Origin of the sequence: Telluria sp. B2 (genome assembly GCF_051789535.1) — a bacterium.
Lineage (GTDB): Bacteria > Pseudomonadota > Gammaproteobacteria > Burkholderiales > Burkholderiaceae_D > Telluria.
The window spans coordinates 4,081,800-4,138,356 of sequence record NZ_CP196525.1; the positions used below are offsets into that span (position 1 = coordinate 4,081,800).

General features: G+C 66.0%; 48 protein-coding genes (2 of these 48 only partly in view). 12 read left to right on the top strand and 36 right to left on the bottom strand.

Annotated elements, in window-relative coordinates:
* Together ACSUZJ_RS18125 and cobA are read left to right on the top strand one after the other, a co-directional pair.
* Positions 1–446, top strand: partial view of a sulfate adenylyltransferase subunit 1 gene (locus ACSUZJ_RS18125; protein WP_499410461.1) — the end only. The gene continues 886 nt to the left of window position 1, outside the view; only the last 446 of its 1,332 coding nucleotides appear in the window; the start codon falls outside the window, past its left edge; it ends in the stop codon at positions 444–446.
* A 13-nt stretch (positions 447–459) separates the two neighbouring features.
* Positions 460–1,209, top strand: coding sequence for a uroporphyrinogen-III C-methyltransferase (cobA, locus tag ACSUZJ_RS18130; RefSeq protein WP_499410463.1), 750 nt, complete (start codon positions 460–462; stop codon positions 1,207–1,209).
* A gap of 58 nt (positions 1,210–1,267) precedes the next feature.
* Here the strand turns inward: cobA and ACSUZJ_RS18135 are convergent, their stop codons facing one another.
* A complete protein-coding gene (locus ACSUZJ_RS18135) occupies positions 1,268–2,719 on the bottom strand; it encodes an App1 family protein phosphatidate phosphatase (RefSeq protein ID WP_499410465.1) in 1,452 nt (483 codons plus the stop codon).
* A 105-nt stretch (positions 2,720–2,824) separates the two neighbouring features.
* A complete protein-coding gene (locus tag ACSUZJ_RS18140; RefSeq protein WP_499410467.1) occupies positions 2,825–3,271 on the bottom strand; it encodes a hypothetical protein in 447 nt (148 codons plus the stop codon).
* 277 nt (positions 3,272–3,548) lie between these two features.
* Here ACSUZJ_RS18140 and ACSUZJ_RS18145 point away from each other — a divergent pair, with 277 nt between their 5' ends.
* On the top strand, positions 3,549–4,523 hold the full coding sequence (locus ACSUZJ_RS18145) for an alpha/beta hydrolase fold domain-containing protein (protein ID WP_499410469.1): 975 nt from the start codon (positions 3,549–3,551) through the stop codon (positions 4,521–4,523).
* 27 nt (positions 4,524–4,550) lie between these two features.
* Here ACSUZJ_RS18145 and ACSUZJ_RS18150 read toward each other — a convergent pair whose 3' ends face one another.
* From ACSUZJ_RS18150 to lptF, 3 genes are read right to left on the bottom strand one after another with little or no spacing between them, the layout of a single operon-like run.
* Positions 4,551–4,934 (bottom strand): sirohydrochlorin chelatase, encoded by a 384-nt coding sequence (locus ACSUZJ_RS18150; RefSeq protein WP_499410471.1) that lies wholly within the window; start codon positions 4,932–4,934, stop codon positions 4,551–4,553.
* Positions 4,934–6,127, bottom strand: a complete 1,194-nt coding sequence (lptG, locus tag ACSUZJ_RS18155) for an LPS export ABC transporter permease LptG (RefSeq protein ID WP_499410473.1) — start codon at positions 6,125–6,127, stop codon at positions 4,934–4,936. The genes ACSUZJ_RS18150 and lptG overlap by 1 nt, the downstream gene beginning before the upstream one ends.
* The gene (lptF, locus tag ACSUZJ_RS18160; RefSeq protein WP_499410475.1) at positions 6,124–7,275 is read right to left on the bottom strand and encodes an LPS export ABC transporter permease LptF; all 1,152 of its coding nucleotides are present in this window, start codon (positions 7,273–7,275) and stop codon (positions 6,124–6,126) included. Before lptF ends, lptG begins: the two co-directional genes overlap by 4 nt.
* Before the next feature lie 79 nt (positions 7,276–7,354).
* On the opposite strand from lptF, the gene ACSUZJ_RS18165 reads away from it, so the two are divergent.
* Positions 7,355–8,851 carry a leucyl aminopeptidase gene (locus ACSUZJ_RS18165; protein WP_499410477.1) on the top strand — a complete coding sequence of 499 codons (1,497 nt, stop codon included), beginning with the start codon at positions 7,355–7,357 and terminating at the stop codon, positions 8,849–8,851.
* 244 nt (positions 8,852–9,095) lie between these two features.
* Here the strand turns inward: ACSUZJ_RS18165 and ACSUZJ_RS18170 are convergent, their stop codons facing one another.
* On the bottom strand, positions 9,096–9,284 hold the full coding sequence (locus ACSUZJ_RS18170; RefSeq protein ID WP_499410479.1) for a DUF1653 domain-containing protein: 189 nt from the start codon (positions 9,282–9,284) through the stop codon (positions 9,096–9,098).
* On the bottom strand, positions 9,284–9,616 hold the full coding sequence (locus ACSUZJ_RS18175) for a phiTE_015 family protein (RefSeq protein ID WP_499410481.1): 333 nt from the start codon (positions 9,614–9,616) through the stop codon (positions 9,284–9,286). Before ACSUZJ_RS18175 ends, ACSUZJ_RS18170 begins: the two co-directional genes overlap by 1 nt.
* Before the next feature lie 462 nt (positions 9,617–10,078).
* Between ACSUZJ_RS18175 and xth the strand changes: the two genes are divergently transcribed.
* Positions 10,079–10,843 carry an exodeoxyribonuclease III gene (gene xth, locus ACSUZJ_RS18180; RefSeq protein WP_499410483.1) on the top strand — a complete coding sequence of 255 codons (765 nt, stop codon included), beginning with the start codon at positions 10,079–10,081 and terminating at the stop codon, positions 10,841–10,843.
* A 230-nt stretch (positions 10,844–11,073) separates the two neighbouring features.
* On the opposite strand, the gene ACSUZJ_RS18185 is transcribed toward xth, so the two are convergent.
* The 7 genes from ACSUZJ_RS18185 to ACSUZJ_RS18215 all read right to left on the bottom strand — a co-directional run bounded on the left by ACSUZJ_RS18185 (position 11,074) and on the right by ACSUZJ_RS18215 (position 22,532).
* A complete protein-coding gene (locus tag ACSUZJ_RS18185; protein WP_499410485.1) occupies positions 11,074–13,989 on the bottom strand; it encodes a sensor domain-containing protein in 2,916 nt (971 codons plus the stop codon).
* Between the two features lie 169 nt (positions 13,990–14,158).
* The gene (gene prpF / locus ACSUZJ_RS18190; protein ID WP_499410487.1) at positions 14,159–15,349 is read right to left on the bottom strand and encodes a 2-methylaconitate cis-trans isomerase PrpF; all 1,191 of its coding nucleotides are present in this window, start codon (positions 15,347–15,349) and stop codon (positions 14,159–14,161) included.
* A gap of 222 nt (positions 15,350–15,571) precedes the next feature.
* Positions 15,572–18,172 (bottom strand): Fe/S-dependent 2-methylisocitrate dehydratase AcnD, encoded by a 2,601-nt coding sequence (gene acnD / locus ACSUZJ_RS18195; protein WP_499410489.1) that lies wholly within the window; start codon positions 18,170–18,172, stop codon positions 15,572–15,574.
* A gap of 14 nt (positions 18,173–18,186) precedes the next feature.
* Positions 18,187–19,341: a bifunctional 2-methylcitrate synthase/citrate synthase gene (prpC, locus tag ACSUZJ_RS18200; protein ID WP_499416593.1), complete on the bottom strand. Its 1,155-nt coding sequence runs from the start codon at positions 19,339–19,341 to the stop codon at positions 18,187–18,189.
* Positions 19,342–19,371: 30 nt separating this feature from the next.
* Complete coding sequence (gene prpB / locus ACSUZJ_RS18205; RefSeq protein WP_499410491.1) at positions 19,372–20,259, bottom strand: methylisocitrate lyase; 888 nt, start codon at positions 20,257–20,259, stop codon at positions 19,372–19,374.
* 294 nt (positions 20,260–20,553) lie between these two features.
* Entirely contained in the window at positions 20,554–22,212 is a 1,659-nt protein-coding gene (locus ACSUZJ_RS18210; protein WP_499410493.1) for a cation acetate symporter, read from the bottom strand.
* 11 nt (positions 22,213–22,223) lie between these two features.
* Positions 22,224–22,532: a DUF485 domain-containing protein gene (locus tag ACSUZJ_RS18215; protein WP_499410495.1), complete on the bottom strand. Its 309-nt coding sequence runs from the start codon at positions 22,530–22,532 to the stop codon at positions 22,224–22,226.
* Between the two features lie 144 nt (positions 22,533–22,676).
* Between ACSUZJ_RS18215 and prpR the strand changes: the two genes are divergently transcribed.
* Entirely contained in the window at positions 22,677–24,269 is a 1,593-nt protein-coding gene (gene prpR, locus ACSUZJ_RS18220) for a propionate catabolism operon regulatory protein PrpR (protein ID WP_499410497.1), read from the top strand.
* Positions 24,270–24,286: 17 nt separating this feature from the next.
* Here the strand turns inward: prpR and ACSUZJ_RS18225 are convergent, their stop codons facing one another.
* The 4 genes from ACSUZJ_RS18225 to ACSUZJ_RS18240 form a co-directional block, all read right to left on the bottom strand.
* The gene (locus ACSUZJ_RS18225; protein ID WP_499410499.1) at positions 24,287–25,024 is read right to left on the bottom strand and encodes an SDR family NAD(P)-dependent oxidoreductase; all 738 of its coding nucleotides are present in this window, start codon (positions 25,022–25,024) and stop codon (positions 24,287–24,289) included.
* Positions 25,025–25,037: 13 nt separating this feature from the next.
* Positions 25,038–26,345, bottom strand: coding sequence for a family 1 glycosylhydrolase (locus ACSUZJ_RS18230; protein ID WP_499410501.1), 1,308 nt, complete (start codon positions 26,343–26,345; stop codon positions 25,038–25,040).
* Between the two features lie 109 nt (positions 26,346–26,454).
* Positions 26,455–26,919 carry a DUF2127 domain-containing protein gene (locus ACSUZJ_RS18235; RefSeq protein ID WP_499410503.1) on the bottom strand — a complete coding sequence of 155 codons (465 nt, stop codon included), beginning with the start codon at positions 26,917–26,919 and terminating at the stop codon, positions 26,455–26,457.
* 60 nt (positions 26,920–26,979) lie between these two features.
* Complete coding sequence (locus ACSUZJ_RS18240; protein ID WP_499410505.1) at positions 26,980–27,681, bottom strand: Lcl C-terminal domain-containing protein; 702 nt, start codon at positions 27,679–27,681, stop codon at positions 26,980–26,982.
* A gap of 367 nt (positions 27,682–28,048) precedes the next feature.
* Between ACSUZJ_RS18240 and ACSUZJ_RS18245 the strand changes: the two genes are divergently transcribed.
* Both ACSUZJ_RS18245 and ACSUZJ_RS18250 read left to right on the top strand, forming a co-directional pair.
* On the top strand, positions 28,049–29,485 hold the full coding sequence (locus ACSUZJ_RS18245; protein ID WP_499410507.1) for a pyridoxal-phosphate dependent enzyme: 1,437 nt from the start codon (positions 28,049–28,051) through the stop codon (positions 29,483–29,485).
* Positions 29,482–30,672, top strand: coding sequence for a trans-sulfuration enzyme family protein (locus tag ACSUZJ_RS18250; protein WP_499410509.1), 1,191 nt, complete (start codon positions 29,482–29,484; stop codon positions 30,670–30,672). The genes ACSUZJ_RS18245 and ACSUZJ_RS18250 overlap by 4 nt, the downstream gene beginning before the upstream one ends.
* 11 nt (positions 30,673–30,683) lie before the next feature.
* Here ACSUZJ_RS18250 and ACSUZJ_RS18255 read toward each other — a convergent pair whose 3' ends face one another.
* The 5 genes from ACSUZJ_RS18255 to clpS all read right to left on the bottom strand — a co-directional run bounded on the left by ACSUZJ_RS18255 (position 30,684) and on the right by clpS (position 40,325).
* Positions 30,684–32,315 carry a methyl-accepting chemotaxis protein gene (locus ACSUZJ_RS18255; protein ID WP_499410511.1) on the bottom strand — a complete coding sequence of 544 codons (1,632 nt, stop codon included), beginning with the start codon at positions 32,313–32,315 and terminating at the stop codon, positions 30,684–30,686.
* Positions 32,316–32,559: 244 nt separating this feature from the next.
* Positions 32,560–35,916 (bottom strand): S41 family peptidase, encoded by a 3,357-nt coding sequence (locus ACSUZJ_RS18260; RefSeq protein WP_499410513.1) that lies wholly within the window; start codon positions 35,914–35,916, stop codon positions 32,560–32,562.
* Positions 35,917–36,315: 399 nt separating this feature from the next.
* On the bottom strand, positions 36,316–37,359 hold the full coding sequence (locus ACSUZJ_RS18265) for an IS110 family RNA-guided transposase (RefSeq protein ID WP_499408564.1): 1,044 nt from the start codon (positions 37,357–37,359) through the stop codon (positions 36,316–36,318).
* A gap of 366 nt (positions 37,360–37,725) precedes the next feature.
* On the bottom strand, positions 37,726–40,026 hold the full coding sequence (gene clpA, locus ACSUZJ_RS18270; RefSeq protein WP_499410515.1) for an ATP-dependent Clp protease ATP-binding subunit ClpA: 2,301 nt from the start codon (positions 40,024–40,026) through the stop codon (positions 37,726–37,728).
* Entirely contained in the window at positions 40,023–40,325 is a 303-nt protein-coding gene (gene clpS / locus ACSUZJ_RS18275) for an ATP-dependent Clp protease adapter ClpS (protein ID WP_312549969.1), read from the bottom strand. The genes clpA and clpS overlap by 4 nt, the downstream gene beginning before the upstream one ends.
* A 333-nt stretch (positions 40,326–40,658) precedes the next feature.
* Here clpS and cspE point away from each other — a divergent pair, with 333 nt between their 5' ends.
* The gene (cspE, locus tag ACSUZJ_RS18280) at positions 40,659–40,862 is read left to right on the top strand and encodes a transcription antiterminator/RNA stability regulator CspE (protein ID WP_020653506.1); all 204 of its coding nucleotides are present in this window, start codon (positions 40,659–40,661) and stop codon (positions 40,860–40,862) included.
* A 176-nt stretch (positions 40,863–41,038) separates the two neighbouring features.
* Here the strand turns inward: cspE and ACSUZJ_RS18285 are convergent, their stop codons facing one another.
* Complete coding sequence (locus ACSUZJ_RS18285) at positions 41,039–41,176, bottom strand: hypothetical protein (protein ID WP_499410518.1); 138 nt, start codon at positions 41,174–41,176, stop codon at positions 41,039–41,041.
* Positions 41,177–41,260: 84 nt separating this feature from the next.
* Positions 41,261–42,517 carry an NADP-dependent isocitrate dehydrogenase gene (gene icd, locus ACSUZJ_RS18290; RefSeq protein ID WP_499410520.1) on the bottom strand — a complete coding sequence of 419 codons (1,257 nt, stop codon included), beginning with the start codon at positions 42,515–42,517 and terminating at the stop codon, positions 41,261–41,263.
* A 201-nt stretch (positions 42,518–42,718) separates the two neighbouring features.
* Between icd and ACSUZJ_RS18295 the strand changes: the two genes are divergently transcribed.
* A complete protein-coding gene (locus ACSUZJ_RS18295) occupies positions 42,719–43,279 on the top strand; it encodes a pseudouridine synthase (protein ID WP_499410522.1) in 561 nt (186 codons plus the stop codon).
* 319 nt (positions 43,280–43,598) lie between these two features.
* On the opposite strand, the gene ACSUZJ_RS18300 is transcribed toward ACSUZJ_RS18295, so the two are convergent.
* A complete protein-coding gene (locus tag ACSUZJ_RS18300) occupies positions 43,599–45,830 on the bottom strand; it encodes an NADP-dependent isocitrate dehydrogenase (RefSeq protein WP_499410524.1) in 2,232 nt (743 codons plus the stop codon).
* 466 nt (positions 45,831–46,296) lie between these two features.
* On the opposite strand from ACSUZJ_RS18300, the gene ACSUZJ_RS18305 reads away from it, so the two are divergent.
* Positions 46,297–47,094, top strand: a complete 798-nt coding sequence (locus ACSUZJ_RS18305; protein WP_499410526.1) for a DUF2243 domain-containing protein — start codon at positions 46,297–46,299, stop codon at positions 47,092–47,094.
* A 213-nt stretch (positions 47,095–47,307) separates the two neighbouring features.
* Here ACSUZJ_RS18305 and rpsT read toward each other — a convergent pair whose 3' ends face one another.
* Entirely contained in the window at positions 47,308–47,574 is a 267-nt protein-coding gene (rpsT, locus tag ACSUZJ_RS18310) for a 30S ribosomal protein S20 (RefSeq protein WP_036216299.1), read from the bottom strand.
* A 210-nt stretch (positions 47,575–47,784) separates the two neighbouring features.
* On the opposite strand from rpsT, the gene murJ reads away from it, so the two are divergent.
* Positions 47,785–49,335 carry a murein biosynthesis integral membrane protein MurJ gene (gene murJ, locus ACSUZJ_RS18315; RefSeq protein WP_499410528.1) on the top strand — a complete coding sequence of 517 codons (1,551 nt, stop codon included), beginning with the start codon at positions 47,785–47,787 and terminating at the stop codon, positions 49,333–49,335.
* Here murJ and ACSUZJ_RS18320 read toward each other — a convergent pair whose 3' ends face one another.
* The 9 genes in view from ACSUZJ_RS18320 to ACSUZJ_RS18360 are tightly spaced (at most 23 nt apart) and all read right to left on the bottom strand, a layout consistent with a single transcriptional unit that may run on beyond the window.
* Positions 49,336–50,124, bottom strand: coding sequence for a type II secretion system protein (locus tag ACSUZJ_RS18320; protein WP_499410530.1), 789 nt, complete (start codon positions 50,122–50,124; stop codon positions 49,336–49,338). It lies immediately after the preceding gene.
* Positions 50,118–50,519, bottom strand: a complete 402-nt coding sequence (locus ACSUZJ_RS18325; protein ID WP_499410532.1) for a prepilin-type N-terminal cleavage/methylation domain-containing protein — start codon at positions 50,517–50,519, stop codon at positions 50,118–50,120. The genes ACSUZJ_RS18320 and ACSUZJ_RS18325 overlap by 7 nt, the downstream gene beginning before the upstream one ends.
* 3 nt (positions 50,520–50,522) lie before the next feature.
* Positions 50,523–51,089, bottom strand: coding sequence for a prepilin-type N-terminal cleavage/methylation domain-containing protein (locus ACSUZJ_RS18330; protein ID WP_499410534.1), 567 nt, complete (start codon positions 51,087–51,089; stop codon positions 50,523–50,525).
* Positions 51,086–53,089: a secretin GspD/PilQ domain-containing protein gene (locus ACSUZJ_RS18335; RefSeq protein ID WP_499410536.1), complete on the bottom strand. Its 2,004-nt coding sequence runs from the start codon at positions 53,087–53,089 to the stop codon at positions 51,086–51,088. Before ACSUZJ_RS18335 ends, ACSUZJ_RS18330 begins: the two co-directional genes overlap by 4 nt.
* 23 nt (positions 53,090–53,112) lie before the next feature.
* Positions 53,113–53,655: a hypothetical protein gene (locus tag ACSUZJ_RS18340; protein WP_499410538.1), complete on the bottom strand. Its 543-nt coding sequence runs from the start codon at positions 53,653–53,655 to the stop codon at positions 53,113–53,115.
* Complete coding sequence (locus tag ACSUZJ_RS18345) at positions 53,652–54,221, bottom strand: hypothetical protein (protein WP_499410540.1); 570 nt, start codon at positions 54,219–54,221, stop codon at positions 53,652–53,654. The genes ACSUZJ_RS18340 and ACSUZJ_RS18345 overlap by 4 nt, the downstream gene beginning before the upstream one ends.
* Positions 54,218–54,763, bottom strand: coding sequence for a PilN domain-containing protein (locus tag ACSUZJ_RS18350; RefSeq protein WP_499410542.1), 546 nt, complete (start codon positions 54,761–54,763; stop codon positions 54,218–54,220). Before ACSUZJ_RS18350 ends, ACSUZJ_RS18345 begins: the two co-directional genes overlap by 4 nt.
* On the bottom strand, positions 54,760–55,599 hold the full coding sequence (locus ACSUZJ_RS18355) for a hypothetical protein (RefSeq protein WP_499410544.1): 840 nt from the start codon (positions 55,597–55,599) through the stop codon (positions 54,760–54,762). The genes ACSUZJ_RS18350 and ACSUZJ_RS18355 overlap by 4 nt, the downstream gene beginning before the upstream one ends.
* On the bottom strand, positions 55,592–56,557 hold the 3' portion of the coding sequence (locus ACSUZJ_RS18360; RefSeq protein WP_499416595.1) for a GspE/PulE family protein. It continues 687 nt past the right edge of the window; the window shows 966 of its 1,653 coding nt (coding positions 688–1,653); its start codon lies beyond the right edge, outside the window; its stop codon occupies positions 55,592–55,594. Before ACSUZJ_RS18360 ends, ACSUZJ_RS18355 begins: the two co-directional genes overlap by 8 nt.

A 56,557-nucleotide genomic window follows, 5' to 3' on the forward strand; every position in this document is an offset into this window, starting at 1 on the left:
TCGACGGTTCCCTGCAGAGCGCCAGCGCCGGCCAGTCGATCACCCTGCTGCTGAACGAATACCTGGACATCTCGCGCGGCGACACCCTGGCCAGCCTGGACGCGCCGGCGACCCTGCTCAAGCAGGTCGTGGCCGACGTGTGCTGGATGTCGGACGAGCCGCTGGACCTGCGCCGCAAGTACTGGATCAAGCACGGCACGCGCCAGACCGCGGCCAAGGTCACGAAAGTGGACACCCTGCTCGACGTGAACACCCAGGAACGCAAGGCCGTGGACAACCCTGCCGAGGCCCTGAAGCTGAACGACATCGCACGCATCAACCTGACGGTGCAGCAGCCGCTCGCGGCCGACGCCTACGCCGACATCCGTGCGACCGGCGCCTTCATCCTGATCGACGAAGTCACGCACCAGACCGTCGCAGCGGGTATGATTCGTCTCGGCGAATAACAGGAGCAGTTTGATGGGGGAACTCGGGGCAGAATTCGGGAAGGTCTACCTGATCGGCGCCGGCCCGGGTGCGGCCGACCTGATCACCGTACGTGGCGCACGCCTGCTGGCGCAGGCCGAGGTCGTGCTCTACGACGCCCTGGTGACGCCCGAGATGCTGGCCCTGTGCGCCCAGGCCGAGAAGATCCCGGTCGGCAAGCGCTCCGGCCAGCGCTCCACGGCCCAGGAGGCGATCAACCGCCTGCTGGTCGACTGCGCGCAGAAGTACCGGATGGTCGTGCGCCTGAAAGGCGGCGACCCGATGCTGTTCGGCCGTGCCGACGAGGAATTGCGCGCGCTCGAAGCGCAGGGCATCGACGTGGAGGTCGTCCCCGGCATCACCACCGCGGTGGCCGCCGCCGCCGCCACCAGGCAACCCCTCACCAAGCGCGGCGTGGCGCGCAGCGTCGCCTTCTTCACTTCCAGCACGGCGCCGGACCAGCCTGACCACCCCGCCCTGCCCCATACCGACACCATGATCCAGTACATGGGCGGACGCGAAGCCGCGGCCACCGCAGAGCGCCTGCTGGCCCAGGGCCGCAGCATGGACACGCCGGTGGTGGTGGTCGAGAACTGCAGCCGCGAGGACGAGCGCGTCGAGCGCCTGACGCTGGCCGACCTGGCGCGCGGGCTCGATGCCGCGCACGGGCCGGTGCTGGTGATGATCGGGGAGGCGCTGCGCCTGCGCGAGCACCAGCAAGCGAATCCGGCCGCGCGCACCTGAGCACAGCTTCACCGCTCCAGGCCCGCCTGGCACCGGCCTTCCTCTCCCTTTCCCGCAATCAGCCGGCCGCCGGCTTGCCCTCGTCCTCGCGCTTGTCCTGGCGCACCGCCGCCAGCCGGTCGACCAGGATCAATCCTTCCGCCGCCGCATGCGAAGCGGCGAACACGCTGTCCGGCGCCAGCACCAACTGGGTGCCGGTGGCGCTGACCTCCTCGATCAGGCGGTCGAGCGCGTCGATGCGCGCCGGGTCGGGATTGACGTTGCGGATGTAGATCATCCGCACCGACCTCGGGTGGCGCCGCACCACCTCCGCATAGATCTCGGGATCGCGCTCGCCGCTGTCGCCGATCAGCACGAACTGCATGTCCGGATAGAGGCGCAGGATCAGCTCGATCTTGTCGAGCTTGTGGTTGCCATGCTGGTTCAGCTTGAACACGTCGCGCAGGCCGATCTCGCGCAGCAGCAGCGGCCCGAGCGGAATGCCCTGGATGCGCAGGAAGTCGACCAGCGGCCCGAACAGGTGCCAGGGGCTGCTCGACACATAAAACACGGGATTGGCCTCGCTGCCGCCGGCCCCGTCACGCAGCGCGCGGTAGAAGGCGGCCACGCCCTTGAAGGGCTTGCGCGTGTGGGCGTTGGTGCGGGCCAGCATCAGGGCCATGTTCAGCTTGTTGGTCACGTTGGTCCAGAGGACCGTGTCGTCGATGTCGCTGATGATGCCGAAACGCGCCGTGGCCGCGGGGACGAGCGCCTCGGCCGCGGCGCGTACCGGCTCGCCCTCCGGCGTGCGCGCGTCCGGCAGTTCCAATGCGATGCTGTGGGCGCCGCCCGGCAGCGGCGTATCGGCCGCGATCTCGAACGCGAAGTAGCCACCGTCGTCGGTGACCGCCTCGTAGCTGCGCCCCTGGAAGCGCGCCACCACGCGCGCGCCGGCGACTTCGTCGGCTTCCAGCCGGCGGTACAGGGCGACCAGGTTGCGCCAGCCGCTGTCGTCGTGCGCCTGTTCGCGGAAGGCGACTTCGTCCAGCACCCGCCCCTTGATCCAGAGCTTGTCCGCATTGCCGAAGCCCAGGTAGGGAATCAGCATCAGTTGCCGGCCGAAGCCGGGCGCACGCAGGCGGCGCAGGGCCCGGCGGGCGAATACCCCGGCGGTGTCGGCGAGCCGCTGGCGCAGCGCTTCGCGGCGCTCCGGGGTGATCTGCTGTGGCGGCGGCGCCGGCGCACGCTCTCCGGACGCAGGCGCAAGGTCAGGCGCAAAGCGCGGCAGGGTCGACGCACGTTCGATCCAGTGCGCTCCGGGACCAAGCGCATCGAGGGCCGCCTCGATGTCGCCGGGGCGGCCCGGGTCGATCGGCGCCGGCACGAGCGCGACGCGTGCGCCTTCGGCGCGCAGGCGGGCCAGCTCGGCGTCGCTGGCGATACCCGGGTTCAGGTGCAGGCGTGCGCCGGCCGGGCGCACGCGCGCGACGAGGTCCTCGAATCCCTCACGGGTGAGGACGAGAAAAGGCATGGTGGGTGCTTCCATGGTCGGGCGCTGGCTGATGGACAGGCCCCCAGTATCGCGTATCCCGGCGCCTGGCCGACGCACGCTAGCGCCGCTGCTTCAGCGCCCCCCTCACCCCGGGCAATGCGCCCGCGCCCCGTCGTATTCCTCGATCTGGATCACGAGCCGGTCCGCCGCGGTCCAGGTATCGGCCGCGATGCGGTTCAACTGGGCGATCGCCGCTTCCAGGCGCGCGCCGGCGCGGCCGCGGCATTCCTTGACGTGCCATTGCGCCAGGTCGCGCCGCATCTCGCTCAGGTCGTCCTTCAGTTCGGCCAGCATGCGCCGCAAGTTGCGGTCGGCGTCGACCCGCCCCGGGATGCTGCCCGCGCTCAGGTGGCAGGACATGGCGGCGATCTTGGCGCGCATGGTGGATATCCGGCGCGCCGCCGCATCGATCCGCCGGGCGCAACGCATTTCGACGACCAGGGCGGCCGGCAGGCGCGAGATGCGCCGGAACAGGGCCTGGACAGGCCGCAGCAGCGCGGCGACGAGGTGCTTCAGGAGCGGTGCAAGCATGGCGCGGGGCGGTTGGTTGACGGGTCCGGACTCATCCGGAATAGCCCGAGCAGTGTGGGCGTATTCCGATGGGCTGTCAAACCGCCAAGCGGGAAGCGGCAATGATTCGGAACAATCCGTGGCGAGTTCGCCGCAGTCCTTATCAAGCCGACATCGAAAGCTTTGCCAAAGCGGCAGCATTGCGAAACGACGCGGCGAGGGGAAGGCCTGCGGCGCCAGGACGCCGCTGCGATCGCGCTGTTATCATCACCGCAATCGCCCCAGCCGACAGCACACGATGACCACCCTTCCGCTCGACGCCGCCACCCTGGAGGAAGCCCGCCGCTTCAACCGCAAGCTCGCCTGGGCGCCGCGGTTCCGGGTTCGCAACCGCGTCCTGCCGATGCTGGGCCAGGCACTGCTTCGGGTCTCGCAGTCCGGGGCGGACCGCAGGCTGGCGCGCGGCGGCGTGCAGCTCGAGCGCCGCCTTGCCGCCATCGGCAATCAGCGCGTGCCCGTACGCATCCTGCGCCCGGCCGGCCGCGTGCGGGCCGTCGTGCTCGACATCCACGGCGGCGGCTGGGTGATCGGCAACGCCTGCATGGACGACCGCTTCAACGCGGCGCGCGTCGCTGCCTGCACGGCCGCCGTGGTCTCGGTCGACTACCGCCTCGCCACCAGCGCGCCCATCGGGGCCATCATCGACGACTGCCTGCTGGCCGCGCGCTGGGCGCTGGATGGCGGTCTGCCGGAATACCGCGGCCTGCCCGTCTTCCTCGTCGGCGAATCGGCCGGCGCCCACCTGGCCGCCTGCACGCTGCTGCGCCTGCAGGCCTGGCCTGCGCTGCTGCGGCGCGTGGCCGGCGCGGTGCTGTTCTATGGCGTCTACGACCTGGCCGGCAGCCCGAGCGTGCGCGCAGCCGGTCCGGACACGCTGCTGTTGCACGGCCCGTCGATGGTTTCGGCGCTGCGCATGCTGACTCCGGGCCTGGACGACGCCGGCCGGCGCCACCCGTCTCTGTCGCCGCTCTACGGCGACCTGGCCGGCATGCCGCCGGCCCTGATGTTCGCCGGCGAGCGCGACCCGCTGCGCGACGACACGACGCACATGGCGCAGCGCTGGCGCAAGGAGGCCGACGTCGAGCTGCACGTCCTGCCCGAGGCGCCCCACGGTTTCATCCACTTCCCGACGCACATGGCCGCACTGGCACTGGCGCGCAGCCATGCCTGGATCCACGAGCGCGTGGCGCACTACGCGAAGACAGCGGTGTGAGAAGAAGGCGAAGCGGGACGAAGCGTCTCAGCCCAGGGCCCTGAGGCAGTAGTCGCTCATCGCCGCCAGCACGTCCGGGTCTTCGCCCACCGCGCCGGCGACTGTCAAGGCGAGCCCGGGATGCGCCGCGCGCAGGTCCTCGGCCAGCAGCGGCAGGTCGCGCAGCAGGTGGCCGCCCTGCCCCAGGAAGACCGGCACCACGGTCACGTCGAGCACGCCGCGTTCGACCAGTCCGGCCACCACCGCCGGCAGGCGCGGCTCCATCAGCTCGAGGAAGGCCAGCGTGACTTCGCAGTCGGGCAGGCGGGCCTGCGTGATGTCCCTCAGGCGCTCGAAGGGCGCGGCCCAGGAAGCAAGCCTGGCGCCGTGCGCGAACAGGACCAGGGCGCGCCGATTCGTCGGACCGTTCATCAGTGCCGCTCCACCCAGCGTAGCGCGCCGATCGCCAGCGCCAGGAACAGCAGACTCGGCGCGGCCGCGGTGAAGAAGGCCGGCCAGGTCGACAACAGGCCCAGGTGCGAGAACAGCGAGTTGATCAGGATGAAGCTGACCCCGATCATGATGCCGATAAAGATCTTCAGGCTGACCCCACCGCTGCGGGTGTGCAGGTAGGCGAAGGGCAAGGCCAGCGCCATCAACACGAAGATCGCCAGCGGATCGATCAGCTTTTTCCAGAACGCGATCTGGAAGCGTTCGCTCTCCTGGCGGTTCTCGACCAGGTGGCGCGAGTACACCGCCAGTTCGTTGGCCGACATGCGCTCGGGATCGCGGCGCGAGACCTGCAAGATTTTCGGCGTGATCTCCGAGACCAGGTCGAGGCTGTCGAGCCGGCGCGTGGCGACCGCGCTGGTATCCTGGCCGAAGGTGCTCTGGATGGTCTGCCCGGCCGGCACCGGCGCGCCCGGTTCGGGCAGCGTGCGGCTGTTGGTGAACAGGGTCTCGGTGACGTTCTGCAAGCGCCAGGTGCCGTTGCCGCTGAAGCTGGCGCTGGCCGCGGTGATGATGGCGCGCATGCGCATCGCCTTGTCGAACTCGTACACGCGCACGTCGAGCAGCTGGCCGTCGGGGCGGATCTGGCGCGCGTTGAAGAAGCGCGAGCCGACGATCTGGCCGCGGGCGCCGTTCGGGCCGGGCGCGTGCACGTTATCCTTGGTCCACATCCCCGAGCGGAACTCGGAGGCGAGCGTGGAACCCTTGGCGGTCAGGCGTACCTTTTCCGCCAGCGGCGCGGTGCGCGGCGTGATCAGTTCGCCGAAGATGAAGGTGACGACGACGAAGACGATGCCGATCTTGAACAGCATCCAGCCGGCCATGCGGGTCGACATCGAGGATGCGCGCATGATGGTGAATTCCGAGCTTTGCGCGAACTGCGCCATCGCATAGATGGTGCCGATCAGCGCCGCCACCGGCATCACCTCGTAGACGTGCCCGGGCAGCATCAGCGCCACGTAGAGCAGCGCGTGCTGGAACTGGTAGTTGCCCTTGCCGACCGAGGGCAGCTCGCCCGTCAGGTCCATGAAGGCGATCAGGCCGAGGAAGGCGAACAGCACGAAGACGACGGCCTGCGTGATGTTCACCGCAAAATAGCGTTGCAGGACTTTCATCGGGACTCCACCCTGGCCAGCTCGGGCGACTTGCGCAGCAGGCGGCGGCGCTTCCAGGCATTGATGATCACCAGCGGGTGATAGCGGTGATTGACGTTCAGGCGCCAGGCGAACAGGCCGAGCACGATCAGGGCGGCGATCAGGTGCAGCGGCCACCAGGCCATGGCGAAGGATATCTTCTCCTGCTTGACGCTGGCCTCCGCCATCTTCACCAGGTTGTTATAGGTGAAGAAGATCAGGAGCGCGAGGATCAGGTTGGCGGAACTGCCGGCACGCGGATTGACGAAACCGAGCGGGATCGCCAGCAGCACCAGCACCAGGCAGACAATCGGCGAGGAGATGCGCGACAGGAGCTCGGAGCGCGTGAACTGGTTTTCCACCGCCAGCAGCATGGCGGTGGACTGGGCGTCGAGCGGCACATCGGCGCCAAGCACCGGCACCTGGGTCGCCACGCGCATTTTGTAGCGCTCGAACTCCATCGACTGGAAATCGGCCTGGCCGGGCACGCCCTGGTAGCGGCGGCCGTTCTTGAGCACCAGGTACTGGCCGCCCTTGCCGTCGGATTCGACCACGCCTTCCTTGGCCACGACGATCGAGCTGCCCTGGTTCTGGTTGGTGCTGACGAAGACGTTCTGCACCACGGTCGAGCCATTGGCGCTGCCCTCCACGAAGAACACGCGGTCGGCGGACGAGGATTCGCGGAACTGGCCGGGGGCCACGCGCTTGAGGTCTTCGCGCTTCTCGAAGCGCTGGATGAACTCCGTGCTTTTCATCTTGGCCCAGGGCGCGACGAACAGCGACAGGGCGCCCACCAGCAGCACCATCGGGATGCCGAAGGCGAGCACCGGACGGATCCAGGCCAGCAGCGACTGGCCAGAGGCGAACCAGACCACCATCTCGGAATCGCGGTAGGTGCGCGTGACCACGACCAGCACGGAAATAAAGCTGGTGAGGATCAGGACAGTTGGCAGATAATTCAGGGATTGAAACGCGATCAATGCGACGACGTCGCTGGACGCGACACGTCCGCCCGCGGCCCTGCCGAGGATGGCGATCAAGGTCCAGGTGATGCACACCGAGAAGAGCACCGTGAAGGTTGCTCCGGCCGCGCTGGCCAGTTCACGGTGCAAGGCGCGTGAAAAAATCATTCGATAGTTATAATTGCAGGTTGAGCAGTGTTCGCACTGCTGTTCGCATGCTGCGCACAATACGAAACGGGAGAATCAAATGGACTTTAGCATAAAAGCATTCGACACAAAAAACACCCTGGCCGCAGCCAAGACCGGCTGTGTGGCAGTGGCGGTGTTCGAAAACAAAAAACTGTCGCAGGCTGCGAAAACCCTCGATCAAACCGGTGAAATCACTGCGGCGCTGAAGTCGGGCGACATCACCGGCAAGGCCGGCTCGACCCTGCTGCTGCGCGGCGTGGCGGGCGTGACCGCGGCGCGCGTTCTGCTGGTCGGCATGGGCGCCGACGAGGCGGTCAGCGAGAAGAATTTCGTCACCGCGGTCAATGCGGCCCTGAAGGCCTTTGCATCGCTGGGCGCGGCGGACGCCATTATCGCATTTCCGATGACGGAAGTGAAAGAGCGCGAACCCGAGTGGGCGCTGCGCACCGTGGTCGTCGCCGCCAACGAAGGCGAGTTCCGCACCGACGCGCAAAAGAGCAAGAAGGACCCGGCCCTCACCGGCGTGCGCAAGATCACCGTGGCCGTGCCGCTGGCCAGCCCGCAGATGAAGACCGCCCTGGCGCAATCGATCGCGGTCGCCAATGGCATGGCCCTGACCAAGGAACTGGGCAACCTGTCGCCGAACGTCTGCACCCCGACCTACCTTGCCAACGTCGCGCGCAAGCTGGCCGACGACTACGGCTTCGAGATCGAAGTCCTGGAGCGCAAGCAGCTCGAAGCCCTGAAAATGGGTTCCTTCCTGTCGGTGGCCAAGGGCAGCGAGGAAGCGCCGAAGTTCATCGTCCTCAAGCACATGGGCGGCGGCAAGAAGGATGCGCCGACCGTCCTGGTTGGCAAGGGCATCACCTTCGACACCGGCGGCATTTCGCTGAAGCCGGGTCCCGGCATGGACGAGATGAAGTACGACATGTGCGGCGCCGGCTCGGTGCTGGGCACCTTCCGCGCCATCGGCGAAATGAACCTGAAGCTGAACGTGATCGGCATCGTCGCCGCCTGCGAGAACATGCCGTCGGGCCGCGCCACCAAGCCGGGCGACATCGTCACCTCGATGAGCGGCCTGACCATCGAGATCCTGAATACCGACGCCGAGGGCCGCCTGATCCTGTGCGACGCCCTCACCTACGCCGAGCGCTTCAAGCCGGCCGCCGTGGTCGACATCGCCACCCTGACCGGCGCCTGCATCGTCTCGCTGGGTCACCACAACAGCGGCCTGTTCACCCGCCATGACGCCGCCCACGACGCCCTGGCCGAGGAACTGCTGCAGGCAGGCAAGGAAACCGGCGACGGCGCATGGCGCCTGCCGATCGGCGAGCAGTACAACGAGCAGCTCAAGTCGAACTTCGCCGACCTGGCCAACATCGGCACCCCGGGCGGCGCGTCCATCACGGCGGCCTGCTTCCTGGAGAACTTCACCCGCAACTACACCTGGGCCCACCTGGACATCGCCGGCACCGCCTGGAAGAGCGGCGCGCAGAAAGGCGCCACCGGCCGTCCGGTGCCGCTGCTGACCAGCTTCCTGATGAACCGCGTGTGATCGCTGTTTGATGGAATGAAAACGGGCCGCTGGAAAGCGGCCCGTTTTTTTGATGGTGGCTTTTTCGTAGGGTGGACACCTGTGTCCACGCGGTATAGTACCGCCGCGTCACGCCGACGTCAGCATGAACGATGACGCCAACGGACGGAATCCGGGAAAGCCGCGCAAGTACGAGCGGTGAGACAGCGTGGACACAGGTGTCCACCCTACGAGAGCGAAACGGTCGTGGTCAGCTCAAGCCGCGTCAGGACACCGGCGCAAACCGCGGCACCATGATGCCGTCGACTTCCACCAGTTCGAAGAACACCGCCTTCGGCCGGGCCCAGATCGAGCCGTCGGCCGCGCGGTAGATGATCATCGGCGTGAGATCCGCCTCGAGCGTGGCCTCGCAGACCAACTCGTACAGACCGCCTTTGTAGTGCCGGTATTGCATCAGGCCTGTTCGGCCGTCGCTTTTTGCTTCTTCTTCAGGCCCTGGATGACCTTCAAGACGCCTTCCATTCCGGCGCTCTCGTCGAGCTCGCTGAACGCGTCCAGCACCTCGTTGAGCACGCGGTTGCGTACCGCCGCCTCGTCCTGCTGCATGGCGCCCTCGCCGAACTTCGACGGGGTCTCGGCTGCAGCCTTCGCGCCATGGGCCAGCGCGGCCTGCCAGATCACCCAGCGGCGCTGGGTTTCGTAGACGAGGTATTCCTCGGGCTTGTCTTCACGGCGTCGGGTAATGTGGCCATCGCGTTGGGCCCATGCTTCAAATGCACTGCGCATCTCTGTCCTTTTCATATGGGTACGGATACTCGCTATCGAAACAGCAATATTTCACCATAGTACCATTTTGTCTCGAAACCCCTTGCACGGCTGAATCAGCTTTCGTGCGGGCCTGCGGGACGCGCGGCCTGAACAGTCCAGGCCGACAAACGGCATACTACATCGCGAGTTATGCAAAAACAACTGGAGGTTCCTTAAAGTAACAATAAGGAAATGTGACATTCCGCACACCAATTGTTACACACTGCAACAATTGCTTGACTCCAGCCTTTTGCAACGTGGGTATTTTATTACACAATCTTATCTTTTGAGCATTGAGATTGCATTTTAAGCAAAACGCATGCATTACCGCCGGAAGCGGCTTGCAAAGCTCGGGAAGTTGCAGGATTTGCGGCGAGCGCCGATACTGCGCACCAGCCGGAGCGGACGGTCCGCCCGGCGTTTCACTTACCACGCGCATACATGAAAATAGCAACATGGAACGTCAACTCGCTGAAGGTGCGCCTGCCGCACCTGCTGCAATGGCTCGAAGCCAACCCGGTTGACGTGCTCTGCCTTCAAGAGACCAAACTGACCGACGATAAGTTCCCGCTGGCAGAAATTAATTCTGCAGGTTATCAAGTCGCCTATACCGGCCAGAAAACCTACAACGGCGTGGCCATCCTGTCGAAATACCCGATCCTTGACGTGGTCAAGAACAATCCGCGCTTCGAGGACGAGCAGCAACGCATCATCGCCGCCACCATCGAGGGCGTGCGCTTCGTCTGCGCCTACATTCCGAACGGCCAGGCGGTCGATTCGGACAAATATGTCTACAAGATGGCCTGGCTGAAGGCCCTGCACGAGTGGCTGGCCGCCGAGATGCGCCAGTACCCGCAACTGGCGCTGCTGGGCGACTACAACATCGCGCCCGAGGACCGCGACGTGCACGACCCGGCCGAATGGGAAGGCAAGATCCACTTCTCCGAGAAGGAAAAGGCCGCGATGGCGGGCCTGATCGACCTCGGCATGGTCGACGCTTTTCGCATGTTCGAGCAGCCCGAAAAGCAGTACAGCTGGTGGGACTACCGCATGATGGCCTTCCGCCGCAACCGCGGCCTGCGCATCGACCACATCCTGCTCTCGACCGAACTGGCCAAGCGCTGCACGGCCTGCATCATCGACCGCGAACCGCGCAAGTGGGAGCAGCCGTCGGATCACACGCCGGTGGTGGCGACCCTGGCTTAAGCAGACGGGAACGTAGGGTGGGCACTCCGTGCCCACGCGTTACGCACATGACGCTCGGTTACGTGCGGCGGCATCTCGCTCGCACCGCATCACCGTGCCGCTATCGCTCACACCGCATATTCCAATTGACCTGGATCGTGGCCGGCGCATGCATCGCGGGCGACGGGTCACCGCATGTAGCCGGGAGAGACGCACGTAACGCGTGGGCACGGGGTGCCCACCCTACGGGTTCAATCGCCGCGTGAATGCGCGTTGTCGTCCGCCAGCAGCGCCCGCGTCGCCGCGCTGTCGAGCGCCTTCGCGAACAGCCAGCCCTGCACGTACTGGCAGCCGTAGCCGCGCAGCAGCGCGAGCTGCTCCTCGGTTTCCACGCCCTCCGCCACCACCTGCAGCTGCAGGCTGTTCGCCAGCGCCATCACGGCGGCGACGATGGCCCGGTCTTCGCTGCTCGCTTCCAGTTCACGGATGAAGGCGCGGTCGATCTTGATCTTGCGGACCGGGAAGCGCTTCAGGTAGGCCAGGCTCGAATAGCCGGTGCCGAAGTCGTCGATCGACAGGCGCATGCCCATGCGGTTGATCTGGCCCAGGATCTCGAGGGTCTGCTCGCTGTGCTGCATCAGCGCCGACTCCGTGATCTCGAATTCGACCAGGGCCGGGTCGATCCCGGTCTCGTCCACGATGCGGCGGATCGATGCCACCAGGGCCTTGTGCATGAACTGGCGCGCCGACAGGTTGATCGCCAGCGGCACCGCGGGCAGGCCCTGGCGCTGCCATTCCATGCTCTGCTCGCAGGCGCGCCGGATCACCCACTCGCCCACCGGCACGATCATCCCGTTCTCTTCCAGGATGGGGATGAAGTCGTCCGGCAGCGCCAGGCCGATGTCCGGCCGGCGCCAGCGCAGCAGCACCTCCAGCGCATGCACGCGGCGCGTGGCCATGTCCATGATCGGCTGGTAGAAGGGTTCGAACTCGCCGTTGGCGAGCGCCGTGCGCAGGTTCGATTCCAGCTCGAAGTGGCGCGCCGCAGCCTGGTTCATGCGCTGGTTGAAGAACTGGTAGGTGTTGCGCCCCGCTCCCTTGGCGTGGTACATCGCGGCGTCGGCATGGCGCATCAGGGTCTCGACGTCAAGGCCGTCGTCCGGATACAGGCAGATGCCGATGGAGGGCGAGATGTGCAGCAGGTGGGCCTCGATCGGGACCGGCGTGGCGAGGGCCTCGATGATCTTCTCGGCCACATGGTGGCACTCCTCGGCGGCCGCCACGCTCGGCACCAGCACCACGAACTCGTCGCCGCCCAGGCGCGCGACGGTGTCGCTGGCGCGCACCGCGCGGCACAGGCGATTCGCCACTTCCTTGAGCAGGTAGTCGCCGATCAGGTGGCCGAGCGAATCGTTGATGGTCTTGAAGCGGTCCAGGTCGATGAACATCACGGCGAGCCTGCTGCCGGTGCGCCCGGCCGCGAGGATCGCGCGCTCCAGGCGGTCCGTCAGCAGCGCGCGGTTCGGCAGGCCGGTCAGGCTGTCGTGGTAGGCCATGTGGTGCACGCGCGCCTCGGCCTGGCGCCGCTCGACGATCTCGTCCTGCAGCAGCGCGTTCGCTCCCGCCAGCTCGGCGGTGCGTTCGGCCACCCGCACTTCGAGCTCGTCGCGCGCGCGCCGCACTTCCTCGGCCGCTGCGCGCTGCGCGGTCACGTCGTCGACCATCCAGACGCTGCGCCCGCCCGGGTTGTTCAGGTCGAAGGGCCGGCCCGACAGGCGCGCCCAGAACAGTTCGCCGTCGCGCCGGATCAGGCGGTGCTCGGCCACGTGCACGCGCCCGGCAGCGAAGTCGCGGGCGGTGTCGAGACGCGCGGCATGCCAGCTGTCGGCATCCGGATACAGCGAACGCACGGTCGCCCCGGTGATGCCGCCGCCTCGTGCACCCGACGCGCAACCGAACAGCTCTTCCATCTTGCGGTTGCAATGCAGCGTGCGCCCGTTCTCGACCACCGCGATGCCCAGCACGGCGCTGTCGAGGATGGCCTGGTTCTCCAGCAGCGCGTCGCGCAGCGACTGCTCGTCGCGCTTGTGGCGGGTGCGGTCCTCGATAATCCAGGCGTTGCCGTAGCCGGGCTCCTCGGGGTTGACCATGAAGCCTATCACCTGGACCCAGATCGGCGTGCCGTCGGCGCGGACCATCTCGGTCTCGGTAGTGTAGGACTGCCCGCGCGCGAACTGGCGGAAGGCCGCCTCGCCGATGGCGTCGCAGGCATCGCCGTCGCGGTACAGCTGGCGCACGTCGGCAGGCGCCGGCATCCCGTCGGCGTAGCCGAACATCTCGCGAAAGCCGCCATTGCAGCGCGTGATGCCATGATTGCGGGTGAAGACAATGGCCAGCGCCGAATTGGTCATCAAGGCTTCGACTTCGAGCTGCGCGCGGCGCGCCTCGGTGACGTCCTCGACGATCCAGATCGTGCCCGCCTCGCGCCGTCCCGGCTCGACCGCATGCGCACGCACGCGGCACCAGAACCGCGAGCCGTCGCGGCGCCGGAACGGCTGCCTGGTCCGCTCGAACACCTGTCCCTGCCCCAGGGCGGCGAATGCCTCCTCGAGGAACTGGTGGAAGGCTTCGGGCGAGACGAAGATGCTGGCCGGCTCGACCTCGGTCAACTCGTCGGGGCGACAGCCGAGCATCGCGGCCAGGCGCGGATTGCCTGCCAACAGGCGCCCGCTGCGCGTGAACAGGATGCCGACCGGCGCATGCTCGAAGATCGCACGCTGCTCCAGCAGCGTCGTGCGCAGCGCTTCGCGCCCCGCCTCGTAGTCGCTGATGTCGTCGAACACGAAAGTCGCGCCGGGCGCGCCGGCCCCCGGGGGCAGCGGCCGGGCGCGCACGTGCACCGGCAGCTCGCCCTTGGCAAGCGCCAGCAGGCCATGCCAGTCGCACGGCTGCGTCACCGCTTCCGGCAGGCGCGATGCAGAGGCTGCCGCGGCCGCGCCACGGAACAGGTCGAGCAGCGGACGGCCATGCGGCGGCTCGCCGAGCAGCGCCGTCAGCGCGTCGTTGGCTGCAAAGATGACGCCTGCGGCATCGCAGGCACAGGCGGGCGCGCCGACCAGCCGCAATGCGTCGGCGACAAATGCGGGTTGACTCGAAATTCTGTCCATCTCAGGTGGATCCCCAGGCTGCAGCCTCTCGAACCGGGCCGCATGCGTTGCAAGATCATAAACTACGCCGCATGAAAGTGACTAGCAGTATGGAAACAAAAAAGGCCCACTGTCGCTATATTGACGACAGTGGGCCACGAAACGGCAGCGAGACGGCAGCTTTATCGCGTCAGAACGCGTCACCTGGCACGCGCACCCAGCCTTCCATCAGCACCCGTGCGCTGCGGCTCATTACCGCCTTGGTGACCTGCCATTGGCCGTCCGTCTCGACCGCCTCCGCGCCGACGCGCAGGGTGCCGGACGGGTGGCCGAAGCGCACCGCGCCTGGCCTGCCGCCGCCGGCCGCCAGGTTGACCAGGGTGCCAGGAATCGCAGCCGCGGTACCGATGGCGACGGCCGCCGTGCCCATCATCGCGTGGTGGAGTTTACCCATCGAGAGTGCGCGCACTACCAGGTCGATGTCGCCGGCGGCCACCTGCTTGCCGCTCGACGCGGTGTAGGCTAGCGGCGGCGCGACAAACGCCACCTTCGGCGTGTGCTGGCGCTTGGCGGCCTCGTCGACGTGCTGGATCAGGCCCATGCGCACGGCGCCGCAGGCGCGGATGGTCTCGAACATCACCAGCGCGCGCTCGTCGCCGTTGATGGCGTCCTGCAGCTCGGCGCCGGTATAGCCGATGTCGGCGGCATTCACGAAGATGGTCGGGATGCCGGCGTTGATCATCGTCGCCTTGAGCGTCCCCAGGCCCGGCACCTCGAGATCGTCGACCAGGTTCCCGGTCGGGAACATCGAGCCGCCGGCGCCCTCCTCGTCGGCGGCCGGGTCCATGAATTCGAGCTGGACTTCGGCGGCCGGGAAGGTCACGCCGTCGAGCTCGAAGTCGCCGGTCTCCTGCACCTCCCCGTTGGTCATCGGGACCTGCGCGATGATGGTCTTGCCGATGTTGGCCTGCCAGATGCGCACCGTCGCCATGCCGTCCTGCGGGATGCGTTCGGGGTCGACCAGGCCGCTGGAGATCGCGAACGAGCCGACCGCCGAGGACAGGTTGCCGCAGTTGCCGCTCCAGTCCACGAAGGGTTTATCGATCGAGACCTGGCCGAACAGGTAGTCGACGTCATGGCCCTCGCGCGTGCTTTTCGAGACGATCACGGTCTTGCTGGTGCTCGAGGTGGCGCCGCCCATGCCGTCGATCTGCTTGCCGTAGGGGTCGGGGCTGCCGATCACGCGCAGCAGGAGTGCGTCGCGGGCCGGGCCCGGGACGCGGGCCGCTTCGGGGAGATCCTGCAGGCGGAAGAACACGCCCTTGCTGGTGCCGCCACGCATGTAGGTGGCGGGGATTTTGATTTGGGGTTGGTGTGCCATGTGTTTGTGGTCCTGTTTGATTGTGCGGGCGACGTTTCACGGTTCGTGGCCGGGCGTAGGGCACGTAACGCGTGGGCACGGGGTGCCCACCCTACGGTTGGCGTTTCGGCTGCGGTCGATCAACGCGTTTGCATCGACCGTAGCGTGGGCACTCTGTGCCCACGCGGTTACGTGCGTCACCTTGCATCAGCAACGGTGACGCATCGCCCGCGAACGCCGACCTTACGCCGCGACCTTCGACGACGCCAGGAAGTCCTGCGCAAAACGCTGCAGCACGCCGCCCGCTTCGTAGATCGACACCTCTTCCGCCGTATCGAGGCGGCAGGTGACCGGCACCTCGACCCGTTCGCCGTTGCGGCGGTTGATGACCAGGGTAAGCGTCGCACGCGGCGTGCGTTCGCCGATCACGTCGAAGGTCTCGGTGCCGTCGATGCCCAGCGTCAGGCGGTTGGTGCCCGGCAGGAATTCCAGCGGCAGCACGCCCATGCCCACCAGGTTGGTGCGGTGGATGCGTTCGAAGCCCTCGGCCACGATCGCTTCCACACCCGCCAGGCGTACGCCCTTGGCCGCCCAGTCGCGCGAGGAGCCCTGGCCGTAGTCGGCGCCGGCGATCACGATCAGGGGCTGCTTGCGCTCCATGTAGGTCTCGATCGCTTCCCACATGCGCGTCACCTGCCCTTCCGGCTCGATGCGCGCCAGCGAACCGGCGCGGACACTGCCGTCCGGATTGCGCACCATCTCGTTCTTCAGGGTCGGATTCGCAAACGTTGCGCGCTGCGCCGTCAGGTGGTCGCCGCGGTGGGTCGCGTAGGAGTTGAAGTCCTCTTCCGGCAGGCCCATCTTCGCCAGGTATTCGCCGGCCGCCGAGTCCAGCAGGATGGCGTTCGAGGGCGACAGGTGGTCGGTCGTGATGTTGTCGCCCAGGACCGCCAGCGGACGCATGCCCTTGAGCGTGCGCTCGCCGGCCAGCGCGCCTTCCCAGTAGGGCGGACGGCGGATGTAGGTGCTCTGCGGACGCCAGTCGTACAGCGGACTGACCGCCTCGCCGGCTTCCTCGGTGCGCGCGAACATCGGCGTGTAGACCTTGCGGAACTGCTCGGGTTTCACGCTCTGCTCGATGACCGCGTCGATCTCCTCGTCGCTCGGCCAGATGTCGGCCAAGGTCACCGCCTTGCCTTCGCTGTCCACGCCCAGCACGTCCTTCTCGATGTCGAAGCGGATCGTGCCGGCGATGGCGTAGGCGATCACCAGCGGCGGCGAAGCCAGGAAGGCCTGCTTCGCGTAGGGGTGGATGCGGCCGTCGAAATTGCGGTTGCCCGAGAGGACGGCGGTCGCGTACAGGTCGCGCTCGACGATCTCCTTCTGGATCGCCGGGTCGAGCGCGCCGCTCATGCCGTTGCAGGTGGTGCAGGCGAAAGCGACCACGCCGAAGCCCAGCTTTTCCAGTTCCGGCAGCAGGCCCGCTTCTTCCAGGTAGAGCGAGACCGCCTTCGATCCCGGCGCCAGCGAAGACTTGACCCAGGGTTTACGCAGCAGGCCGCGCTGGTTGGCGTTACGCGCCAGCAGGCCGGCGGCGATCATGTTGCGCGGGTTGTTGGTGTTGGTGCAGCTGGTAATCGCAGCGATGATGACGGCGCCGTCGGGCATCAGTCCCGGCTCGTTCTCAACAAGGCCGGCGATGCCGCGCGCGGCCAGTTCCGACGTCGGCACGCGCTTGTGCGGGTTCGATGGTCCGGCGATGTTGCGCACCACGGTCGAGAGGTCAAAGCGCAGCACGCGCTCGTATTCGGCCGTCTTGAGCGCGTCGGCCCACAGGCCGGTTTCCTTGGCGTAGAGCTCGACCAGTTTGACGGTCTCGTCCTCGCGGCCGGTGAGCTTCAGGTACTTGATGGTCTGCTCGTCGATGTAGAACATCGCGGCCGTGGCGCCGAATTCCGGGGCCATGTTCGAAATGGTCGCGCGGTCGCCCAGGGTCAGGTTGGCCGCGCCTTCGCCGTAGAACTCGAGGTAGGTCGACACGACCTTCTCCTTGCGCAGGAACTCGGTCAGCGCCAGCACCACGTCGGTGGCGGTGATGCCCGGCCCCGGCTTGCCGGTGAGCTCGACTCCGACGATGTCCGGCAGGCGCATGTAGGACGCGCGGCCCAGCATGACGCTCTCGGCTTCCAGGCCGCCCACGCCGATGGCGATCACGCCCAGCGCGTCGACCATCGGGGTATGCGAGTCGGTACCGACCAGGGTATCCGGGAAGGCGACCCCGTCCTTCACCTGGATCACCGGAGACATGCGCTCCAGGTTGATCTGGTGCAGGATGCCATTGCCCGGCGGGATCACGTCGACGTTCTGGAAGGCCTTCTTGGTCCAGTTGATGAAGTCGAAGCGGTCCTCGTTGCGGCGGTCCTCGATGGCGCGGTTCTTGGCGAAGGCGTCGGGATCGAAGCCGCCGCACTCCACGGCCAGCGAGTGGTCGACCACGAGCTGGGTCGGCACGACAGGATTGACCAGAGCCGGGTTGCCGCCTTCGAGCGCGATGGCGTCACGCAGGCCGGCCAGGTCGACCAGGGCGGTCTGGCCCAGGATGTCGTGGCAAACTACGCGGGCTGGGTACCAGGGAAAATCGAGATCGCGCGCGCGATCGATTAATTGCTTGAGCGACGGCACCAGGGCCATGGGTTCGCAGCGGCGCACCAGGTTCTCGGCCAGCACGCGCGAGGTGTAGGGCAGCTTGTCCCAGGCGCCCGCTTCGATGCTGTCGACGGCTTCGCGCGCGTCGAAGAAGTGCAAATTGGTCCCGTGCAGGGGTTTGCGGTATGCGTTGTTCATGTGAAGCTCGGTGATTACTTACGATCGGCGATCGGCACGAACTGCAGGTCCTCGGGACCGACGTAGTTCGCGCTCGGGCGGATGATCTTGTTGTCGATGCGCTGTTCGATGACGTGCGCGGCCCAGCCCGAGGTGCGCGAGATGACGAACAGCGGGGTGAACATGGCGGTCGGCACGCCCATCATGTGGTACGAGACGGCCGAGAACCAGTCCAGGTTCGGGAACATCTTCTTGACTTCCCACATGACCGATTCCAGGCGCTCGGCGATGTCGAACATCTTCATCGAACCGCTTGATTCCGACAGGGTGCGTGCGACTTCCTTGATGACCTTGTTGCGCGGGTCGGAAATCGTGTACACCGGGTGGCCGAAACCGATCACGACCTCTTTATTGGCCACGCGGTTGCGGATGTCGGCCTCGGCTTCGTCGGCGTTCTCGTAGCGCTTCTGGATGTCGAGCGCGACTTCGTTGGCGCCGCCGTGCTTCGGGCCGCGCAGGGCGCCGATGGCGCCGGTGACGGCCGAGTAGATGTCCGAACCGGTGCCGGCGATCACGCGCGCGGTGAAGGTCGAGGCGTTGAATTCGTGCTCGGCGTAGAGGATCAGCGAGGTGTGCATCGCCTTCACCCATTCATCGGACGGCTTGTGGCCGTGCAGCAGGTGCAGGAAGTGGCCGCCGATCGAATCGTCGTCGGTTTCCACATCGATGCGCTTGCCGTTGTGGCTGTAGTGGTACCAGTAGAGCAGCATGGAACCGAAGGAAGCCATCAGGCGGTCGGCGATGTCGCGCGCGCCGGCGATGTTGTGATCTTCTTTTTCCGGCAGCGTGCAGCCCAGGGCCGAGACGCCGGTACGCATCACGTCCATCGGGTGGCTGCCGGCCGGCAGTGCTTCCAGGGCCAGCTTGACCGCTTGCGGCAGGCCGCGCAGCATCTTCAGCTTGGCCTTGTAGCCCTTCAGTTCGGCCAGGGTCGGCAGCTTGCCGTGCACCAGCAGGTAGGCGATCTCTTCGAATTCGCAGGAATCGGCGACGTCCAGGATGTCGTAGCCGCGGTAGTGCAGATCGTTGCCCGAACGGCCGACCGAGCACAGTGCGGTGTTACCGGCGGCGACGCCCGACAGGGCCACGGATTTCTTCGGCTTGAAGGTGGAATTTTGTTCGCTCTGCATTTGGGTCATGTTGGTCTCCTGTAGGCTCAGTTATTTTTTCTGCGCTGCAAACAGCGCATCCAGTTTCTGCTCGAAATCGTGGTAATTGATGCGCTCGTACAGTTCGGCGCGGGTCTGCATGGTGTCGACCACGTTCTTCTGGGTGCCGTCGCGGCGAATCGCAGTGTAGACGTTTTCGGCCGCCTTGTTCATGGCGCGGAAGGCCGACAGCGGGTAGAGCACCAGGCCGACGTCGGCGGTTTTCAGCTCCTCGACCGTGAACAGCGGGGTCGAGCCGAACTCGGTGATGTTGGCCAGGATGGGCACGCCGACCGCCTTCGCGAACTGCGAGTACATCTTCAGGTCGGTCATGGCTTCCGGGAAGATCATGTCGGCGCCGGCCTCGACACAGGCCACTGCGCGGTCGATGGCGGCATCGATGCCTTCCACGGCCAGCGCATCGGTGCGCGCCATGATCACGAAGTTCTCGTCGGTACGCGCGTCGACGGCGGCCTTGATGCGGTCGACCATCTCCTGCTTCGAGACGATTTCCTTGCCCGGACGGTGGCCGCAACGCTTGGCGCCGACCTGGTCTTCGATGTGCATGGCGGCTGCGCCAAATTTGATCATCGACTTGACGGTGCGGGCAACGTTGAAGGCCGAGGAACCAAAGCCGGTATCGACGTCGACCAGCAGCGGCAGGTCGCACACGTCGGTGATGCGGCGCACGTCGGTGAGCACGTCGTCCAGGTTCGAGATGCCCAGGTCGGGCAGGCCCAGCGAGCCGGCGGCGACGCCCCCGCCCGAGAGGTAGATGGCCTTGAAGCCGGCGCGCTTGGCCAGCAGGGCGTGGTTGGCATTGATGGCGCCGACGACCTGCAGCGGCGATTCTTCTTGCACGGCTTTGCGAAACGCGGCGCCTGCGGAATGGTGACTCATGCTCTGGCCTTTCGTGTGAAGTAATGGCGAATGCACTGTGTTATGCAAGGGGCGTGCCAGCTCGCTCGTCACGCGCGCCGGTACGCGTTTGTGCTTGCATTTCAGGCATTTGGCGCCATCCAGCCGTGCGGATATGGCCGAGCGGCGCGGGGTCGGCCCGGCTTTGCAACAAACGATGTTTCATCGTGAAACGCGGTGAAACATGGAAGCGGCAAACGAATGGACGCGGAAGACGAGTGGACGCGGCAAACGAACGACCCCGCCCGGCGGGGTTGTCCATGGCAGCCGGCCGGCTCAGTGCCCGGAAGCGCCGGATGCGCCGATCCCGGTTTCCGAACGCAATTGCTGCATCTCGAAGCCGGCGCGGTCCAGCCGCGCACGCGGTCCCTTGTCGAGCAGCGAGATGATCCAGATGCCGGCAAAGCCGACGATCATCGAGAACAGCGCCGGCGAGGTGTAGGGGAAAGGCGCCTCGCCATAGCCCAGCACGTCGGTCCAGACCGATTTCGACAGCAGGGTCAGCACCACGGCCGTCGTCAAGCCGAGGAAGCCGCCGATGGTAGCGCCGCGCGTGGTGCAGTCCTTCCACAGCACCGACATGAACAGCACCGGGAAGTTGGCCGAGGCCGCGATCGCGAACGCCAGCGACACCATGAAGGCCACGTTCTGCTTCTCGAAAGCGATTCCCAGCAGCACTGCGATGATGCCCAGCGCGATCGTTGTCAGGCGCGAGACCTTCAGCTCCTTGGCGCTGCCCGCCCTGCCCTGCTTGATCACGGTCGCGTACAGGTCGTGCGAGACGGCCGAGGCGCCGGACAGGGTCAGGCCGGCCACCACCGCCAGGATGGTCGCGAAGGCGACCGCCGAGATGAAGCCGAGGAAGACGTCGCCGCCGACCGCCTGCGCCAGGTGCACCGCCGCCATGTTATTTCCGCCGAGGAGCTTGCCGGCAGCGTCCTTGAACGCGGGGTTGGTGCCGACCAGGACGATTGCGCCGAAGCCGATGATGAAGGTCAGGATATAGAAGTAGCCGATCCAGGTCGTGGCCCAGAACACCGACTTGCGCGCTTCCTTGGCGCTGGGCACGGTGAAGAAGCGCATCAGGATGTGCGGCAGGCCGGCGGTGCCGAACATCAGCGCCATGCCGAAGGAAATCGCCGAGACCGGGTCCTTGATGAAGGTGCCCGGCCCCATGATCGCCTCGCCCTTGGCATGCACCTCGACCGATTTGGCGAACAGCGCCTCGGGGCTGAAGTTGAACTGGGCCAGCACGGCGAAGGCCATGTAGGAAGCGCCCGACAGCAGAAGCACGGCCTTGATGATCTGCACCCAGGTGGTGGCCGTCATGCCGCCGAAAAGCACATAGACCATCATCAGCACGCCGACGATGACGACCGCGATCCAGTACTCGAGCCCGAACAGCAGCTTGATCAACTGGCCGGCGCCGACCATCTGCGCGATCAGGTAGAACGCGACCACGACCAGGGTGCCGGAGGCGGCGAACAGGCGGATCGGGGTCTGCGCGAAGCGGTAGGCGGCGACGTCGGCAAAGGTGAAGCGGCCCAGGTTGCGCAGCCGCTCGGCCATCAGGAAAGTGATGACGGGCCAGCCGACCAGAAAGCCGATCGCATAGATCAGGCCGTCGTAGCCGTCGAGGAAGACGGCGGCGGAAATGCCGAGGAAGGAGGCGGCCGACATGTAGTCGCCGGCGATCGCCAGGCCGTTCTGGAAGCCGGTGATGCCGCCCCCGGCCGTGTAGAAGTCCGAGGCCGAGCGGGTCCTGGCCGCGGCCCACTTGGTGATGAACAGGGTAAAGATCACGAAGCCCGCGAACATCAGGATCGCGGTCCAGTTGGTCGGCTGCTTCTGCGCTTCCTCGATGACCGGCGCGGCGGCGGCATGGCCGGCGCTAAGGGCGAGCGCCGCGGCGCCGATGCGATGGAAGAGATTCATGGGCGCGCTCCTCATGCTTTTGCGCGCGCACGGATGGCGGCGGTGAGTTCGTCGAATTCGCTGTTCGCGCGGCGCACGTAGACGCCGGTGATGACGACGGTGAACAGGATCACGGCCAGCCCGACCGGCATCGCCCAGGTCATGACGCCTTCCCCCAGGCGCGTGCCCATCCATTCCTTGTTGAAGGCGACCAGCAGGATGAAGCCGTAGTACACGACCATCATGCTCCACGTGAGGGTCCAGCCGTAGCGCGACCGGGTCTTTACCAGCTTGTGGTAATTCGGGTCCGCCTTGATGAGTTGAGCAATGTCTTGGTCCACGTTGTGTCTCCTTGTTTCTGTCGTTTTGCCGTTTCGGCGGATTGATCATAAACCGCGCGTCCTACGGAAACCTTACAGGACGCGCCCTGTCGTGCCGCCGATGTTTCACTGAAACACAGGCGCAACATGCGTTACACTTGAAACATGAAACATTCCCCGCGTTCACCGGCAGACAACTCCGACAAGCCGGTCATCTGGACCGTCTCGGTGTCGCGCCTGTCGGACCTGCTGCGCGACATCACGCTCGAATACGATCACCTTGCTTTGATCGAGCCGATCCACCTCGGGTTCGATGAAGCTGCACGCCATATACGCGAACGCATGGCGAGCGAGCGTTGCGACGTGGTGATTGCCGCCGGCTCGAACGGCGCCTACCTGAAGGGCCGGGTATCGGCACCGGTGGTGGTCGCCAAGGCCAGCGGCTACGACGTGATGCGGGCGCTGGCGCGGGCACGCAAGATGTCCGAACGCATCGGCGTGATCAGCTACCAGCAGGCCTTGCCGGAACTGGCTGAATTCAGCACCACCTTCGGCATCGACGTGGCGCAGCGCACCTATGTCACGCGCGAGGACGCCCGCGCCGCGATCCGCGAGCTGAAGGCGGCCGGGATCGAGGTCGTGGTCGGCGCCGGCCTGATCGCCGACCTGGCCGAGGAAGCGGGCCTGGCCAGCGTGTTCCTGTATTCGGCGGCCTCGATCCGCCAGGCCTTCGACGACGCGCTCGAGGTGGCGCGCCTGACCCAGCTGGAAGCGAACCGGATCCGGCGCGGCACCCCGGTCGACGCGCAGCGCGCGCGGCGCGGCCTGAACGACCTGCGCGGCGACTCCGAGGCCATGGAGCGCCTGCGCCAGATGGTGGTGCTGTATGCACGCTCGCCGGCCACCGTCCTGATCCAGGGCGAGACCGGCAGCGGCAAGGAGCTCGTCGCCCAGGCCATCCACCGCGAAGGGCCGCGCAGCCTGGGCGCGAACCGGCCCTTCGTCGCCGTCAACTGCGGGGCGATCGCCGAGTCGCTGCTGGAATCGGAGCTCTTCGGCCACGAGGAAGGCGCCTTCACCGGCGCGCGCCGCGGCGGCCATGCCGGACTGTTCGAGGCCGCCAACCGCGGCACCCTCTTCCTCGACGAGATCGGCGAAATGCCGCTGGCCCTGCAGACGCGCCTGCTGCGCGTGCTGGAAGAGCGCGAAGTGATGCGGGTTGGCGGCACGCGGCCAGTGCCGATCGACGTGCGCGTGATCAGCGCCACCCACTGCGACCTCGAGGCGCGGGTGCGCGAGGGACGCTTCCGGGCCGACCTGTTCTACCGGCTCGCGGTGCTGCGCCTGTCGCTGCCGCCGCTGCGCGCGCGCCTGCCCGACATCGCGCCGCTGGCCGAGTGGTCCCTGAAGCAGGCGCTGGCCGCGCTCGGCGCCCGGCCGCATCCGAACCTGCATGCGGAGCTGGCGGCCTGCGCGCCGCTGCTGGAACGCTACGGCTGGCCGGGCAATGTGCGCGAACTGCGCAACCTGATGGAGCGTCTCGCCCTCTTCCTGGCGGCCGAGCCGCTGCAGTCCCTGAGTCCGGGTTTCCTGCTGTCGGTGGCGCCCGAGCTGGGGCAGGCCCATCCGGCGCCGGCGCTGCAGGCCGAAACCACGGCCGAGGTCGTCGCCCGTTTCGGCGGCGCGCGCGACGCCGCTGCACGCCATCTCGGCATCAGCCGCACGACGCTGTGGCGGCGGCTGAAGTCGGGGACCTGAAGCAGGCCATAACCAGGCTACAACCGGCACAGCCGCCCGCCGTCGACGACCAGCGCTGCTCCCTGGATGAAGCCGGCGTCGTCGGAAGCAAGGAAGGCGATCGCGGCGGCCAGCTCCCCGGGCTTGCCCACCTCGCCCGGATCGATGTGTTCGGCGCCGGACTGTACCTGCGGGTTATTCCACAGCATCGGCGTGTCAATGGCGCCGGGAACGACGGCATTGACCCGGATCACCTTGCCCATTCCCTCCAGCGCCGCCGAGCGGGTCAGCGACAGCAGGGCCGCCTTGGCCGCCGCATAGGGCGCAACATGGGGCTCGGTTTCCAGGGCATGGACACTGGAGACATTGACGATCGCACCGCCCGGCTTCATGTGCAGGAAGGCCTGCTTGATGAAGAAGAAGGCGCCGAGCAGGTCGACCTGCAACACCTTCGTCCAGTCGGCCGCGGTGAGTTCGGTGATGGGCTTGAAGATCATCAGTCCGGCGTTGTTGACGACCACGTCGAGGCGGCCGAATTGCTTCAGCGCCTGTTCGACGGCATGGACGACATTGTCCTCGACGCCGACGTCGCACACGGCTTCCAGAACGTCCCCATGACCGCGTTCGCGCACCGCCGCCGCCGCCGCCGGCAAGGCGCCCGCGTCGCGGTCGACCAGCACGAGGCTGGCGCCTTCGGCGGCAAAGCGCAGCGCCGCCGCCAGGCCAATGCCGCCGGCCGCGCCGGTAACGAGGACAATCTTGTCGGAAAACCGCATGGAAGCCCCTTCCCTATTCCGCATTCCTGGGCGCGCCGGTGCCCGCGCGGGGATCCTGGGTCGGATGGGCGGGCGGACCGGCCAGCTCCGGATAGTCGTCGTCGAGGGCCAGGGGCACCTGCAGGCAGACGCTCTGGGTCGGCAACACTTCGGTCCAGTCTCCGATCAGGTCGCGGTAGGCCACGCCCACCGGGCGCAGCTTGCGTTCGAGGTCGGCCAGGCCCAGGGCGTTCACATGGCCATTGTCTTCGCGCAGGCCGGTGTCCCAGTCCACCTGGTCCGTCAGCGAATACCAGGTGAAGCCGACGATGGGCACGCCGTTGTTGCGCACCCGGAGCACGTTCGCCCATTCCTTGCGCAGCCACTTGACCGCCTCGTCCCCATGCGGCCCCTCGCAGAGATTGGTTTCCGTGTGCATGACGGGCAGGCGGTAGCGGTTGTAGTACTGGTGGGTGATGACGGCGTAGCCGAAGATTTCCCCGGAAGCGCGGGTCGAACCGTCCGCCGACACATGGTGCTCGTTGGTCTGGTAGTAGTCGTTGCCCATGAGGCAGTGGTGCTTCAGGTTGTTGTTCAGGAAGAAGTGGTATTCGTCGCGCGTCATGCCATTGTCGAGCAGGTACTCGTACATGGTGGAATCCACGCGGCGGCCATAGTTCAGGTCCAGCGACAGGAAACGGCGCGCGTTCATGGTTTCCGCCGGCCCGATCGCCGCCGGCTTGATGGCGTGGAAGTACTCGGTGGATTCGCTCTGGACGAACAGGGCGTCGGGGCGCACCCTCAGGATCGCGCGCATGGCGAGCAGGTTGGCTTTCACCACGTGTTTCAGGGCCGTCACAAAAGCCTTGTCCTCGTGCATCTGCTCGTTCCACCAGCCGTAGAGGGCGGAAAACAGCGCGCAGATCGACATCTCGTTCACCGGCGTGTACAGCTGGATCCAGGGATAACGCTGGGCGAATGCAAGGGCGTAATCGGCGAAAATCGCGGGGAAGTCCGGATTCTGGAAGTCGCCGAGAAAATCGGGCAGGCCGAAATGGCAGAGGTCGACGATGGCCACGATGTTACGGCGCCGCAGGTCGGGAAACACCTCGTCGGCAAACGACCAGTCGTAGCGCCTGGCGCCGAGCAGCGTCGTATGCAGCGGCGGGCCGTAGCGCAGGAAGCGCACGCCGATTTCCTCGACCAGGTCGAAGTCGCGCCGCCAATGGCGGTAATGCCCGCACTTCGCCATCTCGTCCATGCGCACCCTGCCGCCGGCGATCGTCGGGCTGCTGTTTTCTATGCCGGTTGCAAAGAGGAATCCAGCTTGACTCGATACCATGTGCTGCCCCGTCTGCCGGGTGCGCCACCGGGAGGGACGCTGTCGGAACCGGCATCGGTTTGACCGCGCGGCGGACCACACAGTTTCGCGCCGATGTTCAGCCCGATCCTCAGTCCGATTTTCCTGCAGCAATACGCCGGCGCAGGCTGTAGACCATGAAGACGACCACGGCCAGGTTCAGCACCAGCAGGCCGGCGCTGAGCCAGCCGGGGCGGTGATAGAGCTCGCGCACTTCGAAGGGCAGGTAGACGGCGCCGCTTGCGGCCGCAAAACCTTCTCCCCATGCGCGGTCGAACCACAGGCCATAGGCTTCGACCATGCGCACGCTGGCGTAGGCGAGCGCCGCCGCCGCCAGCTGCATCAGCTTGGTGTCGTCCAGCTTGCCCGCATACTCGAGGAAGATGCGGGGCGCATGGGATGCAGGGTTCAGGTGCGCATGCCTGACCAGTTCCTCGGCAAAGCGCTGCACATCCTGGTGCACCAGCGCGAAGAGGCCAAACCCGGTCAACAGGACCACGAGGCCTTTTGCCGCCTCGATCGCGGCCACGGTGCGTATGCCTTGGGTGAGGCCCACTTTACTTCGCGCTGCCTCGCGGCGGTTCAGGATGGAGCGACATCGACCAGGTCGCCAGTGTCACGCAGCGGCCGGGTTCCGCGTACAGGTGACGTAAGCCTTCTTGTCAGCCGCGAAATCGGTGACGGCGCGCGTCGAGGAGTTGATCACGACATGCGTATTCGTGCCGGCGCCGGCGTCCGCCGCCCAGGTATCGCCGCCTACCCAGCCCTTGCCGTCGAGTTCGCCCGAGGCCACCAGGGCCGCCAGCTCGGCGCGGGTCGGCAGTTTCCAGTTTTTCTTGCCGTCGATGGTCGTGTTCTTGCAGAAGGCATCGGCCTTGACCCAGTCGAGCACGAAGCTGGCCGGCATCCAGACCAGGTCGCCGTGCGTAACGTAGCTCGCGGTGCTCGCCGGCGCAACGCAGACCCCATTCACGTTCACCGAGGGCGCTTCGCACACGCGCGCCGCGATGGTCAGCGTGGTGCTGGTCGAGGTCGGGTTGTAGCTGCCGGTGCGCGGCTGCTGGGCGGTGATGGTCACGGTACCGGCCCGGTGGATCGTCACAGTCTTGCCGGAGATGGAGGCGATCGACGGGTCGCTGCTGCTGAAGCTGAATGTTCCCGGGCTGTCCGAACTCGGCGCGACCAGGTCGAAGGGCGGGTCGCCTTCGGTCTTCGTCAGCGCCGGGAACTCGCCGAGCTGGACGCCGTTGTCGCCGCAGGCGGAGAGCAGGAGCAGCATGGTAGCTGCAATGAGGGAGAGTAGGCGCTTGAAGCTCATGGGGGTCACGTTGTCCGGGCAAAAAGATGGAACAGTATAGCACTTGAGGGCAACGAAAATTGACAAAATCGCATGCCAATCGGGTATGACATTTGCGTCTGCACAGTGCGCGCACGAGGCTGGCATGCTTCAGAAGACGGGCTCATGAATCTCATACCAATATGAGATTATCTTATTAAACAAACATGACTGGACAGGTTAAGCTTGGCATTCCGAGGCTCAGCGGCCTGTCGCGCTCACGCTTGGTTCCAGTTCAAACAGCCGTCTGCCGATCGCCGTAAGATGTCTTGTTCTTCACGATCGGGCGCGACCCCGCGCCCCCCCTTTGGCGTTCGCGGCGCCCACAAGGCGCCTTCCTGGAGGCAACATGCAACGCAATCTGGAACACCCGCCGCAGGCAGCAACTCAGGTCGCAAATCAGGCAGCAAATCCGGTAGCAACTCAGGCAGCCATCTTTTCTCTCATCGGCAACACGCCGCTGGTGCAGGTCACCCGGCTCGACACCGGTCCCTGCCAACTCTTCCTGAAACTGGAATCGCAAAACCCCGGCGGCTCGATCAAGGACCGTATCGGCGTGGCGATGATCGAAGCGGCCGAGCGCGACGGCCGGCTCAAGCCCGGCGGCACCGTGGTCGAAGCCACCGCCGGCAACACCGGCCTGGGCCTGGCGCTGGTAGCGCGCATCAAGGGCTACCGCGTCGTGCTGGTGGTGCCCGACAAGATGGCCGCCGAAAAGATCCTGCACCTGAAGGCGCTCGGCGCCGAGATCCACCTGACCCGCTCCGACGTCGGCAAGGGCCACCCCGAGTACTACCAGGACTACGCCGCGCGCCTGGCACGCGAGATCCCCGGCGCCTGGTTCGCCGACCAGTTCAACAACCCGGCCAACCCGCACGCCCACGAAACCACGACCGGCCCCGAGATCTGGGAACAGACCGGGCACGAGCTCGATGCCATCGTGGTCGGCGTCGGCTCTTCCGGCACGCTGACCGGCCTGTCGCGCTACTTCGCCGGGGTGCAGCCGAACCTGGAATTCGTGCTGGCCGATCCGCAGGGCTCGATCCTCGCCGAATACATCCAGACCGGACACGTGTCGAAGGAGGCCGGCTCCTGGGCCGTCGAAGGCATCGGCGAAGACTTCATTCCAGGGATTGCCGACCTGTCGCGCGTGCGCAGCGCCTACAGCATCAGCGACGAGGAAAGCTTCACCACCGCGCGCGCCCTGCTGCAGCACGAGGGCATCCTGGCCGGCTCCTCCACCGGCACCCTGCTCGCCGCCGCCCTGCGCTACTGCCGCGAACAAACCACGCCCAAGCGCGTCGTCACCTTCGTCTGCGACACCGGCACGCGCTATCTCACCAAGGTCTACAGCGACGGCTGGATGGTCGACCAGGGCCTGCTGCATCGCCCGCAACTGGGCAATTTGCGCGACCTGATCGGGCGCCGCTTCGACGCTGGCGAAGTCGTCACCGTGGCGCCGACCGACACCCTGCTCACTGCCTTCAACCGCATGCGCAGCAGCGACCTGGCCCAGCTTCCCGTGATCGACAACGGCCGCCTGGTGGGCATCATCGACGAATCCGACCTGCTGCTGCACGTCACCAGTGAACCCGGGCGCTTCAAGGCGCAGGTGGCGAGCACCATGACGGCGCAGCTGCAGACGCTCAGGCCTTCGGCCAGCATGGATCAGTTGCGCGCGATCCTCGACCGCGGCCTGACCGCCGTGATCTGCGAGGACGAGCGCTTCTACGGCCTGATCACCCGTTTCGACCTTCTCAACCATCTGCGCAGGACCTTATCGTGAGCGAATCCGACACCAACCCGAATACCAGGCGCCATCTCGCCACCCGCGTCATCCACGGCGGCCAGTCGCCCGAGCCGGCCACCGGCGCGGTGATGCCGCCGATCTTCGCGACCTCGACCTTCGCCCAGGAGAGCCCGGGCGTGCACAAGGGCCTGGACTACGGCCGCTCGCACAACCCGACGCGCTGGGCGCTCGAGCGCTGCGTGGCCGACATCGAAAGCGGCAGCGCCGCCTTTGCCTTCGCCTCGGGCCTGGCCGCGATCTCGGCGGTACTGGAACTGCTCCCTAGCGGCTCGCACATCGTGGCCGGCGACGACATGTACGGCGGCACCTACCGCCTGTTCGAGCGCGTGCGACGCCGCAGCGCGGGGCACACGTTCAGCTACGTGAACCTGGCCGACCCGGAGGCGCTGGCCGCGGCGATCACGCCCGATACCAAAATGGTCTGGGTCGAGACGCCGACCAACCCGATGCTGAAGCTAGCCGACCTGGCGGCGGTCGCCAGGCTGTGCGGCGAGCGCGGCATCGTCAGCGTCTGCGACAACACCTTCGCCAGTCCCATTGTCCAGCGGCCGCTGGAGTCGGGCATCGACATCGTGGTGCACTCGACCACGAAGTACATGAACGGACACTCGGACGTGATCGGCGGCGTGGCCGTGGTCGGCAAGGCGGAGCATCATGCGCCGCTGCGCGAGCAGCTCGGCTTCATCCAGAACGCGGTGGGCGCGATTCAGGGGCCTTTCGACAGCTTCCTGGTGCTGCGCGGGATCAAGACCCTGGCCCTGCGCGTCGAGCGCAGCAGCGCCAATGCCCTGGCGCTGGCGCAGTGGCTGGAGCGCGAGCCCAAGGTCCGCAAGGTCTATTATCCGGGCCTGGAATCGCACCCCCAGCATGCGCTGGCGCGGCGGCAAATGAATGGCTACGGCGGCATTATCTCGATCGAGCTCGATACCGACCTGGCCGGGGCGCGCCGTTTCCTGGAAAGCTGCTCGGTGTTCACCCTGGCCGAAAGCCTGGGTGGCGTGGAGAGCCTGATCGAGCATCCAGCCCTGATGACGCATGCGACCATTCCGCCGGCGCAGCGTGCGGAACTGGGCATCAGCGATACCCTGGTCCGCCTCTCGGTCGGTATCGAGCATCTCGAGGACCAGCGCGCCGACCTGGCGCGCGCGCTGGCGGCGGTGTAGTGGTCAGGTAGTCAGGCGGCCAGCGCCAGCGGCCGGGAAGCGAGCACCTGCTCGTCCGCCGCGCTTTCAGCCGCATCATCGGCCGCGCCGTTCACCGAACCGCGCAGCCTGAAGGTGGCCACCAGGCGCGACAGCTCGGCGGCCCGCTCGCGCATCGCGTCGGCGGCCGCCGCGGCCTGCTCCACCATCGCCGCGTTCTGCTGGGTCGACCGGTCCATCTCGGCGATTGCGCGGCCGACCCGGGCGACGCCGCTGGCCTGGCCGGCGCTGGCGGTATCGATGGCATCCAGGATCGCGGCGAGGTCGTGCACGTGCTCGAGCACCGCGCGCATGGTCGCCCCGGCCGCGTTGGCGATGCCGGTGCCGGCCTCGATCTCGCCGGCAGACAGGCCGATCAGGGTCTTGATCTCCTTCGCCGCCTGCGCCGAGTGCTGGGCCAGGTTGCGCACCTCGGCCGCCACCACCGCGAAACCGCGTCCTTCGGCGCCGGCGCGCGCCGCCTCCACCGCCGCGTTCAGGGCCAGGATATTGGTCTGGAATGCGATGCTGTCGATCATGCCGGTGATGTCGACGATGCGCGCAGCCGAGGCCTTGATCGCGCCCATGCGCGTCACCAGCTGCTCGACGGCGGCCGCGCCTTCGGTGGCGACGCCTGAAGCGGCCTGGGCCAGCGCGTTGGCGCGCTGGGCGCTGGCATTGTTCTCTGCGATCGCGCCCGTCAATTCCTCCATCGCGCTCACCGTCTGCCTGAGGAAGCCGGCCTGGCGCTCGGTGCGCTGCGACAGGTCGTGGTTGCCGTCGGCGATCTCGTTGGAAGCGCAGTCGATGGCGACCGCGCCCTGCAGCACCTGGGCCACGGTACTGGATACCCCGCCCGTCATCCCGTTCAGGGCGTCGAACAGGCGGCCGATCTCGTCGCTGCGATCATGCGCGATGGTCGGGCGCAGGTCGCCGCGCGCCACCTGTTCGGCCAGCGTCACCGCCTGCTGCAGCGGGCCGACGATATTCCGGGTCAGCAGCCAGGCCAGCAGCGCGCCGACGACCAGGGCACCGGCGCCCAGCGCCAGCAGCAGGCGCTTGCTGAAATTCGATGCCGCGGCCGACTCGGCGGCAAGGCGGTGCGCCTCTCTGCTTTCGTGGGCGAGCAGGGCCTCGAGCGCGCCGACCTGGGCCTGGTAAGCCGGTTCCCAGCGCGTGGCGATGATCTCCTCCACCAACTGGGTCTGGCCGAACTCCTTGGCGCGCAGCAGCTCCGTCTGTACTGCGGCCAACCTGGCCTTGTGCCTGGCGCTTGCCGCCAGCAGTGCGGCTTCGCGTGCGCTGGCTGGCAGTTTTCTCCAGTTTTCCTCGATGGCGGCGATCTGCCGTCGCCCCTCGGCCAGCTGGGTCAGGAAGTAGTCGGCCAGTTCCAGGCTGTCGCTGCGCGCGATCGACACCGTGCGCGAGCCGTTCAGGCGCTCCAGCCCCAGCAGGTCCGAGGCCAGCTGCTGCTTGGCCAGCTTGTCGTGCACCAGGTCGGCGGTGAGCGCGTCGGCGGCATGCATGCGCCACAGCGCATTGGCGACGATGACCGCGATGACGAGAGAGACGATGGCGAAGGCGCCGAGGATCTTGGTGCCGGTGTGGAGCTTGAGGGTGCGCATGCGGGTCACGATAATTGACGATGCGCGCAGTGTAGTGGGGGTTTGTGACGGCTTGATGAAGTGGTCATTCGTCGCATGGGACCGATAGTGACGGCGCCGATGATCAAGCGATGAGACCGCGTGGGCACAGGCGCCCACCCTACGAAAGGCAGTTGTAGGGTGGACACCTGTGTCCACGCTGTCTCACGGCATGCATGTTCGCGGCGGCACGGGGACGCCACCGCCGCAAACGATCATCGACCGATTACCGCTTCAACGCCGGAATCGATGCCGGCTTCCACGGCTTGACCGGCTGCTCCTTCATCTTCTTCTCGAGGAGCTCGATCGCCACTTCCAGCTGGCGGTCGCGTCCGTTGAAGGTCTCGTGCGGCAGGTTGTCGACCTCGACGTCCGGGCTCACGCCCACGCCTTCGATCAGCCATTCGCCGTCCGCGCCGAACTGCCCGAACTCGGCGACGCGCGCCATGCCGTTGTCAGCCAGGCCGGTGGCGTCGCTGAGCCAGACGCCCGCGCCCGCGGTGCGTTTGCCCACCAGTGGGCCGAGCTTGAGGGCCTTGATGCCGGCCGCGAAGGTCTCGCCGTCCGAATAGGTCAGCTCGTCCACCAGCACCACCAGGTGGCCGCGGAAGCTGTTCTGCATGTTCGACTGCGGCTGCTTGCCGTTCGAGGACCAGAAGGCCCAGGAGCGGCGCAGCAGCTTCTCGATGATCCAGCTGTCGATGTTGCCGCCGTTATTGCGGCGCACGTCGATGATCAGGCCTTCCTTGTTGATGTTGGCGTAGAAGTCGCGCGCAAAGGCGTTGATGTCGCGCGCGCCCATCGCACGCAGGTGCAGGTAGCCGATCCGGCCTTTCGAGGCGGCCTCGGCCTGTTGCGCCCTGCCCTGCTCCCAGTCCGAGTAGCGCAGGCTGGCATGGCGCGCCATCGACACCGGCGTGACGATGACGGAACGCGTCTTGCCGCCCGGGCTCTTCACCTGCAGCAGCACCTGCTTGTCGGCCTGGTCGAGCAGCAGGTCGGCGATGTCGCGTGCCTCGGCCAGCGACTTGCCATTGACCGCCGTGATGGTCTCGCCTTCCTTGACGTCCACATCCGGCGCCGACAGCGGGCCGGCTTCCGATGGCAGCTCGGGCTCGCTGCGGTAGACGCGGTCGACGCGGTAGCCCTCGCCGGTACGGGTCAGGACCGCACCCAGGCTGGACGGCGTGCCCTCGCTCGGGGCGCGGCGCACGTCGCCCGGACGGATCTGCGAATGCAGGGCGCCGACTTCGCCGACCATCATGCCCAGCACGTCGTCGAGCTCGGCGCGGTCGGTGACGCGTTCGACCAGCGGCGCGTAACGGGCGCGCACGGCCTTCCAGTCGACGCCGCGCATGTTGGCGTCGTACAGGAAGTCGCGGTGCATGCGCCAGGCGTCGTTGAACATCTGGACCCATTCCATGCGCGGGTTCGAGCTTACCGCCCAGTCGTCGACCTTGACCTTGGCGCGGCTGAGATCCGCCGGGGCCTTGGCGCCGGCGTCGACGACCAGCATGTCGCCCAGCGTGCCCTTGGCGAAGGTGCGGTAGAAGATGTGCTTGCGGTCCTGCGTCAGGCCGAACTCGCGCACGTTGGCGACAAAGGTCTCGAGCTTGGGCGTGTTACGCGAGATCTCGAGGGTCTTGAGCGTGCCCTTCTGGCCGTCGTCCGAATCGAGCAGGTAGAGGCGCTTGTCGTCGATCGCCAGCGCGCGGTAATTGCCCGGTGCGACCGGCACTTCGTAGAGGCGTTCGCGCAGGCCGGCGTAGACGACCGCGGGGGTCGGTGCCTTCGGCTTGTCCTTGGCTGCCGCGCTGGCGCTGGCGGCCACCGCGGCAGCCACCGCGGCGCTCTTGTCGGCGTCGCGATCGTCCGCGCCCGGCGCCTTGATCGCCTCGCGCGCCGCGGCTTCGGGCGACTTCTCTTCCGGCTTGGTCAGCTCGTCTTCCGGCTTGAACGGGAAGCGGTTCCCCGACTGCAGCGCCAGCGCGTAGACGCCGACGCGCTTGTCGAACACCGGGCCCATGTTGCGGTCGCCCCAGGGCGAATTGTTCCCCAGGTTGAAGTGGCGCGCCGACAGGAAGTAGAGCCACTTCCCGTCCGGCGAAAACGCCGGCGAGTTGGCCTCGAAGCGGTCGGTCGTGACAAAACTCATCTGCCGGCTCGCCAGGTTGTACATGCCGATCTGGTTGCGCTGCTCCATACTGCCGACGCGCACGAACGCCAGGTTGCGGCTGTCGGGCGACCACACGACCTGGTCCGGCTGGTCCAGGCCGGCCTGGCCGGCGTCGTCGATGACGACGTTGGTCTTCTTCTCCAGGTCGAGCAGCCAGGTGCGTCCCTTCTTGTCGGTGTGGGCCAGCCAGCGCCCGTCCGGCGACGGATAGAGGCTGGAGCGGTGCGATGCGCCATCCATGGTCAGGCGCTCGCCCTTGCCCGAGCCGTCCGCCGCATAGCGCCAGATCTCGTTTTCGCCGCTGGCGTCGACGATGACGTAGACCCACTTGTCGTCGTGGCTGAAGACCGCGCTACGGGCGCGCGCGCCATCGGGTACCGCGATCTCGACGCGGCGGTAGCTGCCCGTGCCCGCGATCGTCACGCGCCCACGCGCGGTGATCACGATGCGCTCGGCCTTGTTGGCCAGCTCGATGCTGGTCAGCGCATCAAGCGGCGACTTCACGCGGCGCAGGCGCTGCTGGTCGAAGTCCGACAGCAGGCTGGCGTTCAGGCGGGTGTCCTGGCCACTGGCGATGTCATAGACGCGCAGGTCGGCGCCGAGCTGGTAGGCGATGCGGCCGTCGCCCAGCGAGGCGGTGCGCACGTCCCATTCCTTGTGCTGGGTGTGGACGCGGCGGTCGGACCCGTCCGGCCTGGAGGACCAGATGTTGTCGGCGCCGCCCGCATCGCTGATGAAGTACAGGCGCCCCTGCCACCACATGGCGCGGCGGTTGTTGGCGCTGTCACCCTTGAACAGTTGCTGGGCTTCGCCCTTGGAACCGAGCTCGTAGCGCCACAGCTGGGCAACGGCCCCGCCGCGATAGGACTTGACGTTATCGTTCGTCATCGACAGGCCCATGCGCGTGAAATACACGGTGCGGCCGCTGTCGTCGAGCACGGCGTCGTTGGCGTCGGCCAGCGGCAGCACGCGGCGCGCCATCTTGACCGGGTCCAGCGCGGCGACGACGCGGTGCTTGGACGGGCCCACCGAATTCTCGGTGCTCACCAATATCTCGCCCTGCGCCGTCCAGCCCAGCACCGTCACGCCGCCGTTCTCGAAAGTGATGCGCTTGGGCAGGCCGCCCTCGATCGGCATCACATAGGCTTCCTGGGCGCCTTCATAGGAGGCGGCAAAGGCCACAAACTTGCCGTCATGCGAGATGGCGGCATGGGTTTCGGCGTTCGGATGCGTGGTCAGGCGCGTGGCCTTGCCGCCATTGACGGTCGTGCGCCACAGGTCGCCCTCGGCCGTGAAGACGATGGTGTCGCCGCGCACGGCGGGGAAACGGAAGTAAGGATCGGCGGCGGCAGCCTGGCTGCCGATCAGCGCCAGCGACAGCGCGAGGATGGTGCGGGACACGTTCATGGACAAGTGGCAAAGGTTGCAAAAGAGCATCAGTTTGCCACAGCGCGTGGATGAGTTGACGTGCATACAAGCAAAAAAGATAGTGTGCGTATCCGCTTCGTCGACTGTGAAGGCACACCAATCCGTATCTATGGACTCCACCCGATTTGCAAGAAGAAGATTGAATTTTTGCCGTTAGGAAGAGTTTGCTTGTATCTATTCGGCCTGTATGTTGAGCGTTTCCAGTGCTCTGGCCCTGATGTGATACGCGCGTCAGGATCCTCATAGGGTGACGGCCTTGATGGCCACTACAGTTTACGGATTCACCCGACGCCGGTCCAACCTGTTGGCATCATTCTTTCTTCTCGTCGCAAACTTGGCGGTTGCTCCTTGCTGTTGCTGAGTTAATCGACAGTCTTTTCAGGCCGGCCTGGGCGTGTCTTTCGACCAGGCCGGAACGTACGGGCGTCCATGCGCCATCAACGCCCAGATCACCCTGGCCATCTTGTTGGCCAGCGCAGTCGCGGCAACGTTGAAACTGCGCCGTTCTGCCAGCCTTGTTGCCCACTGCAGCAGCTTGTCGGGCTTGCCGCTTGCTGTTCTCAGTGCACTGCGCGCTCCGTGTATGAGCAGGGTGCGCAGATAGCTGTCGCCCCTGCAGGTAATGCCATACAGGCGCTGCTTGCCTCCACTGCTATGCTCGCGTGGCACGAGGCCTAAATTCGCTGCAAAGTCCCGCGCGCTCTTGTAGTGGCGCGGATCGGCGATGGTTGCCTGCACTGCCGTTGCCGTCAACGGCCCCACACCCGGCACCTCCATCAGTTTCTTCGCCAGTTCCGACTTGGCTGCCTGGTTCAAACGTCGGTCGTACGCCTGAATCCTCTCGTCCTTGTCGTCCAGCTGGGCCTTGAGCTCCCGGAACGTCTCCAGGGCCATACCAGACAAACCATTGTCCAGATCGTTCAGCCATGCTTTCAGTCCGTCGCGGAATCTTTCCACGCGCTTGGGAAACACCCGGCCATATTCCCCGGCAAACGCCCTGATCCTGTTGATCATCGCCACCCGTTCCGTCATCAGGGCGCTGCGAGCGCGGTGCAGCATCTGCAAATCTTGCTGTGCAGCCGTATTGATCGGCACATACTTGGTTGCCCCACGCGAGCGCGCCTCGGCAATTGCAGCAGCGTCGTTCATGTCGTTCTTGTTACCGGTGACATATGCCCTGACGTGTTGGGCCGCAATCAGTTTGGCGTCGTGTCCCATTTCGACGAGCTTGCGTGCCCAGTAATGCGAACCCGCGCACGCTTCGATACCAATCATCGCCGGAGCCATCTGCGCGAACTGCGCAAGCACCTGGTCTCGAGAAAGCTTACTCTTGAACACCCGTTTGCCGTTTCCATCGAGCCCGACCGCGAAGAACACGTCCTTCGCAATATCCAAACCAACCACTTTTGCGCTAGCATTCATGGTGACTCCCCCTCTTGTTTTAGCGTGCCAGCCCAATCTGGCACACTTGGCACAATGATGCCGATATCAGGAGGGTGGAGTCCATCACATTAGGGTGGGGTCATTGATGCCGGGGGCATCAATGACGTGCCCACGCGTTACGTGTTGGACCGGAGTCGGCTGGCGCGACTATTCGCTCCGTGGCGTCACCATGTTTGCAAGCGCTAACACAGCGCCTTGGGAAGCGCAGCGAAACGCGTCATTTGCACACATGCGAACGTCAACACGGTTCGTCGTTCCGCGTGGGCACGGGGTGCCCACCCTACCGAAGCCGAGCAGGCATAAAAAACCGCGCACCGGGCGCGGTTTTTTGTGGAGCATCGAGCTTTACTCGATCTCGACCGTCTCGGCCGGGGCCGGCGGCGGCAGGGCGTCGCCTTCCGGGAACTCGAGGATGACGTCGTCCTTCTCGTTCAGGTCCACCGTCACGCGGCCACCGTTGACCAGGCGGCCGAACAGCAGCTCGTCGGCCAGGGCCTTGCGGATCATGTCCTGGATCAGGCGCGACATCGGGCGGGCGCCCATCTGCGGATCGAAGCCCTTCGAGGCCAGGAACTTGCGCAGCTTCTCGGAGAAGATGGCTTCCACCTTCTTCTCGTGCAGCTGCTCTTCCAGCTGCATGAGGAACTTGTCCACGACACGCAGGATGATTTCCTCGTCCAGCGCGCGGAAGCTGATGATCGCGTCCAGGCGGTTGCGGAACTCCGGCGTGAACATGCGCTTGATGTCGGCCATCTCGTCGCCGGTCGCACGCGCGTCCACGAAGCCCACCGAGCGCTTGGTCAGGCTCTCGGCGCCCGCGTTCGTGGTCATGATGATGATCACGTTGCGGAAGTCGGCCTTGCGTCCGTTATTGTCGGTCAGCGTGCCGTGGTCCATCACCTGCAGCAGGATGTTGAAAATGTCCGGGTGGGCTTTTTCAATCTCGTCCAGCAGCAGCACCGCGTGCGGCTTCTTAGTGATGGCTTCGGTCAGCAGGCCGCCCTGGTCGAAGCCGACGTAGCCCGGCGGCGCACCGATCAGGCGCGACACGGCATGACGCTCCATGTACTCGGACATGTCGAAGCGGATCAGCTCGATACCGAGGATGAAGGCCAGCTGCTTGGCGACCTCGGTCTTGCCGACGCCGGTCGGACCCGAGAACAGGAAGGAGCCGATCGGCTTGTCCTGCTTGCCGAGGCCGGCACGCGCCATCTTGATGGCCGAAGCCAGCGCATCGATCGCCGGGTCCTGGCCGAAGACGACGTTGCGCAGGTCGCGGTCGATCGTCTGCAGCTTGCTGCGGTCGTCCTGGTTGACGGTCTGCGGAGGAATGCGCGCGATCTTGGCGATGATTTCCTCGATCTCGGTCTTGCCGATGGTCTTCTTCTGCTTCGACTTCGGCAGGATGCGCTGGGCCGCGCCCGCTTCGTCGATGACGTCGATCGCCTTGTCGGGCAAGTGACGGTCGTTGATGAAGCGTGCAGCCAGTTCGGCCGCGGTCGACAGCGCCGACGACGAATACTTCACACCATGGTGCTCTTCGAAGCGCGACTTCAGGCCACGCAGGATCTGCACGGTCTGCTCGACCGACGGCTCGTTCACATCCACCTTCTGGAAGCGGCGGCTCAGGGCATGGTCCTTCTCGAACACGCCGCGGAATTCCGTGAACGTGGTCGCGCCGATGCACTTCAATTGGCCGTTCGCCAGGGCAGGTTTCAGCAGGTTCGAGGCGTCGAGCGTGCCGCCCGATGCCGAGCCGGCGCCGATGATCGTGTGGATCTCGTCGATGAACAGGATGCCGTTCGGCGTGTCCTTCAATTGCTTGAGGACGGCCTTCAGGCGCTGCTCGAAGTCGCCGCGGTACTTGGTGCCGGCCAACAGCGCGCCCATGTCCAGCGAATATACGACGGCATTCTGCAGGATCTCGGGCACGTCTTCCTGGACGATGCGCCATGCCAGGCCTTCCGCAATCGCGGTCTTGCCGACACCGGCTTCGCCCACGAGCAGCGGATTGTTCTTGCGGCGGCGGCACAGGATCTGGATCACGCGATCCACTTCCTCCTCGCGACCGATCAGCGGATCGATCTTGCCGTCGGCGGCCGACTTGTTCAGGTTCTGGGTGAACTGGTCGAGCGGACTTTCCTTCGTCGCACCTTCGACCTGGGCCTCTTCCACGCCTTCCGATGCCTTCTGGCTGTCGATCTGCTGGTCCTTGCGCACGCCGTGCGAGATGAAGTTCACCACGTCGAGTCGGGTCACGCCCTGCTGGTGCAGGTAGTAAACGGCATGGGAGTCCTTCTCGCCAAAGATCGCCACCAGCACATTTGCGCCGGTCACTTCCTTCTTGCCGTTCGACGCCGACTGCACGTGCATGATCGCGCGCTGGATCACGCGCTGGAAGCCGAGCGTCGGCTGGGTGTCGACCTCGCCCGTGCCCGGCACGGTCGGGGTGTTGTCACCGATAAAATTGGTCAAGGTCTTGCGCAGGTCGTCGATGTTGACCGCGCACGCACGCAGGACTTCAGCGGCCGAGGGATTATCGAGGAGCGCAAGCAGCAGGTGCTCCACGGTAATGAACTCGTGCCGTGCCTGTCGAGCTTCGACAAAGGCCATGTGTAGGGATACTTCAAGTTCCTGCGCAATCATACTTCCTCCATCACGCATTGCAGGGGATGCCCTGCCTTACGTGCATGCGTTAAGACAAACTCCACTTTGGTACACGCTATATCTTTGGAAAACACGCCGCACACGCCTTTGCCGTGACGGTGTACGGAAAGCATGATCTGCGTCGCCGTCTCGCGATCCTTGTTGAAGTACTCCTGAATGATAGCGACCACAAACTCCATCGGCGTGTAGTCGTCATTCAGCAACGCCACCTGATACAGGGGCGGTGGTTTTACGATCTGCCGCTCCAGCAGCTGTTCGGTATCGTGCTTGGTTGCCATGGACGTATTCTAATGCTTTCAAGGATGATGCCAAGCGTAAAGATCAGACCAACTCGATCAGTTCACTTCGACTCGCCTTCATCTTACTTGTTTTCCGTTGAAAGCGCAGATGGCGTTCCGATTGCAGAAATCAAGAGCCGGCTTTGCAGGTCGTGTGAAGAATTTAGCAACACATCGATCAAAGGGCTTGACTTACAAGATTAGTCCATCAACAATGCAAACATTGACATGTACTTATGTACTTGTTGATAAGAAGTGAGCAGGCTGAGGAGGGGGCAAGAAGCTTCTTGCTTTTATGGCTCGTGTGATTTGTTTATATTTGAAAGTTCTTTTATGGCAACTGGTACTGTTAAGTGGTTCAATGATTCCAAAGGCTTTGGCTTCATCACTCCAGATGACGGCGGTGAGGATCTGTTTGCACACTTCTCCGCAATCAACATGAACGGTTTTAAGACCCTCAAAGAAGGTCAGAAAGTCCAATTCGAAGTCACGCAAGGCCCTAAAGGCAAGCAAGCTTCCAACATCCAGGGCATGTAATCATCCCTGCGGAAGTACGCCAAGAACCCCGCCCCGGCGGGGTTTTTTTTCGCTCCTGTTTAGCTAGACGCAATCTGCGTCACGCGCGAGGCTCGCCATCGCCTCCAATACCTGCCGCAATTCCTCGCCCGATACGCTCCGGTCGCCGGGCCGCAAGATGGTCTCGTAGCGCGCCTTCAGCCGCACAGCCCGGGCGCGCGTTCGGGATCCCGCGTGTCCGCTGTCATGGCTTCCAGCCGTTCGCCGCTCATGCCGGCCTTATGCATGTCATATATGAAGGGCACGATTCTTTCGTAATCGGGTTCGATATTCATGGCATGACCTTGTTCATTTGAGTAGCATCAAAAAAAAAGCCCTGTCCGTTTGAAAGAACAGGGCTTTGTCGATACCGACGTCTGTTATTGCATCTGCTCGATCATCACTTCACCAAAGCCCGAGCACGATACCTGGGTCGCACCTTCCATCAGGCGGGCGAAGTCGTAGGTGACGCGTTTTGACTGGATCGCCTTTTCCATCGCCGAAATGATCAGGTCGGCTGCCTCGGTCCAGCCCATATGGCGCAGCATCATTTCGGCCGACAGGATCAGCGAGCCGGGATTCACGTAATCCTTGCCGGCGTACTTGGGCGCGGTGCCGTGGGTGGCTTCGAACATGGCGACCGAGTCCGACATATTGGCGCCCGGCGCAATGCCGATGCCGCCGACCTGGGCCGCCAGTGCGTCCGAAATATAGTCACCGTTCAAATTCAGCGTGGCGATCACGCTGTATTCGGCCGGACGCAGCAGGATCTGCTGCAGGAAGGCGTCGGCGATCGAATCCTTGATGACAATGTCGCGCCCGGTCTTCGGATTCTTGAATTTGCACCATGGGCCGCCATCGATCAGCTCAGCGCCGAATTCGCGTTGCGCCAGGGCATAGCCCCAATCGCGGAAACCGCCTTCGGTGTACTTCATGATGTTGCCCTTGTGAACCAGGGTCACCGAGGGCTTGTCGTTGTCGATCGCGTACTGGATGGCCTTGCGTACCAGACGCTCGGTGCCTTCGCGCGAAACCGGCTTGATACCCAGGCCCGAGGTTTCCGGGAAGCGGATTTTCCGGACGCCCATCTCCTTGGTGAGGAAGTCGATCAGCTTCCTGGCGCCTTCCGACCCTTCGGCCCACTCGATGCCGGCGTAGATGTCTTCGGAGTTCTCGCGGAAGATGACCATGTCGGTCTTCTCGGGCTGCTTCAGCGGCGACGGCACGCCGGCGAAATACCGCACCGGACGCAGGCAGACGTAGAGATCGAGTTCCTGGCGCAGCGCCACGTTGAGCGAGCGGATGCCGCCGCCCACCGGCGTGGTCAGCGGACCCTTGATCGAGACCACGTATTCTCTTACCGCATCCAAGGTTTCGGGCGGCAGCCAGACGTCCGGGCCGTAGACATTGGTCGACTTCTCGCCGGCATAGATTTCCATCCAGCTGATCTTGCGCCGGCCGCCGTAGGCCTTGGCCACCGCTGCATCGACCACCTTGAGCATCACCGGGCTGATGTCCACGCCGGTGCCGTCGCCCTCGATGTAGGGGATGATGGGGTTATCTGGTACAGTCAGCGAAAAATCCGCGTTGACGGTAATCTTCTGGCCGTCGGCGGGTACGTTGATATGTTGGTACATCGTGTTCTCCAAAATGGTCGCACGGCGGGTCGCAAGGCGGACTGCAATGTCGCGGCCTCAGGCATGGTCTGCGATCTACATTACAATATTGGCTGCGAGTCTTGTATAAGACAGCAATGTTGCCTCTTGCATTATGCACCAGTATCGTGCCCCGCGCCACGCCCCACCCCGACCTTGCCCTGAACCGTACACCACCCTTCCATGCCTCTCATTCTCTTTAACAAACCGTTCCAGGTGCTGTGCCAGTTCAGCCCGCAGGAAGGCCGCGAGTCGCTTGCCGACTACGTCAAGATCCCGAACGTCTACCCGGCCGGCCGGCTCGACGCCGACAGCGAGGGCCTGATGCTGCTGACCGACGACGGCAAGCTGCAGCACAAGATCGCGCACCCGGACCACAAGGAAGCCAAGACCTACCTGGTGCAGGTGGACGGCGTCGCCGACGCCGCGGCATTGGCGCGCCTGCAGGCCCCGATCGACCTGGGCGACTTCGTTACCAAGCCCTGCCGCGCGGTGCGCATCGCCGAGCCGGAATGGCTGTGGCCACGCAACCCGCCGATCCGTAGCCGCCAGGACAAACCGACCAGCTGGATCGCGATCACGCTCGAGGAAGGCAAGAACCGGCAAGTGCGGCGCATGACCGCGGCGGTGGGCCTGCCGACGCTGCGGCTGGTGCGCAGCAGCATCGGGCCGTTTTCGCTGGCGACGCATCCCCTGATGCCGGGGGAGTATGTGGAGGTGCCGGTGGCGGACTTGCGCAAATAGGAAGCGGCGGTTCCTGTAGCGTGGGCACTCCGTGCCCACGCGGACATTTGCAAGGTGTTGACCGTGCTTGAACCGCAAAGCCTGCGTTGCGTTAGCGCTTGGTGATGCATGCCCGCAGCGCAGACTGCACCTTGCTGGAAAAGCCGCCGCCGTGCCGCGTTCCGCGTGGGCACAGGGTGCCCACCCTACGGTCACCGTTCACTCAACGAACGACGCCGTCCTTTACTCCCGCTTCAAATAAAAAACCCGCCAAGCCCTTTCGGTCTGGCGGGTTTTCTTTTACTTCAGTTTGCGCGGCAGCGCCGCGTAAACTTCCCTATCAGGCGATGGTTTCCAGCGCGCTGTTGAAGGTCGCGCTAGGACGCATGACGGCTTTCACCTTGGCGTCGTCGGCCTTGTAGTAGCCGCCGATGTCGACCGGCTTGCCCTGCACTTCCAGCAGCTCGGCAACGATCTTCTGCTCGTTCTCGGCCAGGGTCTTGGCCAGCGGCGCGAAGTGGGCTGCCAGTTCGGCGTCCTCGGTTTGCGCGGCCAGTTCCTGGGCCCAGTACAGCGACAGGTAGAACTGGCTGCCGCGGTTGTCGAGCTCGCCGGTCTTCGGCGACGGCGACTTGCGGTTGTCCAGCAGCTTGCCGGTTGCGGCGTCGAGCGTCTTGGCCAGGACCTTGGCCTTGGCGTTGCCGGTCTTGATGCCGAGGTCTTCCAGCGAGACCGCCAGCGCCAGGAATTCGCCCAGCGAGTCCCAACGCAGGTGGTTCTCTTCGACCAGCTGCTGCACGTGCTTCGGAGCCGAGCCGCCGGCGCCGGTTTCGTACATGCCGCCGCCGGCCATCAGCGGAACGATCGACAGCATCTTGGCGCTGGTGCCCAGTTCCAGGATCGGGAACAGGTCGGTCAGGTAGTCGCGCAGGATGTTGCCGGTCACCGAGATGGTGTCCAGGCCGCGCTTGACGCGCTCCAGGGTGTAGCGCATCGCGCGCACCTGCGACATGATCTGGATGTCCAGGCCGGTCGTGTCGTGATCCTTCAGGTAGGTCTTGACCTTCTTGATCAGTTCATTCTCGTGCGGACGGTACGGGTCCAGCCAGAACACGGCCGGCATGCCCGAGTTGCGCGCGCGGGTGACCGCCAGCTTGACCCAGTCGCGGATCGGAGCGTCCTTCACCTGGCACATGCGCCAGATGTCGCCCTGCTCGACGTTCTGGCTCATCAGCACTTCGCCGGTGGCGATGTCGGTGATGTTGGCCACGCCGTCCTCAAGGATCTCGAAGGTCTTGTCGTGCGAGCCGTATTCTTCGGCCTGCTGGGCCATCAGGCCCACGTTCGGGACCGTGCCCATGGTGCGCGGGTCGAAGGCGCCGTGCCACTTGCAGAAGTTGATGACTTCCTGGTAGATGCGCGCAAAGGTCGATTCAGGGATGACGGCCTTGACTTCCTTCAGGCGGCCATCGGCGCCGTACATCTTGCCGCCGGCGCGGATCATCGCAGGCATCGAGGCGTCGACGATGACGTCGTTCGGCGAGTGGAAGTTGGTGATGCCCTTGGCCGAGTCGACCATGGCCAGCGCCGGACGGTGTTCCTGGCAGGCGTGCAGGTCGCGCTCGATTTCTTCGCGCTGCGAGGCCGGCAGGTCGGCGATCTTGTTGTACAGATCGGCCATGCCGTTGTTGACGTTGATGCCCAGGCTGTCGAACAGCGCGCCGTGCTTGGCGAACGCGTCCTTGTAGAACATGCGCACGCAGTGGCCGAAGACGATCGGGTGCGAGACCTTCATCATCGTCGCCTTGACGTGCAGCGAGAACAGCACGCCGGTGTTCTTCGCGTCTTCGATCTGCTTCTCGTAGAACTCGAGCAGGGCCTTGCGGCTCATGAACATCGAGTCGATGATCTCGCCGTCCTGCAGCGCGACCTTCGGTTTCAGGACGATGGTCTGGCCGCTCTTGGTGACCAGTTCCATCTTGACTTCACGGGCGCGGTCGAGGGTCATCGACTTTTCGCCGTGGTAGAAGTCGCCGTGGGTCATGTGCGACACGTGGGTGCGCGAGGCCGGCGACCATTCGCCCATCGAGTGCGGGTTCTTGCGTGCGTATTCCTTGACGGCCTTCGGCGCGCGGCGGTCGGAGTTACCTTCGCGCAGCACCGGGTTCACGGACGAGCCGATGCACTTGGCATACTTGGCCTTGATGGCCTTCTCTTCGTCGGTCTTCGGGTCGGCCGGGTAGTCGGGCAGGTCGTAGCCCTTGGCCTGCAGCTCCTTGATTGCGGCGACCAGCTGGCCGACCGATGCGGAAATGTTCGGCAGCTTGATGATGTTCGCGTCCGGCTCCAGGGTCTTCTTGCCCAGCTCACTGAGGACGTCGGGGACGCGCTGTTCCGGGGTCAGGCGTTCCGGGAACTGGGCCAGGATACGCGCGGCGACCGAGATGTCGGCCTGCTCGACGCGGATACCCGCAGCCTTGGTGAAGGTGCTGACGACAGGCAGGAAGGCGTGGGTCGCCAGCAGCGGCGCCTCGTCGGTCAGGGTGTAGATGATGGTCGGATCACTGCTCATGCACTATTTCCTCGGTTATCGCGAAGGTGTCGCGATGTATAAAACTTGATAAGTAACGCCTGCCCGCGCCCGCACCGTATGCGGCGCGCTCGATGGATCATACTACTCCGATACTACTCCGCCCAGAGCGATGGACAGAGCGCGAAGGGTCTTCCCGGCCGCTCGGCGTCATCCCGGCCGCGCCGCAAGTCTTCTATAAGACATAAGACGCGCGTTTCACATTATGCACCAGTATTTTACGCTGCGCTACAGCTTTAGCATTCCAGCGCCCGCCGGCGGCCCCGGAAGAGCGTGCACTGAGGGCCCTCAACAGGTCCCGCCTGCCGGCATGCCATGGTGGGGGGCGGCTGCGGCGACCCCAGGGGTAAGGCGGGCCACCGTGCGCGGCGCGCGCCCGGCGCCGGACGCGCTAGGATAGCCGGCAACCGCAGTACGATCGATCCCGTTTCCTCACACCGGAGAAACCATGACTGTGCGCAAAACCGACGCTTCCGCCATTCCCGCCCTGCGTTCGCTCGGCTGGGCCGGCTTCCTGCTCGGCTTCGGCCTCGGCGGCTTTTTCGATGGCATCCTGTTGCACCAGGTCCTGCAGTGGCACCACCTGCTGTCGCTGGTGCCGGGCGAGGCCTTCCGCGACATCAAGACCCAGATCCTCGCGGATGGACTGTTCCACGTGCTGATGTACGTGATCGTGGCCTGGGGGTTATGGAAACTGTGGAAGGTGCGCGCAGCGGCCGGGGCGGACGAAGGCGACCGCCACCTGCTGGCCAGCGCCGCTTTCGGCTTCGGGGCCTGGAACATTGCCGACTCCGTCCTCTTCCATTGGATACTGGGCATCCACCGCATCCGCATCGACGTCGACAACCCGCTGCTCTGGGACCTGCTGTGGTTCTTCGTGTTCGGCGTCGCCTTCATCGCCCTGGCCTGGTGGCTGCGCCGCGGCACCGGCTCGGTCGGCGGCAAGGCGAGCATTGCCTCGCTGGTGTTGGCGGTGCTGGTCGGTGGTCCGGTCGCAGCCCTGCCGCCGCGCGACATCGATACGGTGATGGTGTTCTTCAAGCCGGGCGTCACGCCGAACGAGGTGTTCGCCGGCATCGAGGCGGTGGACGGGCGCATCCTGTGGGCCGCGCCCGAAGGCGATGTCTGGGCGCTGGACGTGCGCGACAAATCGAAGACCGACCTGCTCTACCGGCACGGGGCTTTCCTGGTCAGCAATTCGGCGCTGGCGGTGGGTTGCCTGGCCTGGACCTCGGCACGGGGTTGATGTTGCAGGGTGGGCACCTGTGCCCACGCGGTCTCACCGGTTGAATAGACGCGACGCGGCACGCAGCGACACGACAGCGTGGACACAGGTGTCCACCCTACGAACGGCAACACCCAAACCACAATGCGGAAAAACCCGCCAGGACGCGAAGTCGGGCGGGTCTTTCTTCCACTGTACTGCCAGCGCGGCATTCGCCGCGCGCCAACCGGTCTATTAGGCCGACAGGGCTTTCAGAGCAGCAGCCAGGCGGCTCTTGTGGCGAGCGGCCTTGTTCTTGTGGATGATCTTCTTGTCAGCGATGCTGTCGATGGTCGACACGGACTGCTGGAAGATGGTGGTTGCAGCGGCCTTGTCACCAGCCTGGATGGCTTTGCGGACGGCCTTGATTGCGGTACGCAGGGTCGAACGCTGAGCGCTGTTGTGTGCGTTTTGCTTAACTGCTTGACGAGCGCGTTTGCGCGCTTGTGCGGTATTTGCCATGGAATTTCCTAAATCGGGGTCAAGTTGCGTTTGCAAACATTAGCGAGTCAAACTGGCCCATTCCAGTGCCTGCCAAACATAAGTGTCTGCTAACAGAATTCAGTACAGCCCACGATTATAGCGAAGGAATCCCATCCGGGCAATTCATAATTCACTATTCTCGCCAGAGGGGCGGTGTGCGAGGGTGTTGCCCAGCTATAATATCGCCCCATGAATCTGCTCAAGACCCTCGCTGCAATCTCCAGCATGACCATGGTGTCCCGCATCACGGGCCTGCTGCGCGAAAGTCTGTTCGCCGCCGCCTTCGGCGCCTCGAACTTCACCGACGCCTTCAACATCGCCTTCCGCCTGCCCAACCTCCTGCGGCGCCTGTTTGCCGAGGGTGCCTTCTCCCAGGCCTTCGTGCCCATCCTGACCGAATACAAGACCAAGCACGGCCAGGCGGCGACCAAGACCCTGGTCGACCACGTGGCGACCGTGCTGATCTGGGCCACCATGCTGACCAGCATCGTCGGCATCCTGGCCGCGCCCGTGCTGATCTACTGGATCGGCGGCGGACTGCAACGCGAGCCGGCCGCTTTCGACGCGGCGGTCGTGATGACCCGGATGATGTTCCCCTACATCGCCTGCATGGCTTTCGTCGCCATGGCCAGCGGGGTGCTCAATACCTGGCGCCAGTTCAAGATCCCGGCCTTCACCCCGGTGCTGCTGAACCTTTCCTTCATCTTCGCCGCCGTCGTGCTGTCCGACTACTTCGCCCAGCCGATCTATGCGATGGCGGTGGGCGTGTGCATCGGCGGCATCCTGCAGGTGGCGCTCCAGCTTCCTCCGCTGATCAAGCTCGGCATGCTGCCGCGCCTGTCGATCAACCCCTTCACCGGCCTGCGCGACGCCGGCGTGCGCCGCATGCTCGGCAAGATGGGGCCGGCCGTGTTCGCCGTCGCGGCGGCCCAGATCAGCCTCCTGATCAACACCACCATCGCCGCCAGCCTGGCCGCAGGCGCCGTCACGGCGCTGCAGTATGCCGACCGGCTGATGGAGCTGCCGACCGCCCTGCTCGGCGTGGCCCTGGGCACGATCCTGCTGCCGGGCCTGGCCAAGGCCAACACCGAAGGCGACACCCAGGAATACTCGTCCCTGCTGGACTGGGGCCTGCGCCTGACCTTCCTGCTGTCGATCCCGGCGGCGGTGGGCCTCGCCACCCTGGCCACGCCGATGATCTCCACCCTGTTCCACTACGGGGCCTTCGACGCCGCCGACGTGAACGCCTCGTCCCTGCCGCTGATGGCCTACAGCGCTGGCCTGCTCGGCTTCATCCTGGTCAAGACCCTGGCGCCGGCCTTCTTCGCGCGCCAGGAAGTGCGCACGCCGGTGAAGATCGCGGTCGGCACCCTGGTGGCGACCCAGCTGATGAACCTGGTCTTCGTGCCGCTGTTCGGCGTGGCCGGCCTGGCACTGTCGATCGGCGTCGCCGCCTGCCTCAACGCCGCGCTGCTCTACCACGGGCTGCGCCGCCGCGATATCTTCGTGCCGCAGCCGGGCTGGGGCGCCTTCTTCCTCAAGCTGGTCGTGGCGGTGTCGGTCATGGGAGCGGTGGCCTGGTTCAGCCAGATCCAGTTCGACTGGATCGCGATGCGCGCCCAGCCGCTCCTGCGCGGCGGCATCCTGGTCGGCATCATCGGCCTGTGCGCCGTCAGTTACTTCGGCGTGCTGGGGCTCCTGGGCTTCCGCCCGCGCGACTTCAAGCGCCGCGCGAAATAATCATCGCCCGTCCGCGCGCCCGTTGCCTGGCGGCTCGGCGGGCGGCGGCTCCGCAGGCGCGGGTTCGGCTTCGGCTTCAGCCGGCTGGGGCTGGGCCGGCGGCTCTTCAGGCTCCTTCGCCGGTTCCGCCTCGCTCTCCGTCTGCGTCTCCGGCGGCTCGGCCGGCTGCGGCGGCTCAGTCGGCTGCCGCGGCGGCGGGACAGTCGGCGGCGGCGGCTCGGTTCCGGGCGCCGGGAACAGCGGCGCCGGCTGCACGTTCGGCTGCGGCTGCAGGTTCGGCGGCTGCCCGTTGGCCCCTGGCGCGGCGCTCGCGCCCGTCCCGCTGGCCGTGAACTTCCATTCCGACAGGTGTTCCTTGTTCTCGAAATTCTGGAAGCGCGCGTCGAAATTCGCCACCTTCAGCGGCTGCGCCTGCGACAGGCTGTACACCGCCAGCACACCCACCTTGTCGCCCTGGTACACGATGCCCCATTCCTGGCGGCCCGTGACCGGATCGACGTAGATCCTGCGCAGGTGCCGCCGCGTGCCGGGAAAGCGCGGGTCCTTCAGCAGCTCCTGCAACGTCGGCGGCGCGGTCGGATAGCCGCGCGGGGTGGCGGCGGCATAGCTGCGCAGGGCTTCGCTGTACTCGGCCCCGATTTCGAGCAGCTCCTGCTCGGCGGCGGCGCGGCGCAGCAGGGAGTCGACTTTCAGTGTCGCCGCCCCCACCAGGCCCAGGATGGCCACGAAGATCACCAGGCCGACATAGGTAAAGCCGCCCTCGGCCTGCCGGGCGCGCCGCGCTACCATTCGGCGTAGGGGCGGCCGTCGCGGCCGTTCCCCGGCGCGCCGCTGCGGATGTCGTAGACGCCGCCCGGCGCGCTGCCCTCCTCGGGCGGAACGATGACCCAGGTGGTCTCGCTCTCGGTGACCGGATCGACCGGCACGCGCGCCAGGTATTTTTTCTCCACCAGCTGTTCCAGCGAATCCGGGTAGCGTCCGGTGTCGGCGTGGTACTGGTCGATCACGGCGCGGGTGTTGCGCAGGTTGTCGAGCAGGATGGTTTCCTTCGTCTTGTCGACGCTCGGGAAGAAGCGCGGCACGGCAAGCGTCAGCAGCAAGGCGACGATGCCGAGCACCACCAGCAGTTCGATCAGGGTGAAGCCGCGCGGCGCACGCATGAAGGTCCTCACGCTTTTCCTCATCTGTCACCAGCGCCTGTAGGGAATGCCGTTCAGGCCAACCCTGTTCGACGTCGAGTAGACGTCGTAGACGTCGTCGCCCTCTTTCGGCTCCTCGGCTTCGCTGGCGTAGCTGCGCTTGCCCCAGGTCTGCGCGTCCGCCAGCTCGGGATCCGGATTGAAGGGGTCGCGCGGCAGGCGGCGCAGGAAGTAGATCTTGGCCTGCTTCGGGCTGCGCAGGTCGGTCACGCCTTCGACCAGCAGTTCGAGTTTCGCCGGGTAGCCGGTGGCGCCGGCGTTCTTCTTGATGCGGCCCTCGTCGCTGGCGCGCTTGTAGGCGTCGATCGCCAGGCGGATCTCGCGCAGGGACTGGCGCAACTGCTGTTCGTTGCGGCGCTGGACCACGGTCTGGCCGACCGGGATGACCAGCGTGGCCAGCAAGGCGAGGATGGCCAGGGTGACCAGGAGTTCGATCAGGGTGAAGCCGCGGGGGCGCGGGCGTGCGTGGACGTCGCGAGAACGCCAGCACGGGTTGAACGCGTGGGCGGCACAGCCGCCTTTCGTGGTCCGGACCACCCTACCGGTCAAGCTCATGGGTTCGGGATCGGTGTCACCTGGACACCTGCCGGCGCGGTATAGGGCGTGCCCGGTGGCGGCACGTTCGGCGTCGGCGGCGGCGTGGTGCCGATTGGCTGCGACAGCGGCATGCCGGTCACCGGCGGCACGGTCGGCGCAACTGGCGGCTGACCCACCGGCGGCGCGACCGGCAGGCCGTTGGCCGGCTGGGCCGCGGGCGCGCCATTGCCCGGCAGTGCAGGACGGGCACCCGGCGCCGGCGCCACGACCGGCTGGCGCACCGCCGTGTCCGGACGGCGGCGGAAGCTGGCCTCGGTACCGGCGCTGAACTCGGATGCCCCGGCCGGCGGGCGCTGGATGGTGCGCACCAGGTGCGGCGTGATCGATAACACGATCTCGGTCTTGTCGTTCGAGTCGCGCGTGCTGCCGAACAGGCGGCCCAGGATCGGCAGGCTGCCCACGCCCGGCACCTTGCTGCCGCTGGCGCGGTCTTCGCTGCTGATCAGGCCCGCCAGCACCTGGTTCTCGCCGTCCTTCAATTGCAGCAGGGTCTGGGCCGAACGGGTGCCGATGCGGTAAGCCACCGAGCCGTCGTTGGTGGTCATCGAATCGATCAGGTTGCTCACCTCGAGCGAGATGCGGATGCCGACTTCGTTGTTCAGGTAGATGGTCGGTTCGACGTTCAGGGTCAGGCCCACGTCGACATAGGTAATCGACTGCGAGGCAAAGCCGCCGACGCCGGTCGAGACGGTCGTCGTGATGTTCGGCACCCGGTCACCGATGACGACCTTGGCCTTTTCCTTGTTGCGCACGCGGATGCGGGGATTGGCCAGGGTGTTCGAATCGGTATCGGTCTTGTTCGCATTGACCACCGCGCCGATGCCGGTCACGCCGATGCTGCTGCTGTTCAGGCCGCGCAGCGCGTCGATCGAGATCGCCCCTCCCTCGGCGGCGACCAGGGGCGAGAAACTCAGGCTGCCCGGCCAGCTCACGCCCAGGTCCATCAGGCGGCTGCGCTTGATCTCCAGCACCTCGACGTCCAGCATGACTTCGGGCTCGGGCACGTCCTGCAGGGCCACCAGCTGGGTGGCGAGCTTGATCACCTCGGGGCTGTCGCGCAGGATCACCAGGTTGAGCTTGTCGTCGACGACCACGTCGCGCGACTTCAGGATGGTCTTGAAGGTGTTGGCGATGCTCTTGGCTTCGGCGTTGGCGAGATAGAAGGTCTTGACCGTCATCTCCTGGTATTCCTTGAGTTTGACGGCCACGTTCGGGTAGATCAGGATGGTGTTGCCGTCCATGACCTGGCGCTCGAGCTGGTTCGTCACCAGCAGGAAGTGCACGGCCGCCTCCACCGTGCTGTTCTTCAGGAAGATCGAAGTCCGCTGGTCGGCGCGCACGTCCTTGTCGAAGACGAAGTTCAGGCCCGAGTGGCGCGCGATGATCTCGAAGATCTGGCGCAGCGGCGCTTCGCGGAACTCCAGGCTGATGGGTTTGCGGAAGGCGGCGGTGAGCGTGGTTTCAAGAGTCGGCGTGACCGCCTTCTCGTTGACGTCGTTGAGCATCAGGCGCGCGCGCTCATGCCCTGGACGTTCGGTCAGGATCGCCGAGAGCTTCAGGCGCGCGGCCTCGTAGTCCTTCTTCTCGACATCCGCCGTGGCCGCATCGAGCATGGCGCTGTGGCGGCGGTCGGCCTCGACCTGGCGCATGCCGGCGCGGCCGCGCTCGTTGGCCGGGTCGACCTCGAGCACGCGCAGGTAGCCGGCGCGCGCCTCCTCGGCGCGGCCCTCGGCCAGGTCGCGCTCGGCCTGCTCGATCAGGCGTGTGGCGGTGGCGTCGCGGGCGCGCAGGAAGGCGGCGCGGTAGAGCGGATTGCCGGGATCGGCCGCCACCGCTTCGCGGTACTTGGCGAGCCCCGCGCTGACCTGCTCCTGGGCGACCAGGGCATTGCCCTCCTGGTAGGCACGCTGGGCCGCGCAACCGGCCAGCAGCAGCGCCGCCAGCACTGCCGCCGTCATCGCTCGAATCCGGGAACGAACCATTAGTCGAATGCTCCAATGTTGAGCTGCTGAACCTTGTTCAGCGGCAGATAAGTCAGGGTCAGCAGCGGCGGCACGATGCGCTCGACGCGCCAGGCGCCGTCGATCACGCCGCCCTCGACCGCGATGTGGGTGCGTTCGCCGTTGGCCAGGTAGACCTCCCACTTGCCCTCCTCCAGCGACTTGCCGATGAAGGTGAAAGGCAGCGGCGGCGCCACGGGCGGCGGCGGTGGGCCGGGCTCCGGCGGCGGTGGCGGCGGCGGTGTCCAGTCCTGGCGGCCGAACAGCGCATGCTCGTCCTCGCCGCCGCCGGCGCTGTCGCCGATCAGTTCGTCGCGCGGCTGCAGGCGCAGGATCGCCGGTTCACGGGCGCCAGGCTGGGCACCCAAGGCCGGGCCCGACGGGGCGGCGGTTACCGGCGCCCGCGACGCCGCCGGACGCTCGACCGCCTCGGCCACCTCGTCGTTCGGCGTCTTGTCGCCAAAGGCCGCCAGCCCGGCCGCGACGGCCAGCGCCAGGCCAAGGGCGATGTGGCGCGGCTTCATCGCGGCACTCCCGGCGCATCGAGCAGGTAGAAGGTCAGGCGCAGCCGCGCCTCAACGTTCGCCTGGCCGATGGTGTCGCGCCTGAAGCTGATGTCGTCGAGCGACGCGAAGGGAATCGCGCGCAGCGACAGCATCGCGAACTGCCATACCTGGCCATAGCTGCCCTGCACCGGCAGGTTCACCTGGTAGGTGTGCAGCTTCGCGTTGCGGTCGTAACCGCTCTTGTATTCGCCCTGGCGCAGCACCAGGCCGGTCTTGGCGGCGATGCCGAACAGGGTTTTCACCTGCTGCTCGACGTAGCGCTTTTCGCCCAGCGAGTCGTAGAACAGCGCCAGGTTCCGGTCGGCGCTGGCAACCTCTACTACAGGCGCAACTGGCGGCGGCATGGCGGCGGCGCGGCGCGCCAGTTCGCGCTCCTGCTCCAGGGCCTCGCGCGCCGGCACCAGCCAGGCCAGGGTGCCGAAACCGGCCGCGTACAGCAGCACGGCCAGGAACAGAACGGGGCTGAGGCCGCGCAGGGCCAGGCGCAGGCGCAAGGCGAGCCCGGCGAGATTGGCCTTCTTCATGGCGTCCCCCACTGGGCATCGAGCTGGAAGCGGATCGGCCGGTTCAGGTCCTGCTCGTTGATCTCGTGGCGCACCAGGGTCACGGCGCCGAACCACTCCGCCTTCTGGAGCGCTTCGATATAAGCGATCATGTCGTCGCTGCCGCGCGCTTCCGCGGTAATACGCAGCACGCGCTTCTTCGCGTCCGGTTCGAGCGCGAGCAGCGCGACCGAGGGCGGCGTCGCCCCGCGCACGGCGTCATGCAGCGCGCGCCAGGGCAGGTTCAACTGCATCACGGCCGCGTTCACGGCCGTGGCCTGCTGCTCGCTGACGGGCGGCAGGCGCTGGGCCGCCGGCTGCGCCACCGGCGCGACCGCGCGCGTGCGCAGGGCCGCCTGCAGCGCATCGACCTCTTCCCGCGCTTCGCCATAGTTCAGGACATTCACCAGCACCGCAAAGCACAGAGGCAGCGCGCCGAGGACCAGTCCCCAGGCGCCGCGCGGCGTGTGGAACAGGGTGCGGCGCAGGCCGGGCCGGGCGAAATCGAGGCGCACGCGCTTCATGCCCGGCTCCCCGTACAGGCCAGCCTGACAGCCGCCGAGCGGACATAAGCTGCGCCCTCCTCGTCTTCGTCCTCGAGCAGGGTGCAGCCGAACTTCAGGCGCCCTTCGTGGCTGGCCCAGCTGCGCGGCGCCGGACCGCACACCTGCAGGCGCTCGGGCCGCCCTACCCCGACGCGCAGCGCTTCGCGCGCGACATGGCTTTCCAGCCAGTCGCGGTCGGCGCCGGGCGGCACGACGGCCGTGCGCAGCGCTGCCAGCGTGGGGCCGTCGTAGGCGGCCAGCGTCAGCACCTGGCCGTGCATCAGGCCGAACCAGGCGCCGGGACGGTGGCGCTTGCGCCAATGGTTCATCGCGACCACGAACTGGGGCACAATCTCGACCAGGTGGCAGCGCGCCTCGCGCGCGGCCTGCTCCAATACATCGAGGAGGGAGGCAGGCAGCGCGGCCGCCAGGAAGGGGCGCGTGGCCTGCCAGTCGGCGGCGATCCTCCAGCCGGCCGGCGGCGCGCCGAACAGGGCCTGGAACCGCATCGCGGCGGCCGCCTCCAGGTCGGCCCGCTGCGCAGCGCCCGGCGGCGGCGCCACCTGCCACATGCGCGCCAGCTCGTCGGCCAGTACCACGCTCACCGGCCAGCCGGCGGCCTTGGCCTCGGCCAGCAGCGCGCGCAGGGCGGCGGCCAGGGCCTGGGGATCGGCGGCGGCGTCGCAGCCCACCTCGGCCAGGACGGTGACGCCGCGCGCGAACACCCGGCTGGTGCGCACCAGGGCGAGGCTGTCGTGGCCGATCCCGAGCCGCAGCGATTGTCCAGGCAGTCTAAGTAGTCCAGGTCTAGGCATGCTGGGTCACCCGCTTGATTTCGTCGAGCGTCGTGGCGCCGCGCCGCACCAGGTCGAGCGCGGCCAGGCGCAGGCTGCGCGTGCCGTTGGCGTGGGCCGCGGCCTTGATGCGGCGGATCGGCTGCTTGTCGACGATCAGCTCGCGGATCTCGTCGTTCAGCGTCAGGATCTCGGCGATCGAGCGGCGGCCCTTGTAGCCGGTGCCGCGGCAATCGCCGCAACCCTTGCCGCGCATGAAAAGGTAGTCCTCGACGGCATCGCGCTCGAGGCGCACCGCCAGCAGTTCCTGGTCGCTCGGCGTGTATCGGGCCGCGCAGTGCGGGCAGTTCATGCGCACCAGGCGCTGGGCCCAGATGCCGTTCAAGGCCGACACGAAAGCGTAGGGATCGATGCCCATGTGGGTGAAGCGCCCGAACACGTCGAACACGTTGTTGGCGTGGACCGTGGTCAGCACCAGGTGGCCGGTGAGCGCGGACTGCACCGCGATCTCGGCGGTTTCTCGGTCGCGGATCTCGCCGACCATGATCTTGTCCGGGTCGTGCCGCAGGATCGAGCGCAGGCCCTTGGCGAAGGTCAGGCCCTTCTTCTCGTTCACCGGGATCTGCAGGATGCCCGGCAGCTGGTACTCGACCGGGTCCTCGATGGTGATGATCTTCTCGCGGCCGTTGTGGATCTCGGTCAGCGCCGCGTACAGGGTCGTGGTCTTGCCCGATCCGGTCGGGCCGGTCACCAGCAACATGCCGTAGGCTTCCTGGGCCAGGGTGCGCAGCGTAGCGAGGGAAGGCGCATCGAAACCGAGCGCTTCCAGCGTCAGCGAACCGTAGGCCTCGACCATCGCGCGCTTGTCGAGGATACGGATGACCGCGTCCTCGCCGTGGATGCTCGGCATGATGGAGACGCGCAGGTCGATCTCGCGCCCGCCCGCCTCGACCCGGAAACTGCCGTCCTGCGGGATGCG

Excerpts from the sequence above, each read along its gene's own strand:
- ACSUZJ_RS18320 (WP_499410530.1), bottom strand. The coding sequence starts at position 50,124 with ATGGTAGCGCGGCGCGCCCGGCAGGCCGAGGGCGGCTTTACCTATGTC.
- rpsT (WP_036216299.1), bottom strand. The coding sequence starts at position 47,574 with ATGGCAAATACCGCACAAGCGCGCAAACGCGCTCGTCAAGCAGTTAAG.
- lptG (WP_499410473.1), bottom strand. The coding sequence starts at position 6,127 with ATGAAAGTCCTGCAACGCTATTTTGCGGTGAACATCACGCAGGCCGTC.
- ACSUZJ_RS18240 (WP_499410505.1), bottom strand. The coding sequence starts at position 27,681 with ATGAGCTTCAAGCGCCTACTCTCCCTCATTGCAGCTACCATGCTGCTC.
- cspE (WP_020653506.1), top strand. The coding sequence starts at position 40,659 with ATGGCAACTGGTACTGTTAAGTGGTTCAATGATTCCAAAGGCTTTGGC.
- ACSUZJ_RS18185 (WP_499410485.1), bottom strand. The coding sequence starts at position 13,989 with ATGGACAGAATTTCGAGTCAACCCGCATTTGTCGCCGACGCATTGCGG.
- clpA (WP_499410515.1), bottom strand. The coding sequence starts at position 40,026 with ATGATTGCGCAGGAACTTGAAGTATCCCTACACATGGCCTTTGTCGAA.
- lptF (WP_499410475.1), bottom strand. The coding sequence starts at position 7,275 with ATGATTTTTTCACGCGCCTTGCACCGTGAACTGGCCAGCGCGGCCGGA.
- ACSUZJ_RS18340 (WP_499410538.1), bottom strand. The coding sequence starts at position 53,655 with ATGAAGCCGCGCCACATCGCCCTTGGCCTGGCGCTGGCCGTCGCGGCC.
- ACSUZJ_RS18255 (WP_499410511.1), bottom strand. The coding sequence starts at position 32,315 with ATGCGCACCCTCAAGCTCCACACCGGCACCAAGATCCTCGGCGCCTTC.
- ACSUZJ_RS18175 (WP_499410481.1), bottom strand. The coding sequence starts at position 9,616 with ATGCGCAGTGCATTTGAAGCATGGGCCCAACGCGATGGCCACATTACC.
- ACSUZJ_RS18345 (WP_499410540.1), bottom strand. The coding sequence starts at position 54,221 with ATGAAGAAGGCCAATCTCGCCGGGCTCGCCTTGCGCCTGCGCCTGGCC.
- prpC (WP_499416593.1), bottom strand. The coding sequence starts at position 19,341 with ATGCAGAGCGAACAAAATTCCACCTTCAAGCCGAAGAAATCCGTGGCC.
- ACSUZJ_RS18150 (WP_499410471.1), bottom strand. The coding sequence starts at position 4,934 with ATGAACGGTCCGACGAATCGGCGCGCCCTGGTCCTGTTCGCGCACGGC.
- ACSUZJ_RS18325 (WP_499410532.1), bottom strand. The coding sequence starts at position 50,519 with ATGAGGAAAAGCGTGAGGACCTTCATGCGTGCGCCGCGCGGCTTCACC.
- ACSUZJ_RS18335 (WP_499410536.1), bottom strand. The coding sequence starts at position 53,089 with ATGACGGCGGCAGTGCTGGCGGCGCTGCTGCTGGCCGGTTGCGCGGCC.
- ACSUZJ_RS18135 (WP_499410465.1), bottom strand. The coding sequence starts at position 2,719 with ATGCCTTTTCTCGTCCTCACCCGTGAGGGATTCGAGGACCTCGTCGCG.
- ACSUZJ_RS18285 (WP_499410518.1), bottom strand. The coding sequence starts at position 41,176 with ATGAATATCGAACCCGATTACGAAAGAATCGTGCCCTTCATATATGAC.
- ACSUZJ_RS18170 (WP_499410479.1), bottom strand. The coding sequence starts at position 9,284 with ATGCAATACCGGCACTACAAAGGCGGTCTGTACGAGTTGGTCTGCGAG.
- ACSUZJ_RS18300 (WP_499410524.1), bottom strand. The coding sequence starts at position 45,830 with ATGAGCAGTGATCCGACCATCATCTACACCCTGACCGACGAGGCGCCG.
- murJ (WP_499410528.1), top strand. The coding sequence starts at position 47,785 with ATGAATCTGCTCAAGACCCTCGCTGCAATCTCCAGCATGACCATGGTG.
- ACSUZJ_RS18260 (WP_499410513.1), bottom strand. The coding sequence starts at position 35,916 with ATGAACGTGTCCCGCACCATCCTCGCGCTGTCGCTGGCGCTGATCGGC.
- prpR (WP_499410497.1), top strand. The coding sequence starts at position 22,677 with ATGAAACATTCCCCGCGTTCACCGGCAGACAACTCCGACAAGCCGGTC.
- clpS (WP_312549969.1), bottom strand. The coding sequence starts at position 40,325 with ATGGCAACCAAGCACGATACCGAACAGCTGCTGGAGCGGCAGATCGTA.
- ACSUZJ_RS18265 (WP_499408564.1), bottom strand. The coding sequence starts at position 37,359 with ATGAATGCTAGCGCAAAAGTGGTTGGTTTGGATATTGCGAAGGACGTG.
- xth (WP_499410483.1), top strand. The coding sequence starts at position 10,079 with ATGAAAATAGCAACATGGAACGTCAACTCGCTGAAGGTGCGCCTGCCG.
- ACSUZJ_RS18305 (WP_499410526.1), top strand. The coding sequence starts at position 46,297 with ATGACTGTGCGCAAAACCGACGCTTCCGCCATTCCCGCCCTGCGTTCG.
- prpB (WP_499410491.1), bottom strand. The coding sequence starts at position 20,259 with ATGAGTCACCATTCCGCAGGCGCCGCGTTTCGCAAAGCCGTGCAAGAA.
- icd (WP_499410520.1), bottom strand. The coding sequence starts at position 42,517 with ATGTACCAACATATCAACGTACCCGCCGACGGCCAGAAGATTACCGTC.
- ACSUZJ_RS18165 (WP_499410477.1), top strand. The coding sequence starts at position 7,355 with ATGGACTTTAGCATAAAAGCATTCGACACAAAAAACACCCTGGCCGCA.
- ACSUZJ_RS18145 (WP_499410469.1), top strand. The coding sequence starts at position 3,549 with ATGACCACCCTTCCGCTCGACGCCGCCACCCTGGAGGAAGCCCGCCGC.
- ACSUZJ_RS18225 (WP_499410499.1), bottom strand. The coding sequence starts at position 25,024 with ATGCGGTTTTCCGACAAGATTGTCCTCGTTACCGGCGCGGCCGGCGGC.
- ACSUZJ_RS18140 (WP_499410467.1), bottom strand. The coding sequence starts at position 3,271 with ATGCTTGCACCGCTCCTGAAGCACCTCGTCGCCGCGCTGCTGCGGCCT.
- ACSUZJ_RS18230 (WP_499410501.1), bottom strand. The coding sequence starts at position 26,345 with ATGGTATCGAGTCAAGCTGGATTCCTCTTTGCAACCGGCATAGAAAAC.
- ACSUZJ_RS18210 (WP_499410493.1), bottom strand. The coding sequence starts at position 22,212 with ATGAATCTCTTCCATCGCATCGGCGCCGCGGCGCTCGCCCTTAGCGCC.
- acnD (WP_499410489.1), bottom strand. The coding sequence starts at position 18,172 with ATGAACAACGCATACCGCAAACCCCTGCACGGGACCAATTTGCACTTC.
- ACSUZJ_RS18295 (WP_499410522.1), top strand. The coding sequence starts at position 42,719 with ATGCCTCTCATTCTCTTTAACAAACCGTTCCAGGTGCTGTGCCAGTTC.
- ACSUZJ_RS18350 (WP_499410542.1), bottom strand. The coding sequence starts at position 54,763 with ATGAAGCGCGTGCGCCTCGATTTCGCCCGGCCCGGCCTGCGCCGCACC.
- cobA (WP_499410463.1), top strand. The coding sequence starts at position 460 with ATGGGGGAACTCGGGGCAGAATTCGGGAAGGTCTACCTGATCGGCGCC.
- ACSUZJ_RS18245 (WP_499410507.1), top strand. The coding sequence starts at position 28,049 with ATGCAACGCAATCTGGAACACCCGCCGCAGGCAGCAACTCAGGTCGCA.
- ACSUZJ_RS18355 (WP_499410544.1), bottom strand. The coding sequence starts at position 55,599 with ATGCCTAGACCTGGACTACTTAGACTGCCTGGACAATCGCTGCGGCTC.
- ACSUZJ_RS18330 (WP_499410534.1), bottom strand. The coding sequence starts at position 51,089 with ATGAGCTTGACCGGTAGGGTGGTCCGGACCACGAAAGGCGGCTGTGCC.
- prpF (WP_499410487.1), bottom strand. The coding sequence starts at position 15,349 with ATGGCACACCAACCCCAAATCAAAATCCCCGCCACCTACATGCGTGGC.